Annotated in this window: 49 protein-coding genes (1 of these 49 cut by a window edge); 30 read left to right on the forward strand and 19 right to left on the reverse strand. The window is 63.6% G+C overall.

The window, feature by feature from the left end; all coding sequences use genetic code 11:
- Positions 1-153: 153 nt before the first annotated feature.
- From ACNKU3_RS03140 to ACNKU3_RS03150, 3 genes are all read right to left on the reverse strand, one after another.
- Positions 154-1,620: an aldehyde dehydrogenase family protein gene (locus ACNKU3_RS03140; RefSeq protein ID WP_418257961.1), complete on the reverse strand. Its 1,467-nt coding sequence runs from the start codon at positions 1,618-1,620 to the stop codon at positions 154-156.
- A gap of 88 nt (positions 1,621-1,708) precedes the next feature.
- Positions 1,709-3,358: an FAD-dependent oxidoreductase gene (locus ACNKU3_RS03145; RefSeq protein ID WP_418257962.1), complete on the reverse strand. Its 1,650-nt coding sequence runs from the start codon at positions 3,356-3,358 to the stop codon at positions 1,709-1,711.
- Positions 3,359-3,379: 21 nt separating this feature from the next.
- A complete protein-coding gene (locus tag ACNKU3_RS03150) occupies positions 3,380-4,114 on the reverse strand; it encodes an SDR family oxidoreductase (RefSeq protein WP_418257963.1) in 735 nt (244 codons plus the stop codon).
- A gap of 291 nt (positions 4,115-4,405) precedes the next feature.
- Here ACNKU3_RS03150 and ACNKU3_RS03155 point away from each other — a divergent pair, with 291 nt between their 5' ends.
- The 10 genes from ACNKU3_RS03155 (at position 4,406) to ACNKU3_RS03200 (ending at position 15,405) form a co-directional block, all read left to right on the forward strand.
- Positions 4,406-4,606 carry a ferredoxin gene (locus ACNKU3_RS03155; RefSeq protein WP_418257964.1) on the forward strand — a complete coding sequence of 67 codons (201 nt, stop codon included), beginning with the start codon at positions 4,406-4,408 and terminating at the stop codon, positions 4,604-4,606.
- A 108-nt stretch (positions 4,607-4,714) separates the two neighbouring features.
- Complete coding sequence (locus ACNKU3_RS03160) at positions 4,715-5,527, forward strand: coniferyl-alcohol dehydrogenase (RefSeq protein WP_418257965.1); 813 nt, start codon at positions 4,715-4,717, stop codon at positions 5,525-5,527.
- Positions 5,528-5,624: 97 nt separating this feature from the next.
- The gene (locus ACNKU3_RS03165) at positions 5,625-6,026 is read left to right on the forward strand and encodes a Zn-ribbon domain-containing OB-fold protein (protein WP_418257966.1); all 402 of its coding nucleotides are present in this window, start codon (positions 5,625-5,627) and stop codon (positions 6,024-6,026) included.
- Positions 6,027-6,028: 2 nt separating this feature from the next.
- Positions 6,029-7,189, forward strand: coding sequence for a thiolase family protein (locus ACNKU3_RS03170; protein ID WP_418257967.1), 1,161 nt, complete (start codon positions 6,029-6,031; stop codon positions 7,187-7,189).
- Between the two features lie 4 nt (positions 7,190-7,193).
- Positions 7,194-7,919, forward strand: coding sequence for a DUF2889 domain-containing protein (locus ACNKU3_RS03175; protein WP_418257968.1), 726 nt, complete (start codon positions 7,194-7,196; stop codon positions 7,917-7,919).
- A gap of 79 nt (positions 7,920-7,998) precedes the next feature.
- Positions 7,999-9,321: an amidohydrolase family protein gene (locus ACNKU3_RS03180; protein WP_418257969.1), complete on the forward strand. Its 1,323-nt coding sequence runs from the start codon at positions 7,999-8,001 to the stop codon at positions 9,319-9,321.
- Between the two features lie 368 nt (positions 9,322-9,689).
- Positions 9,690-12,197, forward strand: coding sequence for a TonB-dependent receptor (locus ACNKU3_RS03185; protein WP_418257970.1), 2,508 nt, complete (start codon positions 9,690-9,692; stop codon positions 12,195-12,197).
- Between the two features lie 150 nt (positions 12,198-12,347).
- The gene (locus ACNKU3_RS03190) at positions 12,348-12,782 is read left to right on the forward strand and encodes a MarR family winged helix-turn-helix transcriptional regulator (RefSeq protein WP_418257971.1); all 435 of its coding nucleotides are present in this window, start codon (positions 12,348-12,350) and stop codon (positions 12,780-12,782) included.
- 93 nt (positions 12,783-12,875) lie between these two features.
- Positions 12,876-13,844, forward strand: a complete 969-nt coding sequence (locus ACNKU3_RS03195; protein WP_418257972.1) for an HlyD family secretion protein — start codon at positions 12,876-12,878, stop codon at positions 13,842-13,844.
- Positions 13,819-15,405 carry a DHA2 family efflux MFS transporter permease subunit gene (locus tag ACNKU3_RS03200; RefSeq protein WP_418257973.1) on the forward strand — a complete coding sequence of 529 codons (1,587 nt, stop codon included), beginning with the start codon at positions 13,819-13,821 and terminating at the stop codon, positions 15,403-15,405. Before ACNKU3_RS03195 ends, ACNKU3_RS03200 begins: the two co-directional genes overlap by 26 nt.
- Before the next feature lie 9 nt (positions 15,406-15,414).
- Here ACNKU3_RS03200 and ACNKU3_RS03205 read toward each other — a convergent pair whose 3' ends face one another.
- A complete protein-coding gene (locus ACNKU3_RS03205; RefSeq protein WP_418257974.1) occupies positions 15,415-15,654 on the reverse strand; it encodes a hypothetical protein in 240 nt (79 codons plus the stop codon).
- A gap of 143 nt (positions 15,655-15,797) precedes the next feature.
- Between ACNKU3_RS03205 and ACNKU3_RS03210 the strand changes: the two genes are divergently transcribed.
- The 3 genes from ACNKU3_RS03210 to ACNKU3_RS03220 all read left to right on the forward strand — a co-directional run bounded on the left by ACNKU3_RS03210 (position 15,798) and on the right by ACNKU3_RS03220 (position 19,988).
- Entirely contained in the window at positions 15,798-16,469 is a 672-nt protein-coding gene (locus ACNKU3_RS03210) for a nitroreductase (RefSeq protein ID WP_418257975.1), read from the forward strand.
- 37 nt (positions 16,470-16,506) lie between these two features.
- The gene (locus ACNKU3_RS03215) at positions 16,507-18,639 is read left to right on the forward strand and encodes a molybdopterin-containing oxidoreductase family protein (RefSeq protein ID WP_418257976.1); all 2,133 of its coding nucleotides are present in this window, start codon (positions 16,507-16,509) and stop codon (positions 18,637-18,639) included.
- A gap of 158 nt (positions 18,640-18,797) precedes the next feature.
- Positions 18,798-19,988, forward strand: a complete 1,191-nt coding sequence (locus ACNKU3_RS03220; protein WP_418257977.1) for an FAS1-like dehydratase domain-containing protein — start codon at positions 18,798-18,800, stop codon at positions 19,986-19,988.
- Between the two features lie 632 nt (positions 19,989-20,620).
- Here ACNKU3_RS03220 and ACNKU3_RS03225 read toward each other — a convergent pair.
- The 4 genes from ACNKU3_RS03225 to ACNKU3_RS03240 all read right to left on the reverse strand — a co-directional run bounded on the left by ACNKU3_RS03225 (position 20,621) and on the right by ACNKU3_RS03240 (position 24,648).
- A complete protein-coding gene (locus ACNKU3_RS03225) occupies positions 20,621-21,988 on the reverse strand; it encodes an MFS transporter (protein ID WP_418257978.1) in 1,368 nt (455 codons plus the stop codon).
- A gap of 81 nt (positions 21,989-22,069) precedes the next feature.
- The gene (locus tag ACNKU3_RS03230) at positions 22,070-22,390 is read right to left on the reverse strand and encodes a 2Fe-2S iron-sulfur cluster-binding protein (protein ID WP_418257979.1); all 321 of its coding nucleotides are present in this window, start codon (positions 22,388-22,390) and stop codon (positions 22,070-22,072) included.
- A gap of 29 nt (positions 22,391-22,419) precedes the next feature.
- Positions 22,420-23,646 carry an NAD(P)/FAD-dependent oxidoreductase gene (locus ACNKU3_RS03235; protein ID WP_418257980.1) on the reverse strand — a complete coding sequence of 409 codons (1,227 nt, stop codon included), beginning with the start codon at positions 23,644-23,646 and terminating at the stop codon, positions 22,420-22,422.
- 378 nt (positions 23,647-24,024) lie between these two features.
- Positions 24,025-24,648 (reverse strand): TetR/AcrR family transcriptional regulator, encoded by a 624-nt coding sequence (locus ACNKU3_RS03240; RefSeq protein WP_418257981.1) that lies wholly within the window; start codon positions 24,646-24,648, stop codon positions 24,025-24,027.
- 158 nt (positions 24,649-24,806) lie between these two features.
- On the opposite strand from ACNKU3_RS03240, the gene ACNKU3_RS03245 reads away from it, so the two are divergent.
- Positions 24,807-26,060 (forward strand): acetyl-CoA C-acetyltransferase, encoded by a 1,254-nt coding sequence (locus ACNKU3_RS03245; RefSeq protein WP_418257982.1) that lies wholly within the window; start codon positions 24,807-24,809, stop codon positions 26,058-26,060.
- A gap of 32 nt (positions 26,061-26,092) precedes the next feature.
- A complete protein-coding gene (locus ACNKU3_RS03250) occupies positions 26,093-26,836 on the forward strand; it encodes a 2-oxo acid dehydrogenase subunit E2 (RefSeq protein ID WP_418257983.1) in 744 nt (247 codons plus the stop codon).
- Positions 26,837-27,038: 202 nt separating this feature from the next.
- On the opposite strand, the gene ACNKU3_RS03255 is transcribed toward ACNKU3_RS03250, so the two are convergent.
- From ACNKU3_RS03255 to ACNKU3_RS03265, 3 genes are read right to left on the reverse strand one after another with little or no spacing between them, the layout of a single operon-like run.
- On the reverse strand, positions 27,039-28,538 hold the full coding sequence (locus tag ACNKU3_RS03255; RefSeq protein ID WP_418257984.1) for a class I adenylate-forming enzyme family protein: 1,500 nt from the start codon (positions 28,536-28,538) through the stop codon (positions 27,039-27,041).
- A 9-nt stretch (positions 28,539-28,547) separates the two neighbouring features.
- The gene (locus ACNKU3_RS03260; RefSeq protein WP_418257985.1) at positions 28,548-28,838 is read right to left on the reverse strand and encodes a hypothetical protein; all 291 of its coding nucleotides are present in this window, start codon (positions 28,836-28,838) and stop codon (positions 28,548-28,550) included.
- A gap of 34 nt (positions 28,839-28,872) precedes the next feature.
- Entirely contained in the window at positions 28,873-30,099 is a 1,227-nt protein-coding gene (locus ACNKU3_RS03265; protein ID WP_418257986.1) for a CaiB/BaiF CoA transferase family protein, read from the reverse strand.
- Between the two features lie 144 nt (positions 30,100-30,243).
- Between ACNKU3_RS03265 and ACNKU3_RS03270 the strand changes: the two genes are divergently transcribed.
- The 4 genes from ACNKU3_RS03270 to ACNKU3_RS03285 all read left to right on the forward strand — a co-directional run bounded on the left by ACNKU3_RS03270 (position 30,244) and on the right by ACNKU3_RS03285 (position 35,590).
- A complete protein-coding gene (locus ACNKU3_RS03270; RefSeq protein ID WP_418257987.1) occupies positions 30,244-31,023 on the forward strand; it encodes an SDR family NAD(P)-dependent oxidoreductase in 780 nt (259 codons plus the stop codon).
- A 109-nt stretch (positions 31,024-31,132) separates the two neighbouring features.
- A complete protein-coding gene (locus ACNKU3_RS03275; protein ID WP_418257988.1) occupies positions 31,133-32,284 on the forward strand; it encodes a sulfotransferase family protein in 1,152 nt (383 codons plus the stop codon).
- A 124-nt stretch (positions 32,285-32,408) separates the two neighbouring features.
- Positions 32,409-34,562, forward strand: a complete 2,154-nt coding sequence (locus tag ACNKU3_RS03280) for a molybdopterin-containing oxidoreductase family protein (protein WP_418257989.1) — start codon at positions 32,409-32,411, stop codon at positions 34,560-34,562.
- A 32-nt stretch (positions 34,563-34,594) separates the two neighbouring features.
- Positions 34,595-35,590 (forward strand): aldo/keto reductase, encoded by a 996-nt coding sequence (locus tag ACNKU3_RS03285; RefSeq protein WP_418257990.1) that lies wholly within the window; start codon positions 34,595-34,597, stop codon positions 35,588-35,590.
- Between the two features lie 384 nt (positions 35,591-35,974).
- On the opposite strand, the gene ACNKU3_RS03290 is transcribed toward ACNKU3_RS03285, so the two are convergent.
- Both ACNKU3_RS03290 and ACNKU3_RS03295 read right to left on the reverse strand, forming a co-directional pair.
- A complete protein-coding gene (locus ACNKU3_RS03290; protein ID WP_418257991.1) occupies positions 35,975-37,255 on the reverse strand; it encodes an amidohydrolase family protein in 1,281 nt (426 codons plus the stop codon).
- Positions 37,256-37,706: 451 nt separating this feature from the next.
- The gene (locus ACNKU3_RS03295) at positions 37,707-38,864 is read right to left on the reverse strand and encodes an LLM class flavin-dependent oxidoreductase (protein WP_418257992.1); all 1,158 of its coding nucleotides are present in this window, start codon (positions 38,862-38,864) and stop codon (positions 37,707-37,709) included.
- 168 nt (positions 38,865-39,032) lie between these two features.
- Here ACNKU3_RS03295 and ACNKU3_RS03300 point away from each other — a divergent pair, with 168 nt between their 5' ends.
- Complete coding sequence (locus ACNKU3_RS03300) at positions 39,033-40,094, forward strand: CNNM domain-containing protein (RefSeq protein ID WP_418257993.1); 1,062 nt, start codon at positions 39,033-39,035, stop codon at positions 40,092-40,094.
- Between the two features lie 50 nt (positions 40,095-40,144).
- Here ACNKU3_RS03300 and ACNKU3_RS03305 read toward each other — a convergent pair whose 3' ends face one another.
- Positions 40,145-40,441: a hypothetical protein gene (locus ACNKU3_RS03305; protein WP_418257994.1), complete on the reverse strand. Its 297-nt coding sequence runs from the start codon at positions 40,439-40,441 to the stop codon at positions 40,145-40,147.
- A gap of 113 nt (positions 40,442-40,554) precedes the next feature.
- Between ACNKU3_RS03305 and ACNKU3_RS03310 the strand changes: the two genes are divergently transcribed.
- A complete protein-coding gene (locus ACNKU3_RS03310) occupies positions 40,555-41,466 on the forward strand; it encodes an SDR family NAD(P)-dependent oxidoreductase (protein WP_418257995.1) in 912 nt (303 codons plus the stop codon).
- A gap of 7 nt (positions 41,467-41,473) precedes the next feature.
- Here ACNKU3_RS03310 and ACNKU3_RS03315 read toward each other — a convergent pair whose 3' ends face one another.
- Positions 41,474-42,628 carry an epoxide hydrolase family protein gene (locus ACNKU3_RS03315; protein ID WP_418257996.1) on the reverse strand — a complete coding sequence of 385 codons (1,155 nt, stop codon included), beginning with the start codon at positions 42,626-42,628 and terminating at the stop codon, positions 41,474-41,476.
- Between the two features lie 128 nt (positions 42,629-42,756).
- Positions 42,757-43,947, reverse strand: coding sequence for an alpha/beta hydrolase family protein (locus tag ACNKU3_RS03320; RefSeq protein ID WP_418257997.1), 1,191 nt, complete (start codon positions 43,945-43,947; stop codon positions 42,757-42,759).
- A gap of 94 nt (positions 43,948-44,041) precedes the next feature.
- On the opposite strand from ACNKU3_RS03320, the gene ACNKU3_RS03325 reads away from it, so the two are divergent.
- The 3 genes from ACNKU3_RS03325 to ACNKU3_RS03335 all read left to right on the forward strand — a co-directional run bounded on the left by ACNKU3_RS03325 (position 44,042) and on the right by ACNKU3_RS03335 (position 47,234).
- Complete coding sequence (locus ACNKU3_RS03325; RefSeq protein WP_418257998.1) at positions 44,042-44,845, forward strand: alpha/beta fold hydrolase; 804 nt, start codon at positions 44,042-44,044, stop codon at positions 44,843-44,845.
- Positions 44,846-44,966: 121 nt separating this feature from the next.
- Positions 44,967-46,982 (forward strand): alpha-ketoacid dehydrogenase subunit alpha/beta, encoded by a 2,016-nt coding sequence (locus ACNKU3_RS03330; RefSeq protein ID WP_418257999.1) that lies wholly within the window; start codon positions 44,967-44,969, stop codon positions 46,980-46,982.
- A gap of 21 nt (positions 46,983-47,003) precedes the next feature.
- Positions 47,004-47,234: a biotin/lipoyl-containing protein gene (locus ACNKU3_RS03335; RefSeq protein WP_418258000.1), complete on the forward strand. Its 231-nt coding sequence runs from the start codon at positions 47,004-47,006 to the stop codon at positions 47,232-47,234.
- A 131-nt stretch (positions 47,235-47,365) separates the two neighbouring features.
- On the opposite strand, the gene ACNKU3_RS03340 is transcribed toward ACNKU3_RS03335, so the two are convergent.
- Complete coding sequence (locus ACNKU3_RS03340) at positions 47,366-48,295, reverse strand: AraC family transcriptional regulator N-terminal domain-containing protein (RefSeq protein ID WP_418258001.1); 930 nt, start codon at positions 48,293-48,295, stop codon at positions 47,366-47,368.
- Positions 48,296-48,671: 376 nt separating this feature from the next.
- Between ACNKU3_RS03340 and ACNKU3_RS03345 the strand changes: the two genes are divergently transcribed.
- The 4 genes from ACNKU3_RS03345 to ACNKU3_RS03360 all read left to right on the forward strand — a co-directional run bounded on the left by ACNKU3_RS03345 (position 48,672) and on the right by ACNKU3_RS03360 (position 54,088).
- On the forward strand, positions 48,672-49,070 hold the full coding sequence (locus tag ACNKU3_RS03345; RefSeq protein ID WP_418258002.1) for a cupin domain-containing protein: 399 nt from the start codon (positions 48,672-48,674) through the stop codon (positions 49,068-49,070).
- 72 nt (positions 49,071-49,142) lie between these two features.
- Positions 49,143-50,009, forward strand: a complete 867-nt coding sequence (locus ACNKU3_RS03350; protein ID WP_418258003.1) for an aldo/keto reductase — start codon at positions 49,143-49,145, stop codon at positions 50,007-50,009.
- A gap of 180 nt (positions 50,010-50,189) precedes the next feature.
- On the forward strand, positions 50,190-52,643 hold the full coding sequence (locus tag ACNKU3_RS03355; protein ID WP_418258004.1) for an RCC1 domain-containing protein: 2,454 nt from the start codon (positions 50,190-50,192) through the stop codon (positions 52,641-52,643).
- Between the two features lie 173 nt (positions 52,644-52,816).
- Positions 52,817-54,088, forward strand: a complete 1,272-nt coding sequence (locus ACNKU3_RS03360) for a cytochrome P450 (RefSeq protein ID WP_418258005.1) — start codon at positions 52,817-52,819, stop codon at positions 54,086-54,088.
- 14 nt (positions 54,089-54,102) lie between these two features.
- Here ACNKU3_RS03360 and ACNKU3_RS03365 read toward each other — a convergent pair whose 3' ends face one another.
- The gene (locus ACNKU3_RS03365) at positions 54,103-54,378 is read right to left on the reverse strand and encodes a hypothetical protein (RefSeq protein WP_418258006.1); all 276 of its coding nucleotides are present in this window, start codon (positions 54,376-54,378) and stop codon (positions 54,103-54,105) included.
- 218 nt (positions 54,379-54,596) lie between these two features.
- Between ACNKU3_RS03365 and ACNKU3_RS03370 the strand changes: the two genes are divergently transcribed.
- A complete protein-coding gene (locus ACNKU3_RS03370) occupies positions 54,597-55,517 on the forward strand; it encodes a prenyltransferase (protein ID WP_418258007.1) in 921 nt (306 codons plus the stop codon).
- A 13-nt stretch (positions 55,518-55,530) separates the two neighbouring features.
- On the opposite strand, the gene ACNKU3_RS03375 is transcribed toward ACNKU3_RS03370, so the two are convergent.
- Entirely contained in the window at positions 55,531-56,373 is an 843-nt protein-coding gene (locus ACNKU3_RS03375) for a putative RNA methyltransferase (RefSeq protein ID WP_418258008.1), read from the reverse strand.
- Positions 56,374-56,499: 126 nt separating this feature from the next.
- Here ACNKU3_RS03375 and ACNKU3_RS03380 point away from each other — a divergent pair, with 126 nt between their 5' ends.
- A protein-coding gene (locus ACNKU3_RS03380) for a DUF2058 domain-containing protein (protein ID WP_418258009.1) crosses the window boundary here: on the forward strand, positions 56,500-57,022 show its 5' portion. 26 nt of this gene lie beyond the right edge of the window; only the first 523 of its 549 coding nucleotides appear in the window; the start codon lies at positions 56,500-56,502; its stop codon lies beyond the right edge, outside the window.

The following is a 57,022-nucleotide window of genomic DNA, read 5'->3' on the forward strand; positions in this document are numbered from 1 at the left end:
ACGCCAGGCCGCCCCAGTACAGTGATTCAATCGACCCGGCGCACAAAAAGAAAAACCCGGCGAAAATGCCGGGTTTTTCACTAGATCGGTGGTCAGCAAAAACAGCCCGGCTCACTAGCCAGGCTGTTCAGGTGACGCAGCGCGTGCGGGGTCTTACTGGCCGCCGACTGCGATCACCTTGGTGTCGAGGAAGTCCTCGATGCCTTCGCGGCCCCACTCGCGGCCCATGCCGCTCTGCTTGAAGCCGCCGAAGGGCAGGTCGCCGGTGATGCTCATGCCGCTGTTGACGCTGATCGCGCCAGCGTGGATGCGGCGGGCGATCGCGGTCGCGCGCTCGACACTGCCGTGTACACCGCCGCCCAGGCCGTAGTCCGAGTCGTTGGCGATGCGGATCGCGTCCTCGTCATCCTCGAAGGGGATCACACACAGCACTGGGCCGAAGATCTCTTCGCGGGCGATGCGCATGTCGTTGGTGCAGTCGACGAAGCAGGTCGGTTCAATGAAGAAACCGTTGCCCTTGTCCGGGCGTGACTTGCCGCCGGCAAGCAGGCGCGCGCCTTCCTGCTGGCCCAGTTCGATGTAACCCATGACGCGGTCGTGCTGGCGCTTGGAGATGACCGGGCCCATGACCTGGTCCGGCGCGTCGAAGTCGCCCCACCTTTCAGCGAAGCCCTGGTAGGCCATCTGCAGGGCGCCCACGGCTTCCTCGTAGCGGCTCTTGGGCACCAGCATGCGGGTCGGCATGGCGCAGCCCTGGCCGGCGTGGAATACCGCCATGCCGGTCATGACTTTCATGGCGAAATCGTCGGCGTCGTCGAGGATGATATTCACTGACTTGCCACCCAGTTCCAGGAACAGGCGCTTCAGGGATTCGGCGCCATTTTCCATGATGCGCTTGCCCACGCCGGTGGAACCGGTGAAGGAGATCACGTCGACGCGGTGGTCGCGGGTCAGCATTTCGCCGGCCAGCGCCGGGTCCTGGGCGGTGATCACATTGAGGACGCCCTTGGGCAGGCCGGCCTGGATGCCGAGTTCACCCATGTAGGAGCCCATCAGCGGGGTGTCCGGGGCAGGCTTCAGGATCACGGTGCAGCCGGCAAGCAGCGCGCCGTAGACCTTGCCGATGTTCACGTACAGCGGCACGTTCCAGGGGGTGATGGCGCCGACCACGCCCAGCGGGGTGTGGTAGACGGTGCGCTTGGACTTGCCGCCCATGAATTCGCGGACGCCGCGATCTTCCTGCCACTCGATTTCCTCGAAGCACTTGAGCATGTCTTCACCGCAGGTCAGGGCGTTGTCGACCTGGGCGAAGGCGGCGGCGCCGATGGAGGAACCCGCTTCCAGGCGGGCGATCTGCATCAGGGTGTCGCGATTCTCGCGCAGCAGCTGGGCGAATTTGGTGACCAGCTCGATCCGCTTGGCGTGGTTGGTGGACCAGTCGGTTTCATCGAAAGCCTTGCGCGAGGACGCAATGGCTGCCTCGACGTCGCTGGCGGAACCGTCGGCGGCCTGGCCGACGACTTCACCGGTCCAGGGGCAGATATTGTCGAATTTCTTGTCGCCCTCGGCGGGGCGCATCTCGCCGTCGATGCAGAGCAGGGCATCAGGTAACTGGTTCATGTCGAAAATCTCCTCGGGGTTATAATTCGGCGCGTGGTGCGCGATTGTCTATTACTGGGTATTAAATGTCATGCTTTCTAACAGGATGTTAAGGCGCCGCGGCCAGCGCGTGTTGTGCCGCCACGTAGCCCCAGGTCACTGAGGGGCCGATGCTGGCGCCCGCCCCGGGGGCGTTCTTGCCCATCACCGACGCCGTGGAGGTACCAGTGGCATACAGCCCTTCGATCACCGAGCCGTCCTCCCGCAGGACCCGCGCGTCGCAGTCGGTCAGCATGCCGCCGAAGGTGCTGACGTCGCCGGGGTAGACCTTGATGGCGTAGAAGGGGCCTTGCTCCACGGCGCCGAGCGTAGGTGCCTGCTCGTTGAGCGGATCGCCCAGCCAGCCGTGGTAGACGTGGCTGCCGCGGCCGAAGTCCTCGTCCTTGCCCGCTTTGGCGAAGCCGTTGAAACGGTCGACAGTGGCCGCGAGCGCAGCCGGGTCGAGTTCGCACTGGGCGGCGAGTTCCTCGATGCTGGCGGCGCTTTTCAGGAAACCGGACTCCGTCCATTCCTTCGGTTTCTTGCTGCCCGGCATGCTGCCGGCGAGCATGTAGGTGTCGATAAACTGGCTGTCGAAGACCAGCCAGCTGGGAATCGCCGGGGCGTTTGCCTGGTGGGAGAGGATCGACTTGCCCACTTCCACATAGGACGCGGCTTCGCTCATGTAGCGCTGTGCGTTCTGGTCCACGACGATGGAATGGGGCTTGGCCATGTCGCCGTGGACGATGGCGGGTTTACCGTCGGGCAGGAAGGTCATCGGGTTGCCGATGCGCTGGTCCATCTGCGCCAGTGCGGCGCCGTGCCGTTGGCCCTCGAGCAGCATCTCGCCGGTGTCGCCCGCGGCTGTCAGGGTCCACTCGGCGGAGGTTTCCGGGATGTACTGGTCGCGCAGCTGCTGGTTGCGGGAGAAGCCGCCGGCATTGACCAGGACGCCGAGCGTGGCGCCGATCAGCCAGTCCTTGCCATCCTTGCTGATTTTGACCCCGGTCACCCGGCCGTTTTCCTCGACCAGTTCCTGCACGCCGGCGCCGGTGCGGACATCCACGCCGGCTGCCAGCGCCTTGTGCAGCATCTGTCCCTGCAGTGCCTGTCCGGCGGTGGCCAGGTTCCTGCCGCGCAGGCGGTTGCCGATGGTGCGTCCGAGCACTGTGAACAGCGCCTTCTTGCCCGCCCAGTTGCGTTTCATGTTGGCCAGCTGCATGGCTTCCTCGAGGTAGGCCGCGAGCGGAAGGAAGCCGGGTTGCAGGCGCTCTTTCCATTCGCCCAGCTGGTTGAGGTCAAACAGTTCCGAGACCACGGTCCGCCCGGGTACCGATTCGCCGGGGCCGGGGTAGTAATCGGGCCAGCTCGGCACGCGGCGGAAGCGCAGGCCCTGCGACACCAGGAATTCCAGCATCTCCACGGAGGAATCGACATATTTTACCCTGCGCTCGTGGCTGGTGCCGGGCGTGTCCTCGCCGTCCTCGATCACCGCGTCCATGTACTCGATGGCCTGCGCGCGACTGTCGCTGACGCCGGCCTCGCGCATGTAGCGGTTGTTGGGAATCCACATCACGCCGCCGGACACGGCGGTGGTGCCGCCAACCTTGTCCAGTTTCTCCAGGATAACGACGCTCTTGCCGGCAGCGCGCATGGCCAGCGCCGCACTGAAGGCGCCGCCGCCGCTGCCTACCACTACGAAATCAAATGTTTCATTCATGTTGTTATCGTCCGATCGCGGTTATGCCTTGCGGGCGTGGAGATTGATGGCCGCCGCCTGCAGGTCTGCCGGCAGGTCGAGCAGAGCCCGGAATATATCAGTGACCGACTCGAATGAGGAAATCGGCCGTTCCCCGAGGTTGAGCCCGGCTTTCAGCGCCGCCTGGTGGAAGGCGATGGCGTCATCGCGGTTGACGTTCCACTCCTTGCCTTCCTCGAACATCTGGCCGGCACGCACATTGGTGACACGGATGCCGGAGTCCTCGAGTTCGGCGCGCAGGCTCTCGGAGAAGCGCTCCAGCCCGGCCTTGCTGCTCTGGTACACGGAAAGATGGGGGAAGGGGAGGCCTACCGATTCGCTGGATACATTGATGATCAGGCCGCCGGCGCTCATCAGGGGGATCGCGGAGCGGGCGCAGAGCATGGGGCCGGCGAGGTTGGTGGTAATGGTCCCCAGGATCTGTTCGTCGGTGGCGTTGACGACCTGGAAGGGCTCGAAAATGGCCGCGTTGTTGATCAGGACGTCGATGTGGGCGTGGCGTTCCGCAATCTGTGTGAAGGCCGCGCGCACGGACTCCGGGTTGCCGACGTCGCAGCCGATGCCGCTGGCGCGCTCGCCGATCTCGGCGGCCGCGGCCGCCACCTTGGATGCGGTGCGCCCCAGCAGGACCACGGTCTCTCCCTCGCTGGCGAAGCGCCGCGCCAGTGCCCGGCCCAGACCGACGCCGGCGCCGGTGATTGCGATAATTTTAGACATCTGTTGCTTCTCCTGACTTTTGGTATTCGGGCCGGTTCATTCCTGGCCCGACCGCAAGGCGGGCAGGAAGGTCGATCAGAACCTGGATTTGCGGGTCGTGGCCGTCTTTCCGGATAATTGTTATTAAACACCAGTGCTGTATAATAAAGCACCCTGCAAAGGCTTGGCCAGCGGGTCTGGCAAGTCGCAGCATTGTACCGTTACACAGCGCTCAGTTCCCCTCCTGCGAGAGTTGAGTTTGTAATCGGGCATGGTGTAGTCTGTCGCGCCACCCCTGTGGCGGAGGACGACATGAAACTAAAAATTGACAAGTCATTTTGCGTGGGCAACGCGCGCTGCGCAGCTGTCTCCAGTGAGCTGTTCCCCCTCGACGAAGAAGGCTATATCGCCGTCGAGGAAATCGACGTCCCCGCGGGGATGGAAGAGCTCGCCCGGCGTGGCGCTCGCGCCTGCCCCGAACGAATAATTGAAGTCGCCGATGGCGGCGAGTAAAGCGAGAAACACGGCTACAGTTCGTAATCGCCCCAAAATTCCAGTCGTAGCAGGGTTCACAGCGGAATCCTGCCAATCATAACCCCTAGATCAAAGCAGGAATTGCACATGGATTTTCTCGGATACAAGAACAAGCGCGTCATTGTCAGCGGCTGTTTCTCAGGTATGGGCGAAGCGACAGCCCGCCAGCTGGTTGAACTGGGTGCGGAAGTGCACGGCCTGGACTACAAGGAAACCAGCCTGGAACTGGCCTCGTTCACCCAGGTGGACCTGCGTGACCCGGCGGCGATCGATGCCGCTGTTGCCGGTATCGGCGGCAAGGTAGATGCCCTGTTCAACTGTGCCGGCCTGCCGCAGACCGCGCCTGCGCTGGATGTAATGAAAGTGAACTACGCCGGCACCCGCCGCGTCACCGAACAGGTCATCAAGCTGATGTCCGAGGGCGGTGCGATCGCCAGCATCTCTTCCACTGGCGGTATCGGCTGGAGCCAGCACATGCCCCAGCTGATGGAACTGATCTCCATCGACGACTACGACGCCGCGATCAAGTGGTGTGAAGCGAACCCCGACCATGTCAGGGAAGGCTACGCCTTCTCCAAGGAAGCGATCATCGTCTGGACCATGCTGGTATCCTCGCGCCTGATCAAGCAGGGCATCCGCATCAACTGCACCCTGCCTGCGCCGACCCAGACCCCGATGATGAAGCACTTTGAGGAAGCCACTCCCGCAGCGGTCCTGGAAGCGGCCATGCAGCCGATCAACCGCCGCTCCACCCCGGAAGAGCAGGCCGGTCCGCTGGTACTGCTGAACAGCGACGCTGCCGGTTTCATCAACGGTGTTGCGCTGCCGGTCGATGGCGGCTTCATGGGCGGTATCGCCACCGGCCAGATCGACCTGTCCGCGATGATGGGCGGACGTTAAACATATTTAATGTTCAACGACCCCTGGGGCGGCGAGATCGCCGCCCTTTTCGTATCGGGGGACTGGTAAAGCCCCCCGTCCAATAAGAGGTTACAGCATGGCGTCACGCCCATTACCACGACTGGATAACGACAACCGCGCGTTCTGGACCGGTGGCGCGGAAGGTGAATTGCGCATCAACCAGTGCAGTGACTGCGGTGAGTTTACCCATCCGCCGCGGCCCGTTTGCCGTCACTGCCTTTCGGAAAATGTCGCGCCGCAGGCGGTCGCCGGCACCGGTGTCATCGATACCTACACCATCTGCCACCAGATGTGGCACCCGGCGATGAAGGTACCGCTGGTGATTGCCCGCGTCGCTATCGATGGCGCCCCCGGTGTCTATCTCACGACCAATATCGTGGGCTGTGAAATCGATGAGGTGGAATTCGGCGACCGCGTCAAGGTCACCTTCGAGCAACAGGACGACGTGTTCGTTCCCCTGTTTGAAAAGGCTGGATAATCATGCAGTGTAAAGAAGCCTATATCACCGGCGTCGGCCAGTCCGAAGTCGGCATGAAACTGACCCGCCACCCGCTGCTGCTGACCGTCGATGCGGTCAAGGAAGCACTGGACGAGGCGGGTTTGACGATCGAACAAATCGACGGTGTCTCTACCTACCCGGGCCGCATGGGCGGCTATCTCGGCTTTTCCCCGGTGGGCGCGGATGAACTGGTCGATGCGCTCGGGATCAAGGCCACCTGGTATGCCGGTGGCGGTGAGATCACTTCCCAGCTGGGAGCCGTCGGCGCCGCGGTAAACGCGGTCCGCAGTGGCGAGGCGCGGCATGTCATCTGTTTCCGCACTGTCTACGAAGCCGCCGCGATGGCCCGCCCCGAAGAATTCCCGATGGCCCGCCCCGAACGGGTCGAAAGCTACAGCCAGTGGTTTGCGCCTTTCTACGCGATTTCCGCTGCGACCTGGGTCGCGCAGTACGCAATGCGGCACGTCAAGAAATACGGTCTGACCCGCGAGCAGCTGGCGCAGATCGCGCTGAACGACCGCGCCAATGCCATGCTCAATCCGCGGGCACTGGTTCGCGAGCCGCTGACCATGGACCAGTACATGTCCGCGCGGATGATCTCAGAGCCGCTGTGCCTGTTCGACTGCGACCGCTATACCGATGCGTCCACCGTGCTGATCGTCTCCGCGGGTGACGCGCTGGATGAAGTGAAATGCACCCCGATCCGGGTAGAAGCCGTGGCCGGGTCTGTGGACCGCCACAGCTGGGACCAGGCCGAATGGATGGCCAGCTACGCGACCGGGCGCGACCTCTGGAAGCGCACCGATTACCGGCCCGAGGATGTCGATACCGTACAGTTTTACGACGGTTTCAGTTTCCTGGCGCTGAGCTGGCTGGAAGCCCTCGGCTTCTGCGAGATCGGCGAGGGTGGCAAGTTTATCGAGGGCGGCAAGCGCATTGCCCTGGACGGCGAGTTGCCGATGAATACCTTTGGCGGCCAGATCGGCGCCGGCCGCCTGCACGGCTTCGGCTTCGCCCTCGAATCCGTCGTCCAGTTGCGCGGCAAGGGCGGCGAGCGGCAGATTCCGGGCGACCCGAAAGTCGCTGTCGCCACTTCCGGCGGCGGCCCGCTGGCAACCGCGCTGTTGCTGGTGCGGGACTGACCCCATGACCTCGCAGGCCCTGGACCAGTTGCCCGGTTTCCGGCGCCGCTTCAGGGTCACTCCCGGCGCCGGCAGTATTAGCGCCGAGGTGGAGGATGATTACCACTGTATGGGTGTGGTCCTGCACGTGGTCGACGGCGTTGCCCTGCGGGTGGAGCCGGTGATGCGCAGGGCGCCCTGGAATACCTGTCCGGGTGCGGTGGCGCAGTTGGAAGCCACGTTTACCGGCACTGCCCTCGAGGATTTCCCCGCTGCAGTGGCGGAAAAATCCGCAAATTGCACCCACCTGTTCGATCTCGCACAGATGGCTGCACGTTATGCGGCAGTCGTCGAGCCGGTGATTTTCGATGTGCTGGTGTCGGACCCGGTGGACGGTGTGCGTCACGCCGAGCTGCGCAGGAACGGCAGCCGGGTGACCGGCTGGAGCGAGCGCGACATGTGCATTGTCGCCCCCGACGAGATGGCGGGTATTGCGCTGTTTGCAATGAAGCCCTGGCTGCAGACGCTGGCAGGCGAGGCGCTCGAAGCCGCGAAGATCCTGCGGTGGGCTAATATGATGGCAAACGGCCGCAGCATCCCGCTGGAAGACCAGTCGGATGCCACCCGGATGCCGCCCAACTGCTATACCTTCCAGCCGGACCGGGCAGCCACTGCTCACCGGGTGGGGGAGGTGAAGGATTTCAGCAATGGTACCGAGGTGCCATTAATGGAACATGTAACGAATTTATAAGTCCAATAAACGGTTACATTTTTTAGAGCAACATAGCCTGAGAAAGACAGGCGATCTCTATCGCACTGGAGGAAGTAAAATGCAAAAAGACGATATGGTGATCATCAGCGTAGATGATCACATTTCCGAGCCCCCCGACATGTTCGACAAGCACCTGTCGGGCGAAGACCTCGCCACCGCGCCCAAGTTCGGTACCGATGCCAACGGCAAGAACTACTGGACCTACCAGGGCATGTACATGCCTTCCGTGGGCCTGAACGCGGTTGTCGGCCGTCCGCTGGAAGAGTACGGCATGGAGCCGAATTCCCTGGAGGAGATGCGCAAGGGCGTTTACAACGTGCATGAGCGCATCAACGACATGAACGTCAACGGTGTTGCCGCTTCCCTGAACTTCGGCACCGTGGTCGGGTTCGACGGCGGCCGGTTCCACAGGGCGCCGGACAAGGGCCTGGCCCTGAAGCACCTGCGCGCCTACAACGACTGGCACGTCGACGAGTGGTGTGGCGCCTACCCCGGCCGTTTCATTCCCTGTGGCCTGCTGCCGACCTGGGACATGGACGCCACGGTCGAGGAAATCAAGCGCCTCGCCGCCAAGGGTTGCACCGCGGTGTCCCTGAACGAGAACCCCACCAAGCAGGACCTGCCGAGCATCCACAACGAGTACTGGAACCCCATGTACAAGGCGCTGGCGGAAAACAATATCGTGACCTGCCTGCACATCGGCGCCGGCAACCCGGTTCCCCACGCCTCCATGGAAACCCCGATCGAGGCCTGGATCACCACCATGCCCCTGTCCAGTTCCGTGGGCGCGGCCGACTGGCTGCACCTCAAGGCCCTGTACGAGTACGACATGAAAATCGCCATGTCCGAAGCCAGCATCGGCTGGGTGCCTTACTTCATGGAGCGGGCGGACTTCTCCCACTCCCGCCACAAGTACTGGACCCACAACCACTTCGGCGGCATGCTGCCCAGCGAGCGCTTCAAGAAGCACTTCATGCTGTGCTTCATCGACGACGCCTATGGCCTGCAGAACCTCGACAAGCTCAACGAGGACCTGGTGGCCTACGAGTGCGACTACCCGCACTCCGACACCCTGTGGCCCGACTGCCCCGAACACCTCTGGGAGCAGTGCAAGCACCTGACCGACGAGCAGATCAACAAGATCACCCACATCAACGCTATGAACTGGTTCAGCTTCGATCCCTTCAAGACCCAGAAGAAAGAAGAGTTGACTGTGGGTGCACTGCGTGCCAGGGCCAAGGCTGACGGTGTGGATACCACGCCAACTTCCCTGTCCGGAGAAAAACCGCTGGACGGTGAAGAACGCCGCATCACTTCCGGCGACCTGGCGCGGATGTTCGCGCATCACGCTGAGGAAGGAAAACAAAAAGCCGCGGGCTGATTGTTGACCAGGAAAACCCGGCGAGTTTGACTCGTCGGGTTTTTTTTCTGTTTTATGTACGTATATTTGTAAAAATTACTGACAATATGTTGGTTCATCTATTGACCTTCCACCCCTCGTTTAGGCAGCATGTGCGCGGTTTTATTCGGCCTGTCCGAACCCGGCAACACAGTGATTGCCAGGGACCATCAAACACCCCGTAAGAGGGTGCTCAGCAGTTCAGTAGGAACGACTGGCCGCCCAGGCGCATCGGGCGTCACAGTCAACCGAGTGGTACTCAAATCATCACCACTTTATTCAAGGTCCATGGCTTCCACAGCCAGGGCCTTGTTGTATTCGATTGCCTCGTCAATAAGAGATGTAGAGTTATGACTAAGAATCAAACCGAAACCACCCACATCGCACGATCGTCATCCAATCGCCGTATGCGCGCAGCTATTGCAGCTGTCGTCGCCGCTACCGCGACCCAGGTTCCCCTCGCTTCGGCCCAGCAGTCCGGCTCCTCGGTCGTCTCGCTGGAAGAAGTCGTAGTTACCGCGCGTCGTCGCCAGGAGATTGCCCAGGACATTCCCGTCGCCGTCACCGCGATGAATGAGAACTTCCTGCGCGACCAGAACATAGGCGAACTGCGCGATGTCGGCCTGCACGTTCCGTCCCTGCGCTTCTCCGAAGGCGGTACCGGCGTCAACACTCCGCTGGTTACCCTGCGCGGCCAGCGCCCCTCCACCGCGGGCCTGACCCTGGACGCGGCGGTTCCGCTGTACTTCGCAGAGGTTGTAATGACGCCGACGGAAGGCACTAACCTCGCCATGTACGACCTGTCGAGCGTGCAGGTCCTGAAGGGTCCCCAGGGAACCCTGTTCGGCCGCAACAGCACCGGCGGCGCCATGATTCTTACTCCCCAGGCACCCGGCTACGAGTTCGGCGGCTACGCAGAGGTGAAGGTCGGCAACTACGACCTGCTGCAACTCGAAGGCGCGGTGGACCTGCCGGTCAGCGACACCCTGCAGTTTCGCCTCGCCGGCCGTAAACTGGAGCGCGATGGCTACCAGAGCAATATCGCGGACAACCCCTTCGCCGAAGACGATTACTTCTGGGATGAGGACTCCTACGGCGTGCGTGTCAGCATGGCCTGGCAGCCGACCGACAGCCTGAGCAACAATCTGGTTGTGTCCTACGACGAGAACGACGCCATGGCGCGTGTTCCCACCCCGGCGTTTTTCAACCACTCTGCGGGCCTGGCCGTCATCTACGACCTGATCCACAACCAGAATGGCGAAATTGACGAGGCTTTCGCCGCGCAGGCCGGACGTGACTGGAAGACCCTGGAGGCCGACCTCAATGCTCCCGACCGCGTTGAAAACACGTTCCTGTCGAACATCACTGAACTGGAACTGAACGACAGCGTCACCGTGAAAAACGTTTTCGGTTATCGTGAAGTTGTTACCGAAAACACCACCGACGCCGACGGCACTGCCGTGCCCCTCTTCGGCGGTATTACTTCCACGACTCTGCCGTACACCATCGATCCGATTCTCCGGGACATGGACGCCAAGCAGTACAGCGAAGAACTCCAGCTGCTGGGCGATTCCTTCGGCGGCGACCTGGAGTGGCTGGTCGGCGCCTTCTGGATGAAGATGGAAGGCAACGAGAAATACCCCAACCAGATCGCCGGTGCGAATCCGAACTACACGGGCCCGAACGTGCCTCCGTTGAGTACAATAGCAGCTCAGGGTTACCTGCAGACCTCGCCGTGGGCGGAAGTGGAGAACGAAGCCTGGTCCATATTCGGTGAGGGTACCTACACCTTCAACGCCGAATGGTCGCTGACGGTTGGCGCGCGCTACACCCAGGACGACCGCTCCCTGGTGGCAAAGAACTGGGCGTTCGACACCGATCGCAGCTCGCCGCAGTACGGTACTTTCCACTGCGCAATGCGTGACGACAACAACGTCTACCTGCCGGACGATGCCTGTTTCCGCAAGGAAAACGAGACCTTCGACTCGCCCACCGGCCGCCTGTCCCTGAACTGGACCCCGATGGACGAAATGCTGGTTTACGCCAGCGTCGCCAACGGCTACCGTACCGGTGGTTTCAACGAGCGTGGCACCAACAGCTTCAGCCTGCAGCCCTTCGATGAAGAGACTGTACTGAACTACGAGCTGGGCCTGAAATCCGACTGGATCATCGCCGGTATGCCGGTGCGCGCCAACCTGGCCGCCTACCGCCAGGATTACCAGGACATCCAGAAGACCGTATCCGGTAACAACCCGTCCACCGGCAACTTCGAGACCTACACCATCAACGCCGCAGAAGCGACCATTGATGGCTTTGAAATCGACCTGACCGTTGCCCCCTTCGATGGCCTGACCCTGACCGCCGGCTACTCCTACGTGGACGCGAGCTACGACGACTGGCCCCGCGACGTGCGTTTCCCCAACGGCGAAGTGGTTACTGTCGACTACTCACAGGCTAATTTCACCTACGTTCCGGAAAACACTGCGACAGGTACGATCAGCTACTACCTGCCCGTGGATGCCCAGTACGGTGACATCAGCGTGATGGCCAGCGTGTACTGGCAGGACGAGATGTACACCAACGACGACGGCTGGCTGTGGCCGGATCTCGGCTGGGCCGAAGAAGACCTGGCGGGCGCGCTGGATACCCTGAAGACCGACTCCTACGCGGTATGGAACTTCCGTATCGATTGGCGTTCGATCATGGGCAGCGAACTCGACGCGGCGGCCTTCATCAACAATGCGTTTGACGAAGACTACGTCACCGGTGGCCTGAGCGTACCGGAAGACCTGGGTATCGTGGCCAACACCTACGGCCCGCCGCGCATCTTCGGTGCATCCGTGCGCTACAACTTCTAAATTTGTAGTACTTCGAAATGGCGCCTTCGGGCGCCATTTTTGTTTCCGGGCCCGGCTGTCGCAGCCGGGGCAGGGCGACTGTTACCAGACTGTCACTTGATCGTGAAGACATGCCAGCATAATATAAGCATGCTTAATTAAAGGTGGCTTATGGAAGACAGTATCGGATCAGTGCTGGCGGATGTGTCGCGGCTGATGCGCCGCTCGTTCGACGAACGGGCGCGCAGTATCGGCGTCACCCGCGCCCAGTGGCAGGTGCTGACCATGTTGCGCCGCCATGAGGGTATTCGCCAGGGCGGCCTCGCCGACCTGCTCGACGTCGAGCCGATAACCCTGTGCCGCATGGTCGACCGCCTGCAGGAAGCCGAGCTCGTCGAACGGCGCCGGGATCCCGCCGACCGGCGGATCTGGCGGCTCTATCTCCGGGGCAAGGCCCGCGACCTGCTGGCGGAGCTGCAACCGCTGGCGGACGCCGTAATGGCCGAGATGCTCGAGGGCATCAACCAGAAAGAGCGCAATTCGCTGCGCCTCTCCCTTGAAAAACTGCGCCAGAACCTGTCCCGGCGCACAGTGGAAGAGGCCTGACGCCGATAACCATTTCCCGGGCTCCGGATTGAGAGCCCGCAAAGTAAATCAGGAGTACACCAATTGCCCGGTCCCGTTCGACGAATGCTACTGATGCTGGTTGGCCCGCTGCTGCTCGGGTTGGCGGCGCTGTCCTATTACCTGCTGACAGCGCGCTATGTCAGCACGGAGAACGCCTATATCCACCAGGACAAGATTTCCATCAGTGCGGAGGTGGGGGGCAGGATCGTCGAAGTCGGTGTACGTGAAAACCAGCGCGTACTGGAGGGTGACCTCCTGTTCCGCATCGATCCGGAACCCTATCGCCTGGCGGTCGCCGAAGCGAGGGCGGAACTGGCCGCGGCGCGCGCCAGGGTGGAAGAGCTGCAGACGGTGTACGACACCTCCAGTGTGCAGATCGACAATGCCGAGGAAGACATCGCCTACTACGCGAAGGAGTTCAAGCGCCAGCAGGAGCTGGTCACTACCCGCGTCAGCACCGAGGCTTCCCTGCAGGCCGCGGAGCACGATCTGGCGGAGGCCCGGACCAAGCTGGCCAGCGCCCGGGCCGAGGCAAGCCGTGCACTGGCGGCCCTGTCCACCGGGGGCGAGGAGGGCGGTGGCAACCCCGATGTGCGGGCCGCCGAGGTACGCCTCGCACAGGCAGAACTCAATCTCCGGCGCACCGAAATCCGCGCGCCGGTCAATGGCATTGTCAGCCAGACCGACCGGTTGCAACCCGGGCAGTTGATGGTGCAGAGCCTGCCGGCGGTTACCATCGTGAAAAACGACAGCAGCTGGGTAGAGGCGAATTTCAAGGAAACCGACCTGTCCCGCATGCGGGTGGGTCAGGCGGCGACGGTCAAGGTGGATACCTACCCGGGACTCGAACTCGCTGCGCACGTGGAGAGTATCGGCGCGGGGACGGCGTCCGAGTTCGCCATCATTCCAGCCCAGAACGCCAACGCCAACTGGGTCAAGGTGACCCAGCGGATACCGGTCCGTATCGCCATCGATGACCGGCCGGAACAACAACTGATCGCGGGGCAGTCGGTGCATGTCCGAGTCGATATCGGCGAATAAGCCCGAAACCCACCGCGAGCTTGATCCCGCGGAGGACAGGGCCACACTGGAGACACCCCACCGCGCGCTGCTGATGGTCGCGGTAATGGGCGTGTCGATTATCCAGTTCCTCGATGCGACCATCGCCAATGTCGCGCTGCCACATATGCAGGCCAGCCTCGGCGCCTCCATGGATACGGTCGCCTGGGTGCTGACCAGCTATATCATCGCGACAGTGCTGGTGACACCGGCGGTGGGCTGGGTATCGGACCGGCTCGGTTCGCGCCAGGTATTCCTCTGGGCTGTGGCCGGATTCCTGTTGACATCGATGCTCTGTGGCGCCGCCACCTCGCTGGCCCAGATGGTGTTTTTCCGCACACTGCAGGGTTTTTGCGCCGCGTTTATCGGGCCGATGTCGCAAACCATCATGTACGACATCAATCCACCCAGCAAACAGCCCGCAGCCATTTCAATGTGGGGAATGGTGGTGATGATCGCGCCGATTACCGGCCCCATGCTCGGCGGCCTGATTACCGATACGCTTAACTGGCGCTGGATTTTCTACATCAACCTGCCGCTCGGTATTCCTACCCTGCTTATCCTGGCCTGGCTGTTGCCTTCGCGGCCCCGGGTGATCCGCGGACTCGATCGGCTGGGCTTCCTCGCGCTGGCCACGGCCCTGGTCTGCGTGCAGTTGATGCTCGATCGCGGCCAGAGCAAGGACTGGTTTACTTCCACGGAAATCCTGGTGGAATTGCTGATTGCGGGGGCCGCCTTCTGGGTTTTCTTCGTCCACACCTTCACCACGCGATCACCGCTGTTCTCCGCGGGATTGCTGCGCAACCGCAACTTTCTCGCGGCCTTCATGTTCATGTTCGTGCTTGGAGCGGCGAACATCGCCATCGCCTCGATCCAGCCGATCATGTTCCAGAATGTCTACGGCTACAGTGCCTGGGATACCGGGTTGCTGCTGATGCCGCGCGGAATCGGGGTGATGATCATGATGACCTTTGTCTCGCGGATCATGCACCGGGTCGACATCCGCTACCTCACCTGTGTGGGCCTGCTGATTGCGAGCTACGCGCTGTGGATGATGTCGCAGTGGGCGCTGGACATGGGCCGTGGGCCGATCCTGCTCGCCGGCTTCGTCCAGGGGCTGGGGCTCGGCCTGACCTTTACGCCGATGAACGTGGCGGCGTTTACCACGCTGAAGCCCGAGTACCGGCCGGACGCCGCAAGCCTGCTCAACCTGATGCGCAGTATCGGCGGCAGTTTCGGCATTTCCATCATGGTGACCTACATCTCCCGTACTACCCAGGTCAGCCATGCCGACATGGCCTCGGCGGTCACGTCCTACAATCTGCCCGGTATTGACCCGGCAACCATGGCCCTGCGCTTTGGCGAAATAGGGCCGGCATTCCTGGGATTGTTGAATATGGAGATGAGCCGGCAGGCGCTGATGATCGCCTACCTGGACAATTTCTACGCAATGGCGATGCTGGTATTTGCGGTGGCGCTGAGTGTGCTGTTGTTCAAACCGATCCGGCTGCGCGGAGGCACAGCCGGCGGCCGGGGGCAGTAAGCGGTGGGATCAGCCGAGGGCGTCCGCGTCGGAAACCGTGGGCCGGCTTTCGCGCGTGGCGCGCATCACCTTGTTGGGTTCGCCGTAATCGCTGATCTCGATATAGTCGACATATACCGCCTTGATTTCCGCGGCAAAGGGAAACTCCCCGAGCGAGGGGACGCGGTAGCTCACGGTGTCGCCAACCTTGAAGGTTTCCGGGTCGAAATTGAACGCATAGGGGCAGGAGCCGTCACCCATTCCCATCATGATCTTATACCTCTGTTGTCTGTAGGGCAGGCGGTTGAGTCTAGGGGAAAGCGGGAACAGGCTCAAGTTGGCGATGATTCAGTTTTTCCCCGAAACCGTGCAATTTTTGGCATACAGTAACTTACAGGAACAGAGGACAGTTTATGCAGTCGATGTCGGTCACCCAGGCAGTAACGTCACGCCGTACCGTGCGCGCCTTTCTCGATACCCCGGTACCGCTGGAGGTTATCAGGCGGGTACTGGATACCGCGCGAATGGCGCCATCGGGATGCAATTTCCAGCCCTGGGAGGCCACGGTGCTGACCGGGGGACCCCTCAGTGAATTGCAGGGCCTGATGCGGCAGTCACCCATGCAGGACCCGCCCGAGTACGCGATCCAGCCGCGGGATATCCCGGCGATGTACACCGACCGGTTGGTGCAAATGGGTGCAAAGCAGTACGCGGCGATGGGGGTCGCCCGGGACGACACTGAGGCGCGCCAGGCGAAGATCATGGAAAACGTCGTGTCCTTCGGCGCACCGGTATTGCTGCTCTGCTATTTTCCCCGGGTGATGGGGCCGCCCCAGTGGTCGGATGTGGGCATGTGGCTGCAGACAATCATGCTGCTGTTACGGGAGGCGGGGCTGGACAGTTGCCCGCAGGAATTCCTTTCGATGTACGCGCGGCTGATCAAGGAATTTATCGGCGTCGACGATACAACGCATGTTTTTTTCTGCGGTATGGGCATAGGTTACCGTGATCCGGAAGCCCCGGTGAACAACTTCGAGCGCGGCCGTGTTCCGCTGGATGAACAGGTGCGTTTTGCCGGCTTCTGACCGGCACGCCTGATACTACCCGAGGATTTCCCCAATAATGAGAACAGAAAAATCCTATTGCCGCCTGTGCCTCGGCTTCTGCGGCCTGGATGTCACCATCGACGACGAGGAGCGCGTGGTTGCCGTACGCGGCGACCACGACAACCCGGCGACCCAGGGCTACGCCTGTATCAAGGGCCTGGAGGTAACCTCCGCGCTGTACGGCGAACAGCGCATCATGCGGCCGCTCAAGCGGGTCGGTGACCGCCACGTCGAAATCGGTCTGGAGCAGGCGCTGGATGAAATTGCCCAGCGGATGGGCGCCATCCGCGAGGAGTCCGGGGCCCAGTCGCTGGGTTTTTTCCGCGGCACGGGCACCTTCGGTTCCAACACCGCGATATTCGCCTACCCCGGGCTGGCAGATTCGGTCGGGGGACAGCGCTTCTCCACCATGACCATCGACCAGTCCGCCAAGTGGGTGGCGGCGGACCGCCTGGGGACCTGGGATGCGGGTCGCCATGCCTTCGAAGATTCGGATGTCTGGCTGTTCGCCGGCAGCAACCCGTTGGTGTCGGTGTACAGCTGGCATACGCCGGTACAGAACCCGGCCAAGCGGCTCAAGGAAGCCAGGGCGCGCGGCACAAAGATCATCGTAATTGACCCGCGCGAATGCGAGATGGCGAAATTCGCCGATATCCACCTGCAAATCTATCCCGGCGAGGACGCCGCGGTCGCCGCGGGCCTGTTGCATCTCATCCTGGAAAACCAGTGGCACGATGCACAGTTCTGCCAGCAGCACGTCAGCGGCCTGGAAGCGTTGCGCGCTGCGGTGGCGCCGTTCACGCCACAACTGGTAGCGCGGCGCGCGGGTATCGAGGAGCGGGAACTGCGGGCGGCGGCGCGGCTGTTCGCTGCCGACTCCCGGCGGGGCAGCGTGAATACCGGAACCGGTGTCAACATGGCGGCGTTCCCGAACATTGCCGAACACCTCTACGAGTGCCTCGGCATCGTCTGCGGGCGTTTCAACCGCGAGGGTGACACGCTGCCGAACCCCGGCGTGTTCAACGGCGGCCCACCGCCGCGGGCGCAGGTCACCGGCCCGCTGCGCAATTTCGAGAAACTGCCGCGCTCCCGGGTGCGCGGCGCGGTGCGCCTGATGGGCGAGTCCGCGACGCCGACGCTGGCCGAGGAAATCCTGGTGCCCGGCCCGGGCCAGATCCGCAGCCTGTTTATCTCCGGCGCCAACCCGGTGAGCGCCATGCCCGACACCGATCGGGTTGTCGAGGCGTTCCGCGCGCTGGATCTGCTGGTGGTCGTCGAGCCCTTCCACACCGCCACCACGGCGATGGCGGACTACGTGCTGCCGCCCAAGATCCTGTTCGAACACGCGGATATGACCTTTGGTCTCGAGATGACCAACCTCTCGATTCCCTACGCCCAGTACACGCCGGCTCTGGTGCCGCCGCCGGCGGGGTCGGAGCTCTGCGACGAGGGCTATGTGGCCTGGGCCCTGGCGAAGCGCCTGGGCGTCGCGCTCAACTATATGGGTGTCGATATGGACATGGAGGTCGCGCCGCGCGACGACAATGATTTCCTCGCCATCATTGCCCGCAACAGCGCCATTCCCTTCGACCAGTTGCAGCGCGAAGCGCTGGGCGGGCGTATCTTCGACCTGCCGGCGAAAATCGTTGCCCCGGCGGGTGAGAAAGCGGGGCGCTTCGACGTGATGCCCCAGGACGTGGCGACGGAACTGGCGGCGTTTTTCGCGACGCCGCCGGTGTCGGAACAACTGGTGGAAGGCGCTGAATTCGACCTGCGGCTGATTTCCCGGCGCATTCGCGAAGTGAGCAACACCAGCTGCCGGGATTTCCCCACCGCGCGCAAGCGCTTTCCCTACAACCCCCTGTGCCTGCATCCCGAGGACATTGCCCGGCGTGGACTCAGCGAAGGCGACGAGGTGTCGGTGGTCTCCGACAACGGCCGCATTCCCGCTATCGTCCAGGCTGACAGCACCCTCAAGCCAGGGGTGGCCAGCATGACCCACGGCTTTGGCGCCCTGCCGGGAGAGCCAATGGACTACCGTAATACCGGTGCATCGATCTCCACGCTGATCAGCCTGCAGCGGGACTGTGAGCCGCTGCAGGCGATGCCGCGGATGTCGGGAATTCCGGTGCGCATCGAGGTGGGCTGATAGCGCAGCGGGGCGCTTTCACCGGCTTGACTGCGGTAGCAAGCTGTCTTGTCACTCACTGCATACCGGCGGCTGTCAGGGCGGATAAGTTGCCTCCCTGAAAGGGCGGGAGTATTCTCCGTAGCCTCAAAAAGTAACGATATTCGGGATGATTGCCCATGAGCGAAAATACCGCAGAAAACACCGTACAACTGGATACCAGCGACGTCGACAAGTGGGTCGGCAAGCAGATCATCTTTGCCGAGTTGTGGGACCCCTGTAACGCCACCGACATCCGCCGCTGGGTGCAGGCGATGGACTACCCCAACCCCATTCACTGGGACGAGACCTTCGCCCGTGATTCCCAGTTCGGTGGTATCGTTGCGCCCCAGTCCTTCACCGTGGCGATGGACTACGGCCACGGCTGTCACCCCTCCTGCGTCGGCAAGGTGCCCGGCACCCACCTGATCTTCGCGGGCGAAGAGTGGTGGTTCTACGGTACCCCGGTACGCCCCGGCGACAAACTGACCCAGGAGCGTTACTTCGCCGGCTACAAGGTTTCCGACACCGCCTTTGCCGGCCCCACCATGTTCGCCGACGGCGACACCATCCACCGCAACCAGCACGGTGCGCTGGTCGCCAAGGAGCGCGCCACTTCCATTCGCTACCTGGTCGAAGAGGCCAACAAGCGCGGCGTCTACGGCAAGGAAAAGCGCGCGCCCAAGGAGTGGACCGACGAAGAGCTGGAGGAAGTGTACAAGCTGCGCCACGAGTGGATTCTCTCCAACCGCGAAGGCGTGTCGCCGCGCTTCTCCGAGGTCAAGGTGGGCGACAAGCTGCCGCGCCGCGTGGTCGGCCCGCACTCGGTGATCAGCTTCGCCAACGAGTGCCGCGCCCACCGCCAGAACATCTGGGGTACCTGGCGCTGGAATGTGCCGGAAGGCGCTGTGGACCCGGCCAAGGAAGACGCCGGCTTCGGCGCCGACATGAGCTACGACCACGAAGCCCGCAAGATCGACCCGCGCAAGGGCGACGGCCTCTACCACGGCCCGTCTTCCGGCCACATCAACAAGCGCAAGGCGGAGAAAATCGGCATGGGCGGCGCCTATGGCTACGGCGCCTCCATGAACACCTGGCACCTCGATACGATCGCCTACTGGGCGGGTCACGAGGGCTATATCTGGCACTCCAAGACGCAGTTCCGCAGCCCGGCTTTCGAGGGCGACGTGACCTACATCGACGCGGAGATTGTCGACAAGCAGGAAACCTCTGCTTTCGGCATGCCGGTGGTCAAGATCGAACTGCGCATGACCACGCAGAACGGCGACACCATCCTCAAGGGCACCGCGGAAGTTTCCCTGCCTCTTTGATCTTCTCTCCGGAGCGCTGGTGATTCACTTCGCCAGCGCTTATTTCTCCGAATTTTTTTGAAATCCTTGCCCTGAGTCAGGGTGATTTTTCATTGTCTTGTCAGCCTCAGATTGGCTTCGTGGCTTCGTGGCTTCGTGGCTTCGTGGCTTCGTGGCTTCGTGGCTTCGTGGCTTCGTGGCTTCGTGGCTTCGTTGCGTTGGGACTTCGCATTTCGGTGCGCGGAGCTGTTCATCCCTCAACGGGAACGCCAAAAAGCGCACATCCATGTGCAGGCTCGGCCTCGGACATCCATGTCCTCGGACGCCCCGTTGAGGGATGAACAGCTCCACGCCCCTGACTCCGAGTGGAATTCCATTGCAAAGTGTTCGTTCGCGTCTATTGCGAGGTAGGTGGCTGCCGCTTGTAATACACGATTTTCGTAGTCGGGGACAAAAGAGGTTCGGATTGGCACTGGGTGGGGGTGGGCGCAAGAACATGCGGTCCGAAAACGTCTGAGGCCATGGATGGCCGAAGTCGAGCCTGCACATGGATGTGCGCTTTTTGGCGGTTTTCGGACCGCATGTTCTTGCGACCGCACCGGACGTAACCACCAGGCTTTACCCGCCGACGTACAGGCCATGCTCGTGAACTCTCAGGTACTCGCAGCTTCCCGCATGTGCTTGCACCCAAGTCCCAGCAACACAGCACTGATCGGACACAGCACAGCCGTTACCACTGCCATTCCCTGGCCGATATTCGGCGGACCCAGCAACAGGTGGTCGGACACAAAGGCGATCAGCAGAGGGCCGCCTCCCAGTCCGATAAGGCCCGCCGTGGCCGCGAAGAAGGCGATTCCCGCCCCGCGCAGTTCGCCGGGCGTGACGAGGTTCAGGGACGCCGTGTAGACCGCCGGCAGGGGGGCCAGCAGGACCAGGTAGATGGCCAGGGCGACGAAGAACAGGGTCGGGTTGCCGGTGAGCATGGCCACGACGCCCACCGGCGCGCCGATCAGCAGGCAGATGGCGTACCAGCGCAACTGTCCGTCGCGGTAGCCGCGGCGGTACATGGCGTCGACACAGGTACCGCAGATCAGCTTGCCGACGATGCCGGCGATAACCAGCGTGGTGCCGAGGGAGAAGCCGATGGTGGTGGCGTTCCAGCCGAAGGTGCGGGCCATGTGGGCCGGGTACCAGGCGCCGCAGCCGCCGATGACGGCGGAGGCGAACATGAAGCCGGTGTAGTGGAGGGCAAAGAAGCGCGGCTGGGAGCGGATGAAGGTCCACAGGGTCCGGTAGGAGCCCAGCAGGCCCTGCAACAGCGGCGGCCGGGCGGCGCTCTCGACGGTTTTCTGGCGCCTCCGGCGGACCGGCTCCGGCAGGGTGAAGATCAGCAGCGAGAGCAGGGCGCCGGGCAGGCCGACGATGAAGAACACGGCCTGCCAGGAGCGGATTTCGCCGACCAGCGGCAGCACCAGGCTGGCGGACTTGGACACCATGTCGACGATGATGCCGCCGAACAGGTAGGCGGTGCCGGAACCGATGGTGGCGCCGATGGAATAGACCGCCATGGCGGTGGTCAGGCGCTCCGGCGGGAACAGGTCGGTGAGCATGGAGGTGGCGCTGGGGTTGAGGCCGGCCTCGCCGGCGCCCACACCGACGCGTGCCAGCAGCAGTTGCAGGAAGTTCTGGGCCATACCACAGGCGGCGGTGGCGATGGACCAGGCGGAGACGCTGATGAAGATCACCCAGCGGCGGCTGAAACGGTCGGCGAGGGCGCCGGCCAGCAGGCCGAACAGGGCATAGGTGATGGCAAAGGCGAAGCCGTGGAGCAGGCCAAACTGCACATCGCTGATGCCCATGTCACGCTTGATCGGGTCTACCAGCAGCGAAATGATGAAGCGGTCGAGAATGGACAGCCAGTAGAGGAACGCGAGAACCAGTGTCGCGTACCAGCCTACCGCGGGCGCGGGGTAGGGCTGCAGGGCAGTGGGCTTGTCCACCGCTGCGGAAAACTCCGGCATTGGAACGCCTTTATTGTTTGTAGTTGGCGGGCGATAAAAAACAAAAAGCGGGCCGGTGGCCCGCTTGCAACACAGGGTTGGTCAGATCTGGCTTTCGGGCAGGTGGACTACCAGGCCGTCCAGGTCGTCTTCGACCGTAATCTGGCAGCTCAGGCGGCTGGTGGGTTTGACTTCCATGACGAAGTCCAGCATCTGCTCCTCGACATCGTCGGGCTTGCCGGTTTTCTCTACCCAGGCGTCGTCGACGTAGCAGTGGCAGGTGGCGCAGCTGCAGGCGCCGCCGCAATCGGCAAGGATGCCGGGCACGCCGTTGTCCATGGCAGCCTGCATCACGCTGGTGCCCGCGCTGACGTGAACCTCGTGTTCTTCGCCGGTATGGGTAATAAATTTAACTAGGGGCATGGGTTTTATGACCTCTTTACTGTCCTGGTTTAACTGAATGCCTGTTGGATATCGATGGACTCATCCGCCAGCTTGTCCGGGTCTGCGACCTGGCCATTGCTGAGTGCGCGCCGGGTCATCATGAATTCCTTGGGCCGGTTGATGGCGTCGACGGCGAGCAGTTTGTCGCCCTCGAAGTAGAATGCCGCGAAACTGCGTCCGGTCTCCGTGGAGCCGCGCAGGACTACCCGGTCGAAGCCCTGGGAGAGTCCGGCGATTTGCAGTTTCAGGTCGTACTGGTCAGACCAGAACCACGGCAGGGCGTTGTAGGCCTCGAGCTTGCCGCACAGGGTGTTGGCTGCGGTCTTGGCCTGGTCGGTGGCGTTCTGCACTGACTCCAGGCGCAGGCGGCGCTGGTAGATCGGGTTGTAATGGTTGGTGCAGTCGCCGGCGGCGACGATGTCCGGGTCGGAGGTGCGGGCGAACTCGTCGACCACGATGCCATTGTCGATCTCGAGTCCGGCAGCTTCGGCCAGTTCGGTGGCGGGCATGACGCCCACGCCGATGATGACCACGTCCGCGGGAATGCGGGTGCCGTCGGCCAGTTTGACCGCTTCGACATCCTTGTTGCCTTCGATGGCTTCCACCGCGGCGTCGGTGATGATGTTCACGCCTTCCTCACCATGCACGCGGCTGTAGAACGCGGAAATTTCCGGTGCGGTCACCCGGGCCAGAACCCGCGGCATGGCTTCGAGTACGGTGACTTCCATGCCCATCTTGCGCATGGACGCGGCGGTTTCCAGGCCGATGTAGCCGCCGCCGATGATGACCGCGGATTTGCCCTTGCCGACGTAGCAGCGAATGTCGTCGACGTCGCGCAGGTCGCGCAGGTAGCAGACGCCGCCGAGACCATGCCCGGGCAGGGATTCGAGTTTGCGGACATGCGCTCCGGTGACCAGCGCCAGCTTGGTGTAGGCGATGGTTGCGCCGTCGTGCAAGGTGATGGTCTTGTTGGCGCGGTCGATGTCGGTGACACGGGTGCCGAGTACCAGGTCGATGCCGGATTTCTCGTAGAAGGCGGCGGGGCGGATCAGCAGTTCGTCGCTGTGCTTGTCGCCATTCAGGTAGCCCTTGGACAGCGGGGGGCGGTGATAGGGCGGGATGGCTTCGTCGCCCACGATGGAAATCTTGCCTTCCCAGCCGGCCTGGCGGAGGCTGGTAGCCAGTTGTGCCCCTGCGTGGCTGGCGCCAATGACGATGGCATGTTCGGTGCTCATGTACATTCCTCTAGCTTGTATTTTCCCACGCTTGGCTGGCGAGGGCCCGCAGCTCCCGAATCTTGCGATTCTCCCCGGGGACTGGCGAGGTAACTGGCACTTCCAGCGCCCTTGCTGAAAGCATCTGTATGACGGCCGGCTCGGGTGGTTCTGACTGTCGCTGGCGCGCTTGCAGCGGCGGTGGGGTCAGGGTCTACGTGTCGCCGGAATCATCCGTCCCTCGCCCGGCTGTATACCTGTATCGAGAGTTGGTTTCAGGGCTGGGAACGATACCGAATACCCGGTTTGAATGCAATTTACAAACTGGTAATAAGCGTAGGGTTTTTCCCTCCGGGTCAATAGCTTTTTCATACCGGAAACGGCGGTAACCAGGGGGTGTCAGGGGAGCTTGCCGCCTTTTACCGCCTCCAGCAGGTTGCCGATCATCCAGCCGATCAACTGGCTGGCGCGCTCCGGGGGAAGCTGCCAGTCCGCGACCAGGCGTTCGTAGTAGGGCGGGTTCCAGAACAGGTCGAGCATGGCCGCGACTTCGGTCTGTTGTTGCTCGTTGGTGCCCTTCAGCGAGCGAGCCACCGATTCCCGCAAAGCCAGGCGGCGCTCCTCGTCGATGGTGGCGAAGGTAGGGTCCTTTTCGCTCTCGACGCGGGTGGCAAAGGCGGAGAGGAAGCGGAACATGTGCTCCGTGGTGCTGGCGAAGTCCTCCATCCGCAGGGTGCTGAGATCGATGCCGGAGTCCGCCACCAGGCGCTGCATGACCGAGTCACGCAGGTTCCTTTCGGTGGTGAAATGGCGGTAAACCGTGCGCTCGCTGACCCCCGCCGAATCACTGACCGCGCTGGCGGTGAGGTTGGTCCAGTCCCAGGTGGTAAAACTCTGTACCAGCTTGACCCCGGCGTCGATGATTTTTTCGCGGGTGTCGGCGCTCTGCTGTTGGCGCAGTGGGCTGTTGTAGCGGCGCTTGCGCGGTGCCGGCGCCTTGTCGATGGATGTTGTTGCGGTCATGTGCCCGTTTATAATCCTTGCAATCGTTAAATCATAGCAGAAGCTGGCTGCGGTGGGCAGGCGCCGCCCGCAGCGTTGAACCACTATGGCAAGCTGTGTATAGTCTCGGCACGCTGCCACGGCCCCGTGCCGCGACCATAATCTACGAGGAGAAAGCCATGTCAGAAGCGCTGATTATCGATGCGGTGCGTACCCCGCGCGCGATTGGGAAACCCGGAAAAGGCGCTTACTCAGGACTTCACCCGCATCACCTCGCCGGCACCGTGATGGCCGCACTGCGCGATCGCAATAGCCTCGATACGGCGCAGGTAGACGACATCATCTGGGGCACCAGCGCGCAGAAGAGCAAACAGGGCGGTGACATGGGCCGCATGGCTGCGCTGGCCGCCGGCTTCGACGTGCGCGCCAGCGGCGTCACCCTCGACCGTTTCTGCGGCAGCGGCCTGACCGCGGTCAGCCTGGCGGCCGGCCAGTTGCGCGCGGGCTTTGAAGACCTGCTGATCGCCGGCGGCACCGAGATGATGTCCCTGATCACCGAGTCCGGCGCGGCGGAAATGAAAGCCGGCCTGCCCATGCTGGGCATGAGCATCGGCAACCCCAGGCTGCAGGCACTGCACCCGCAATCGCACCAGGGCCTGTGCGCCGACGCCATCGCTTCCCTCGAAGGCATCTCCCGCGAGGATCTCGACGCCTTTTCCCTGGAGAGCCAGCGCCGGGCCGCTGTCGCCATTGCCGAAGGCCGTTTCGACCGCTCGCTGGTGCCGGTGCTGGACGACGAGGGCAATGTGATCCTCGACAAGGAACAGTTCCCCCGCCCGCAGACCACCGCGGAAGACCTCGCGGCCCTGGAACCGAGCTTCACCAAGATCGCCGATTTTCCGGCGCCGGGCGGTGAACTCACGTTCCGCCAGCTGATCAACCTGCGCTACCCCGGTCTCGATATCAAGAATGTGCACCACGCCGGCAGTTCCTCCGGCGTGGTCGACGGTGCCGCGGCGCTGTTGCTGGCCAACCCCGAGTACGCCAAAGCCCACGGCCTGAAGCCGCGGGCGCGGGTGGTTGCCGCCACCAACCTCGGCGACGATCCGACCCTGATGCTGAATGCGCCGGTACCTTCCGTGCGCAAACTGCTCGCGCGCACCGGCCTGACCATCGACGACATCGACCTGATCGAAGTCAACGAGGCCTTCGCCGTGGTGGTCGAGAAATTCATCCGTGACCTCGGCGTGGACCGCGAAAAAATCAACGTCAACGGCGGCGCGATCGCCCTCGGCCACCCGATCGGCGCGACCGGCGCGGTCCTCATCGGCACCGTGCTCGACGAACTCGAGCGGCGCGACCTGCAGCGCGGCCTCGTCACCATGTGCGCCGCCGGCGGCATGGCCCCCGCGATCCTCATCGAACGCGTCTGAACCGAAGTACAGTAATTCCAGGAGATAACGGAATGAGCGACAAGGCACCACCCATGCTTCCCTGGCCGGAAGATGATTTCAGCGCTTACGGGCCGGTAGAGGAGCAGGCGCTCGGCAAGATCCAGCAGTACGTGGGCCGGGTGATGCACCGCAACTGGAGCCTGATCCCCCACGTCACCCACAACGACGAGGTGGACATCACCGACTTCGAGTTGCGCCGCAAGGCATGGAACGCCGAAAACCCGGAACAGAAACGCACCCTGCTGCCCGCGCTGATGAAAGCCAGTGTCGACCTGCTGAAACAGTTTCCGCAGTTTAACTGTTCGTTCAGCGCCGACGGCACCAAACTGTACCAGAAGCAGTACTACCACATCGGTTTCGCCGTGGACATTCCCGGCGGCCTGCTGGTGCCGGTGGTGCGCGACTGCGACAGCAAGTCCATGGACGATATCACCGCGGACATCGTCAGCCTGTCCGAGAAGGCCCGCGGCAAGGGCCTGGCCATGCAGGAGATGTCCGGCGGCTGTTTCACCCTGTCCTCCCTGGGCCACATCGGCGGTACTTCTTTCTCGCCGATCATCAACGCCCCGGAAGTGGCCATCCTCGGCATCACCCGCACCCAGCAGCGCTACCTGCCCGACGCCGACGGCAACCCCGTCCTGCGGCAGATGCTGCCCCTGTCCCTGAGCTACGACCACCGCGTGATCAACGGCGCGGATGCGGCGCGTTTCCTCAAGGCGCTGGGCGAGTGGCTGGCGGAGTTCCAGTTCAGCTAATACCCAGCCTGTTTCGGCGGCGGGGCTCTCGGTACGGTGCTCCGCTCGCCGAGCGCGAGACGGCACCTGCGGTACGAGATTTAACCTGAGTTACTACGATTCCCAGGCGCTATGCCCGGATGAGTCCGTTGTAACGCTCAGGGGAAAGGGGGGGATGGCGAATTACCTGCGGCACAAACGCGCCGCAGGTGGGAGAGAAGAATCAGTCTTCCTGGAACAACAGGCGCACCTGGCGGCGCAGCAGCTTGCCCATCTCGTTGTAGGGCAGTTCGTCGACCACGAGGATGCGCTCCGGCACGCGGGAGGAGCGCAGCCGGTCCTTGACCAGGGTGCACAGTTCCTCGTCGCTGGGACGCTCGCAGCCCGGGCGGATGACCACGGCCACGCCCACGGCTTCGCCCCACTCGGTGGAGGGGATGCCGACGGCCACGGATTCCGCGATCGCGGGGTGGGTGTCCAGCACGTCCTCGATTTCACCGGGGGAGATGTTCTCGCCGCCGCGCACGATGACGTCGTCGGCGCGACCGGCCAGGAACAGGTAGCCTTCCGAGTCCAGCCAGCCGGCGTCGCGGGTCGGGAACCAGCCGTCGGCGTCGAGGGCGGAGCGCTCGCGGTATTCGCCGGAGACCTGCTCGCCGCGCACGTAGATCTCGCCGCGCTCACCGGCGGGAAGGACCTTGCCGTCCTCGTCGCGGATCTCCAGCTCGACAGTGGGCAGCGGGCGGCCGACCGAGGCGATGCGGGCGCGCACTTCCGGTTCGTCGGAGAAGAAGGCCACGCGGTGGTCGTCCGGGCCGAGCAGGGCGATGGTGGAGCTGGTCTCGGTGAGGCCGTAGGCGTTGGTGAAGTCGGTGACCGGGAACAGTTCCAGTGCCTTGAGGATCAGCTCCGGGGGCATGCGGCCGCCGCCGTAGGCGATGGCGCGCAGTCCGGACAGCTTTTCCGCTTTCTCTTCGTCCAGGCACTCGATGATGCGCGACAGCATGGTCGGCACCACAAAAGCGTTGGTGACTTTCTCTTCCGCCGCCAGGCGCACCCACTCTTCCGGCTCGAAGGCCGGGAGCATCACGATGCGACGCATGGCGTAGATGGAACTCATCAGCGCGGAGATGCCGGCGATGTGGTAGGGCGGTACGCAGACCAGTTGGGCATCGTCCGGGTCGGCGGACATGAAGTCCACGGTGCCGAGGATGTAGCCGAGCAGGTTGGAGTGACGCAGCAGGGCGGCCTTCGGCGCGGCGGTGGTGCCGCTGGTGAAAATCTGTGCGGCGATACCCTCGCCTTCGCGCTCTTCGCCGGAGGCGGTGGCTGCAGCCTGTTCCGCCGCGGCGATAAAACCATCGCGCGAGAGGAAGGTGTGGCCGGCGTCGCCGTTCAGGCGCTCGGCCCGGCCGGTGTCGCCGATCACCAGTGCGGGTGCGACCCGCCCCAGCAGGGCGCCGAGGTCCTCATCCGCCAGACGGTAGTTCAGGGGGACGTAGGGCACGCCCGCCAGAGCGGCGCCAAACAGTGCGATGGGTGCCGCCGCGCTGCTTTCGTCCAGCAGGGCCACATGGCTGCAGCCCGCGCTGGTAATGATTTCCGCAGCGCCTTTTGCGGCAGCGGCCAGTTCACCGTAGGACCAGCGCCGCCCGTCGCAGACAAGGCCGATCCGTTCAGGATCGGCTTCGGCCGCCATCTGTAAGAGAAGGAAAATGTTCATCGCGGTCTATCAGTCGGAAGAGGGCAGGGATTTGGCTTCTTTGGTGGTCAGGGCGACGCCGCTGAGGGACAGGGAGCCCTTGCCCGCCTTGACGCAGAGCAGTTCCACAGTGCCCGCTTCATCCACGTAGCGCTTGCCCATCTGGGTGCCCTCGGCGAAGTCCGGGTTCAGTTCACCGGCGTCCGCGGGCTTTTCGTCGACCATCGGCGCGCCGCCGCATTCGAGGACACCTTCGGATCCGCGAATGACCATCACTTCGGTGTCGCAGACGGCGCTTTTCAGTTTGCTTCCTGGTTTCATAGTTCTCTCGTTACAGCTTGCTTGATTGACAGGGTCAGGCGATGGCGCCTTTAGCCTTGAGTTCTTCGATCTTGTCCCACTCCATGCCCATTTCCATCAGCACGATTTCGGTGTGCTCGGAGGCTTCCGGGGCGCGGGTGGTCTTGACCGGCTCGTGGTTGAATTGTACCGGGCCGCGGACCAGTTTGATGGGGTCGCCGCCATCGGCCGCTTCCACTTCGAACACCAGGTCGTTGGCCAGGGCCTGCTCGTCCTGGGCGATCTGCGCGAGGCTGAGTACCGGGGTCCACTGGCCGCTGTAGGTCTTCAGGTGTTCGCGCCAGTAGTCGAAGGGCTTCTTGGCGAATTCCTCGACAATGATATCGCTGGCGGGCTCCCAGTTCTTCATCAGGGCCTCGACGGTGGAGAAGCGCTCGTCCTCGGCCAGTTCCGGCCGGCCGATGTGCTCGAAGAAGCTGCGGATGTGCGGCCCGGGGGTCAGGGTGCACATGTTGATGGTCTCGCCATCGGAGGTGGTGAAGTTACCCATGAAAGGGTTGCCGGGGTTGCCGCCGGAGCGGGGCATGCTGACGCCCGGGAATTCGGTGCCGTCGAGGGCCATGTCGATGGAGGTGCCCGCCGCCCAGCAGGCGGTGCTGAGCAGGGAGACGTCCAGTTCCAGGCCTTCGCCGGTGCGCTCGCGGTGGAACAGGGCGGCGGAGATGCCGCCGGCGATGAACATGGCGCCGATGGAGTCGCCGAAAGCCGGAATGCCCTGGCTGATGGGGCCGCTGAGTTCTTTCGGGGTGAAGGCCTTGGCGATGCCGCTGCGGTTCCAGAAGGCCGTGCCGTCAAAGCCGCCGAAATCCCGTTCCGGGCCCTTGTCGCCAAAGGCGCTGCCGCGGGCGTAGATGATGTTGGGGTTGATCGCACGGATATGTTCGTAATCGAACTTCATGCGCTGGCGCTGGTTGGGGAGGTAGTTGGTCAGGAATACGTCCGCGGTCTTGGCCAGTTCGTAGATCACTTCCATGCCTTCGGGCTTGGAGATGTCGACCCCGACACTGCGCTTGCCGCGGTTGGGGTGCTCGACGAAGGGGCTGCGCTTGGGATTGACATCGGCCCCGGCCATGCGCACGAAACCGCGCTGGGTGTCGCCGCGCACGGGGTGTTCGATCTTGATGACGTCCGCACCCCAGTCGGCGAGGATGGCCCCGGCCGCAGGAACATAGGTAAATTGAGCGACTTCGAGGACTTTCACGCCCTTCATGACCTGCGCCATTACTGCACCTCCACGTTAATTATGCGCGGTGAATTATACAGATCACCGAGTTTTTGCATAGTTCTGTTCCCTGCGGTATAACATTGCGCCCTCACAGGGGCAACTTTGTCCGGCCCCACCTGTTGTTCCCGGGAGATAACCAGTATGAAGATTGATTCCTCACTGTCGGCGGTAGTCACCGGCGGTGCCTCCGGCCTTGGTTTTGCCACTGTGCAAGCGCTGCGTGCAGCGGGCGTCAAGGTCGCCATTTTTGACCTGAACCCGGAGACCGGTGAGCAGGCGGCCGCCGAGACCGGGTCGATCTTCTGCCAGACCGACGTGCTGTCCGACGACAGCGTCGACGCCGCCTTCGCCAAGGCGCGCGCGGCCAATGGCCAGGAGCGCATCCTGGTCTGCTGTGCCGGCGGCGGCAACGCGATCCCCACTGCCCGCCGCGACAAGGAAACCGGCGAGATCCGGATTTTCCCCTCGGACCAGTTCGAGTGGGTGCTCAAGCTTAACACTGTCGGCACCTTCCGCTGCATCACCCGCGCTGCGGCGGGTATGATGACCCTGGAACCCGTCGACGGCGAGCGCGGCGTGTGCATCAATACCGCCTCCGCCGCGGCCACCGAGGGCCAGATGGGCCAGGCGGCGTACTCCGCGGCCAAGGCGGCGATCGTCGGCATGACCCTGACCATCGCCCGCGACCTCTCCCGCGAGGGTATCCGGGTGAATACCATCCAGCCGGGTATCTTCCATACCCCGGCCATGGCCCGGGCGACCCCGCAGATGCTCGAGGCGCTGGGCGGTATGGTGCCTTTCCCGAAGCGCCTGGGCAACGCGGACGAGTACGCCAGCATGGCGCTGGAGATGGTGCGCAACGGCTACATCAACGGGGAGACCGTGCGCCTCGACGGCGCGATCCGCATGCAGCCCCGCTGATTCTGGCTCTCTGCCGACGGGGTGGCCGGAATTCGACACCCCGCGGCATTGTCAGTCCCCCCTCTGTCCGGCACAGTCATCACCCTTGAACAAGCACCGAGGTGATGCAATGGCCCACAAACTCGTAGCCGAAGAACTGATAGCCCGGGCCCGCGCCGCGACCGGCCTGGAAAATTTCGACAGCGACAGCTTTCGCGAAGGTCTGGATGTCTATCTCGACGACGCCAACCTGATCCCGCCGGACGGCTTCCAGGTCGAGCGTTTCGCCGGCAGTATCGTGCAGGCCCTGGCCACCCGCCTCAAGGTCACCGACTACCTCGCCAAACGCCCCGAACTGTTACAGCGCCCGGTCGAGAAGCCGGTATTCGTGTTCGGCATCCCCCGTACCGGCACCACCCTGCTCAGCAACCTGCTGGCCGCCGACCCGGCGCGCCGCTCGCCGCTGACCTGGGAAATCGACGATCCCGTGCCGCCGCCCACCAGCGCGACCCTGTACAGCGATCCGCGGGCGCTCGGCCGGCTGGAGGCGGAGCGCAAGATGCTGGAGGCGAACCCGGAGATGGGCAAGTACTACCGCGGCTCGGCGATCTACCCCAACGAGTGCATGTTCTTCGTCATGCACGACTTCAAGGCGCTGATCTGGGAATCCCGCGGCAAGCTGCCGAACTACCGCGACTGGCTGTTCAACGAGGCCGACATGACCTCGACCTACGAGTACCACAAGCGCTACCTGCAGTTGCTGCAGGCGGATGCGCCCGGTAACTGGAACCTGAAAATGCCTTCCCACGCCCTGTGGCTGGATACCCTGCTGAAGGTGTACCCGGACGCGCGGCTGGTCTGGACCCACCGCGATCCGCTGACCGCGGTAGGCTCCTTCTGCAGCATCATCTCCCTCGGCCACCGCGGCTTCAACCGCGATGTCGACCTCGAGTACATCGGCCAGGACTGCCTGTGGCAGGCGCAGCAGCACTGCGACCGGATTCTCGACGCGCGGGAAACCCTCGGCGAGCGGATTGTCGACGTGCATTACGCCCAGCTTACCGACGAGCCCATCGCCACCATGCGCCAGCTCTACGCGGCCCTCGGCGACGAGTTTACTGCGGAGGCCGAGGCCGGCATGCAGTCCTGGCTGGACGACAACCCCCCGGCCAAGTTCGGCGAGCACGAGTACAAGCTGGGCCAGTTCGGCCTCAGCCCGGACACCGTGCGGCCGCATTTCGAACGCTACCTCAGCACTTACGATATCGCCATGGAAGGCTGAGATTCCTGCCTGCAGCGACAGGCAAGAAGCAGTTCATGGAGCCCCGCGGCAGGCCGGCGTATACTGGCCCGACAGCTCACCGCGCCCGTCCGGGCGCGCATTCCAATAACACGGGCCGACTGCCATGCCGCAAACCGCCAAGACCTTCTGCCGCAATTGCGGCGCACTGTGTGCCCTCGAGGTCACCGTCGACGACAACCGGATTACCGCGGTATCCGCGGACGCCTCCATTTCACCCTACGGCGGCTACATGTGCCCCAAGGGCCTGGCCAGCATCGACTTTCACAACGGTGCCGAGGAGCGCCTGCTGCACAGCCTGAAACGCGACGCCGAAGGTAACTTCGTGCAGGTCGGCGCCGCACAGGCCCTGGACGAGATCGCGGCGCAGCTGGCGCAACTGCTGCGTGAGCACGGGCCGCGGTCGATCGCGGTCTACCACGGTACCGGTGCCTACCGCAGTGTGCTCGGCGGCCTGCTGGAGCGCGCCTTCATGGCGGCCATCGACAGCCCCAACTTTTTCTCCACCATGACCATCGACCAGTCCGCCAAGTGGGTGACCATGGGGCGCATGGGCATCATGGCCAGTGGCAAGCCCAGCTACCGCGACTGCGACCTGGGCGTGATCGTCGGCAACAACCCGGTAGTCAGCCACCAGACCTATCCCTTTGCGCCGGGCGAGAGCGGCGCACCGGGCAAGTCCTTCGCCGCCGCCCGCGCCCGCGGGGCGAAGCTCATCGTGATCGACCCGCGGCGTACCGAGACCGCGCGCTTCGCCGACCTGTTCATCCAGCCGAAACCCGGCCAGGACGCGGTGCTGTTCGCCGCGATCGCCCATATCCTGCTGCGCGACGGCACCTTCAACCGCGACTTCTGTGAACGCTTTGCCGCACAGCTCGATGCCTTGCGCCGGGCGGTGGAACCCTTCACGCCGGCACTTGCGGCGCAGCGTGCGGATGTCCCGGTGGAACAGATCGAACAGGCGGCCCAGTGGATCGGCGCCGCGAAGCGGCCCTTTGTCGGCAGCGGCAGCGGCCCGTCCATGTCGCTGCACTCCAACCTGAACGACCACATGATCGAGGTGGTGAACGCGCTGGTCGGCGGCTACAAGCGCGCCGGGGAGCGCCTGCACAACCCCGGCACCCTCAACCCGAAACCCTGCGTGGAGATGGCGGTCGCGCCGACCCGCAGCTGGGAAAGCGGGGTGAAATGCGTCAGCGCCGATATCGGGCGGATCTTTGGCGAGTTTCCCTCGGCACTGTTACCGGATGAAATCCAGCATACCGGTCCCGATCGCATCCGTGCGCTGATTTCCTTCGGCGGCAACCCGGTGATGGGCCTCGGCGATCCGGCGCGCGCGGTGCCGGCCTTCGAGGACCTGGAACTGCTGGTCTCCCTCGACGCGCGGATGAATGAGACCTGCGAACTGTCGGATTATGTCATCGCCACCTCCCAGCCCTACGAGCGCCACGACCTGAGTATTCCCGGCGAGGCCCTGTACCCGGAGGCCTTCGCGCAGTACGCCGCCCCGGTGGTTGAAAAGCCGGGCGAGGTGATCGACGACTGGGCCTTTTTCTGGGGCGTGGCGGCGCGCATGGGCATCCCGCTCACCCTGAAATACTGGAACTACGGACTCGATTACGCGGCGATTCCGGAGGGGCTGGAACTCGGCACCAGCGAAACGCCGGACCCCGAAGCCATGGTCCGCTACCTGTGCCGCCACAGCCGGGTCAGCTTCGAGGCGCTGCGCGACAACCCCGGCGGGGTCCGCCCCGAGGTCGAGCCGCAGTTCGTGCAGGCCGCCCCCGACGACAACGGCGCCCGCCTCGAACTGTGTCCGCCCGATATCGCCGCAGCGCTCGCAGCGGTACTCGCCGAAACGCCGGACGCAGGCTTCCGCTACCAGCTCACCTGCCGGCGGTTGCTGGAAACCATGAACAGCGCCTACCGCGAGGCAGCGCGCACCCGCGAGAATTACCCGGTAAACTGGGCTTATATGAATCCGGAGGATATGGCGGCAGAGGAACTCAGTGACGGCGACCGGGTCGCCATCCGTTCCGAGTTCGGCGAGATCATCGGCGTCGCCCGGGCGGAAGAGCGCCTGCGTCGCGGGGTGGTCTCCATGACGCACATGTTCGGTGGACTGGCGCCGTCCCGCGATCCGGAAACACAGAAGGGCAGCTATACCGGGCAGCTGACCTCCCTGCAGCGCTACCTCGAACCGATCAATTTCATGCCGCGATTCTCGGGTATTCCGGTCAACGTGGCGCGATCGCGGTAAACCCCTCCCGCAACGGCAAAGGAGTAAAGGCCATGACAGTATCCAGGCGCAGCATCGGCAAGCGTGAGGTCAATCCCATCGGCTTCGGCTGCATGTCCCTGTCCTGGGCCTATGGCCGCAAGCCCACGGACGAGGAGGGCGCCGCCATCCTGCACCGGGCGCTGGATCTCGGCTACGATCACCTCGATACCGCGCGCCTCTACGGCATGGGCCACAACGAGGAACTGCTGGGCAAGAGCCTCAAGGGCCTGCGCGAGCGCTTCTACCTCGCGTCGAAGACCGGCATTTTTGTCGAGGGCGACAAACGCTGGGTGGACTGCCGCCCCCAGACCCTGCGCACGGCCCTGGAAGCCTCGCTGAAGACCCTGCAGACGGATTATATCGACCTGTACTACCTGCACCGCCACGACTACGACACGCCCGTGGAGGAGTCCGTGGGGGCGCTGGGCGACCTCATCAGGGAGGGAAAAATCGGCGGAATCGGCCTCTCGGAAGTCTCCGCCGCGACCCTGCGGCGGGCGGCGAAGGAACACCACATCACCGCCGTGCAGAATGAGTATTCCCTGTGGACCCGCAACCCGGAACTCGGCGTACTCGAGGCCTGCCGTGAACTGGGTACCACCTTTGTCGCCTTCTCGCCCCTCGGGCGCGGCGTGCTCACCGGCACGATCCAGGATACCGCCGAGTTCGCGGAGAACGACTTCCGCGCTTCGATGCCGCGATTTTCCGATGAAAACTGGCCGCACAATCGCGAGCTGGTGCACGTGTTCGCGAAGATGGCGGAAGCGGAAGGGGTGACACCGGCGCAACTGGCGCTGGCCTGGGTGCTCTCCCGCGGCGAGCACGTGGTGGCGATTCCCGGTACCGGGCGCATGCAGCACCTCGAGGAAAACATCGCCCGCTGGGATTACCAGCCGTCACCGGTGGAACTGCAGCGGCTTGACGCCTTGATCAACCAGTCGACGGTGCGCGGGCACCGCTACAGCCATGCCTTGCGGGCGAATATCGATACCGAGGAGTTTGCCTGATTTCCGGTTCCGTGGCGGGGGCGGCCTGACGGCCGCTGCGTGGCCTGCGGGCGGGAAGGCTCTTTTACTCCATTGCGGGCGCTTGCGGCGCGTTGGCCTGATGGTACCCGGAATTGCCGCGGGGCTGCCGGGTGTTGAATTCGCTTGGAGGTTACATGCTACCTGGCTGCACGGTAGCGGGTGGGGTGGGCTGGCGCATCGCGGTGGTGAGGCGGTTCCGCATGGTGATCGAGCCCGCACCGACGCCCTCCAGGTCCGTAAAAGAGCCTTCCCACCCACTGGCAACGCGGGAATAAGAACCAGATACCGCCCGGCGTCTATGCAGCGGCCGCAAGGCCGCCACAAAGCCCGGAAAAATGACCGGTCAAAAAAGCTTGAGGGGAATCAGCCCTTGGATACCAGGCTGTCACTCATCCGCTGCACTGCGCCGTCCTTCATCACCATTACGATCTTGTCGATATCGGTGAGGACGGAAAGGTCCGACAGCGGGTTGCCGTCCACCAGCACCATGTCCGCCAGCTTGCCGGCTTCGATGGTGCCGAGGTCGCCCTGTGCACGCATGGCGAGGCCGCCATTGCGGGTGGCGCAGATCAGCGCTTCGGCGGGGGTATAGCCGTAGTAGTCGACGAAGTACTGCAGGTCCCGGGCCTGGGTGCCCTGCATGTTCCAGGTGAAACCGTAGTCTCCGCCGATCAGGTGGCGGATGCCGCGCTTGCGCAGGGCCGTGTGGGTCGCCACCGAGGCCTCGATCAGGGCAGGGATGCCCATCATCTCGGCAACCGCTCGGGGCATGCCGTGGGCTTCGCCCTCGTGCAGCATGGTGTGGAACAGACCCATGGTCGGGGCGACGAACACCCGGTCCTTCGCCGCTTCCAGCAGGTCCAGGGTTTCCTCGTCGGTGTATTCGGCGTGGTAGATCATGTCGACGCCGGCGACGGCGCAGCGGCGCACGGACTCGATGGAGCGGGCGTGGGCGTTGACCATCTTGCCGAAACTGTGGGCGGTGTCCACCGCCATCTGCACCTCGTCCAGCGCCATCGGCGTGGAGTGGGCGGGGATGCCGGGGTAGAAGGGGTCGCCGGAGACGTCCAGCTTGATGTTGTCGCAGCCCTCACGGCAGGAAATGCGTACCGCCTTGCGCATTTCCTCGACACCGTCGATGACGATGGAGGGGGAGGTGCCGTTGCTGAGGTTGTGGCAGTTGCGCGGGTTGTGCAGGCGGCTCTCGTCGCCGAGGGCGCCAGAGACAGTGATTTCCAGGGAGCCGGCGCGGATACGCGGGCCGGGCAGGCGGCCGGCATCAACTTCGTTACGCACTGCCACAGCCAGCCGCAGCTTGGCCTCGGAGGCGCTGTAGGCGCTGGTAAAGCCCATGTCCAGCAGTTTCTTTGCCACCCGCGCGGTGAGGAAGGCGTGTTCTTCCGGCGGCGGCGAAATCAGGTCTTCGGTGCAGGTGAAGGCGTCGAAGGACAGGTGCGCGTGACCCTCGGTCATGCCGGGCATCAGGAACTTGCCGCTGCCGTCGATGGTGACGTCGGCGCTGGCACCGGAGCTGCCGTTGGTGACGGATTTGATGGTGTTGCCTTCGACCAGGACGTCGCCGGTAAAGGTGTCGCTGCCGGTGGCGTCAAAGATGGTGGCGTTGGTGATCAGGGTCGTGGTCACGGGGGGCTCCTCGGTTGTTATCCGCCTAGTCTGGCACTGGGCTTTGGTGGGGTCAAAAGGATAGTGGCTTGTGTCGGCCTGCCAAATGACTGCGATGGCAGTGGCGCTTGTCTGGAGGTGCTGGCGCGTGTTTGGCTTTGTGGTTTGAGTGTTCGTGCCGAGCGCGATCCAGGCCTTGCCTGCTGGAACACGCCAAAAAGCGCACGTCCGTGTGCAGGCTCGGGTGGCGACGTCCTGTCGCCACACGGTTCCAGCAGGCAAGGCCTGGTTCACACTCTACCTGTAGCGCGAAAATCCGGCGAAGCTGGTCTCGATAGGGGGGAAGGGTTTTGACCACCTGCAGAAGTCAGCCGGTACAGCCAAAGGCCCCCTGCGGTGAGTCAAAACGCCTTCGAGCCGCAGGGGGCCTTTGGCTGTACCGGCGGATTCACTGCCGCGTAACTACAAGAACCTATTTCTTGTCTTTTGCCTGCTCCGCAGCGTGCTTGTCGATCGCCCGCTGCGCGCCTTCCATCATGCGCCCGAAAAACGGCTCGCGGTTCTGGTGCTGCCAGTCGAAGGACTGGTAGCGGCTGGCGTTGTCGCCGTTAATTTCCGGCAGGACGTAGCGCATCATCATTTCCAGCGAGCGCTGCTTGTCTGCGGTGCCGGCCCAGTTCTTGTCGAACAGCAATAGGCAGCCGAAGCCGGGGACCTTTTCCTCCAGCCGGCGGATCTGGGCAATGGCGTCCTCTGGAGTGCCGATGACCGCCTCGCCGCGCTCGATCAGGTGTTCGAGGGTGTAGTGGGCCGGGGAATCGGGCAGGTGGCCGGACTGGTTGAGGAAGTACTGCTGGTTGGTGGCGAAGCCCTTGCGCACCTGGTCCATGGCCGCATCGCGGGTCTCGGCGATGTGGATGTCGGTGGCGCAGCGGATGACGCCCGGGTCCATGCTGCGGCCGAGCTTCGCCGCGGCGTCACAGGCGACCTGCCAGTTGGCGGAGAGGGTATCGAAGCCGTCGGGGGAGGTCGCGGCGAGGCAGAGCATGCCGCCGTTGTATTTCGCCGCGAGGGTACCGCCGTTGGGAGAGAACAGGCTGGCCACGCAGACTTCCAGGTCGCGCTGGGCGGGCAGCAGGTGGCAGTGGGCATCCTGCAGGTCGTACCAGCTGGATTTCTCGGTGACCCATTCGCCGCGCAGCAGGCGGGTGATGACGTCGAGGCCCTGGCCGAGTTTGTCGCGCGCCTCGCGGGCGTCCTGGCCGCGCATGTGGGCGTCGGCGGTCAGCAGGCCCGGTCCCGCGCCGAACATCAGGCGGCCGCGGGTCAGGTGATCGAGCTGGGCGATGCGCTGGGCGGTGTTGAAAGGGTTGTGGTAGGGCAGGGAGATAACCCCGGAGCCCAGCCGGATGCGCGAGGTGCGCTGGGCCGCCGCGGCGATCATCAGTTCCGGCGAGGCGGAAATCTCGATGCCGCCGGAGTGGTGTTCACCAAACCAGTACTCCTCCAGCCCGATGGATTCGGCGAATTCTGCGAGCTGCAGGTCGCGTTCCATGCACAGGGTGGGGTTGTCATTCAATGGGTGGAAAGGGGCTACAAAGAGACCGAGACGCAGCTTGTTGGCTCGCATGGGACGTACCTCCTGGATCCGCAGTGCGGGAAATAGAAAACAGCGTTTATTATTCGGCAAATGCTAGCAGAGCCCGCTGGCAATTACCCGTGTGGAATCGACTGTGGACGCAGGTACACTAGCACGGCACTGCGATTTTCCAACTTCCGACATAACATGGTTTCCGATATGTGGCTGCTGGTATTTTACGTGTTACTTGCGCTGGGCGTTTCCTTCCTGTGTTCGATCATGGAGGCGGTGCTGTTGCGCACGTCGACCTCCTATATTGCGCGGGCCAAACAGGCGGGCAAACGCTATGGCGCACTGTGGGAGTCGCTGCGCTCGGATATCGACCGGCCGCTGGCGGCGATCCTCAGCCTCAACACCATCGCCCACACCGTGGGCGCCGCGGGCGCGGGGGCCCAGGCCACGTCGATTTTCGGCGAAGCCTATTTCGGGGTGATTTCCGCGATCCTGACGCTGTTGATCCTGGTGCTTTCGGAGATTGTGCCGAAGACGCTCGGCGCGCTGTACTGGCGGCAGCTGGCGCCGGCCAGTGCAGAAATGATCAACGCCACGGTCTGGCTGATGTATCCACTGGTGGTTACCGGGCAGGCGATAACCCGCCTGATTTCCCACGGGGCACCGGCCCATTCGATCAGCCGCGAGGAGTTTGTCGCGCTGGCCGAAGCGGGGGTCAGCGAGGGGACCTTCCACCCGGAGGAGTCCGCCACGGTAAACAGTGTGCTGCGCTTCCGGGCGCTGGCGGCGGAAGACATCATGACGCCGCGGCAGGTCTTTTTCTCCCTGCCGGAGACAGCCACCGTCGGGGAAGTCCTGCACCGGCACCACAATATGCCCTTTACCCGGATTCCCTTGTTTGCCGGTTCGCCGGACAACATCACCGGCTTTATTCGCAAGGATGACCTGCTCCTCGCCGCGGTGAAACAGCCCCCGGAAACCCTCCTTTCCAGCATGCGGCGGGAGTTGCACACGGTGCCCGACCGGCTGCCGCTGGGCGCCCTGATGCAACACATGACCCAGGCGCAGATCCAGATTGTCCTGCTCGTCGATGAGTACGGCGACATCCGGGGACTGGTGACGATGGAGGACCTGGTGGAAACCATGCTCGGGATCGAAATTGTCGACGAGACCGACACCTCGGTGGACATGCAGAAGCTGGCGCGGGAACTGTGGCGCAAGCGTGCACAGCAGATGGGCCTGGTCGACGACGGGGCCGGAACAGACTGAACAGGGGGGGGCTGCGGAGCGGTAGGGCCGGATGGCGTCGCGCCTCCGCTTCAGACGGGGGGCTGCTGCCCTGCCTGCTGGCGGGCGTTTTCCACGGCCCGGGTGGTTATCTGGTCGATCATCTCTATCGCCTGCGCCAGCAGGTGCTTGTGCTCCGGGAACTGGTAGGCCACCGAATACCACTCCTGCAGTTCGCCCAGGCGCACGCCGAGCATTTCGATCTCGCCGGGACTGAGCACCTGGCCCGCCTCGACCTCCCTGTGCGTGCGCTCCAGGAGGGGCAGTTCGTGCTCGACGAATTCGGTGAGAATGGCCTGGCTGACGCCCGCGTGATCCTTGCCGTTCATAGTTACCTCTGTACTCGCGGGAGAGGACAATTTGCCCTGACAGGTGATTCTGGTTTAATACGCCGCCAGTAGCAATATTCCACCAGAAACAAACCTATCAGGGCGGGGACAGCGTGTCAGAAGTAAAGATTGCGGTAGTAACGGGGGCAAACGCGGGGCTTGGGTACCATACGACGCTGAAGCTGGCGCGCAAGGGTTACACGGTGGTCATGGGTTGCCGCAGCCTGGAGCGGGCGGAAGCGGCGCGCGAACAACTGTTGGCGGAGGTGCCCGGTGCGGTCCTCGACATTATTCCCCTGGACCTCTCCGATCCCGCCAGCATAACGGCGTTTGTCGAGACCTTCGGCCAGCGCTATACGCACCTGGACCTGCTGGTGAATAACGCCGGCATCGTAGGCGTTCCGCTGACCTTCAACAGCGCGGACCACGAACTGCATTTCGCCACCAATTACCTCGGGCCTTTCGCCCTGACCGGACTGCTGCTGCCGTTTTTCGATGCCGCCAAGCCGGGCAGGATCGTCAATGTCGGCAGCCTCGCCCATCGCCTGGGTAAACTGCCGCTGGACGACCTCAACTGGAAGGGTGAGAAGCCCGAGTACGACCCGATGAAGGCCTACGCCCGCAGTAAAATCGCCACCCAGAGCTTCAACCAGGAGCTGGCGCGGCGCCTGGCGGCCAGCGGCAGCAAGGTGATTTCCGTGGGCGCGCACCCCGGCTTCGCGGCCACCGAGATCACCCGTAAAACCGGCTACGGCACGCCGACCAGCGGCTTCAAGAAATGGTTCCAGGGCAAGATGGAGCGCCTGGTGCCGACCCCCGACCAGGCCTCCGAGCCGACCATGCTCGCCGCCTGCGGTGACGCCGTCGCCAACGGCGATTACTACGGTCCCGGCGGCTTCCTGGAAATCGGCGGCAAGCCGGCCCCGGCAAAGGTCAACAAGCTGGCGAAGGACCTGGAGACCGGCAAGCGCCTCTGGGCGCTCACCGAGGACATGACCGGCGTGCGCTTCCTGTCCGACCTGTAGCGGTGCGCTAGCGCAAACTCCGGAAAAACGCCCGGAGGTCTTCCACCAGCAACCCGGGCACTTCCATCGCGGCGAAGTGTCCACCTTCCGCGAATTCCGTCCAGCGCTGCAGGTTGTAGTAGCGCTCGGCGAACTTGCGCGGGGGGTAGGTGATCTCGCCTGGTAATATCGCCAGCGCCGTGGGAGCGGCTACACAGGGCATGTTCTCGTGCTCCGGCTGCCACTGGTGGTGGGCGCCCTCGTAGTAATAGCGTGCCGCACTGGCGAAACTCCCGGTGATCCAGTAGAGCATGGCGGTATCGATCAGTTCGTCGCGGCTGAAGCGGCGCTCCACCGCGCCCCCGCAGTCGCTCCAGCGCCGGCGTTTCTCCACGATCCAGGCCAGCAGGCCCGCGGGCGAGTCGTTCATGCCGATGGCCGGGGTCTGCGGCTTGGTGGTCTGCAGCGCCATGTAGCCGGTTTCCTCGGCGCCGAAGGCGCGCATTTTCAGCATCTGCGGTTTTTCGTCCTCGCTGAAATCCTCCTTCGGGTAACCGCGCCCGCTCATGAAATGCAGCGGCGCCGGCGTGTGCAGGTGCACGCCGATAAGCCGGTCCGGGAACTTGTGGCCCAGTTGCGCGGAGATAAACGAACCCCAGTCGCCGCCCTGGCTGGCGAAGCGGGGGTATCCCAGGCGCTCCATCAGCTGCACCCAGAGGTCCGCGGTCTTCCAGAAATTCATCCCGGTTTTGCGCAGCGGGGTGGAGAAGGTGTAGCCGGGAAGGGAGGGCACCACCACGTCAAAGGCATCCTCCGGATCGCCGCCGTGGGCCGCGGGGTCGGTCAGCGGGCCGATAATCTTGTGGAAATCCCAGAAGCTCCAGGGCCAGCCGTGGTTCAGCAACAGCGGCATGGGCCTGGGCCCCCTGCCCCTGGCGTGGATGAAATGAATCGGGAAACCGTCGATATCGGTGCGGAAATGGGCAAAGGCATTGATCAGCTTCTCCCGCGCGCGCCAGTCGTAGTCGTTCAGCCAGTACTCGGCCAGTGAGCGGATGTAACCGGCGTCGGCGCCGTAGCGCCAGTCCTCGTTGGCGAAATCGTCGGTCCAGCGGGTGTTCCGCAGGCGGTAGTGCAGGTCTTCGAGTTCCGCGTCCGGAACGTGAACGGTAAAGTTTTCCATGCAGTCGGTGCTTCTCTTATTGGTTGTTGGTGTTACTTGGTGATTCCCCCCCCGGAGTGCCACAGGCTGGCGCATCTGGTCCGGGTGCGAACCTGTATCGCTGGCGAGCGCTCAGGGTATGGTACAGCTCACCGCCCGGAGAGCGCTGCCGCCATCCCCTGCGTCGCGGCCGGTGCCGCCACTGTCACCTCCCCGGTGTTTTCCCCGGCCAGGGTCTGCACCAGGTAGTCGCGGGCGCTCCTGCGGCTCTCGCCACTGGTGTCAAACACGCTTTCCAGGAAACTGTAGGCCGCGAGGATGGTGAACATGTGCTGTCGCGCCGAGGCCATGGTGACCGGTGGCGGCGGAGTGCTGCAGATGTCGACCTCGGCGCCGTCGTCGATGCCCTCGCTGGCATTGCCGAGGATGCCGACGAACTGCTGGTCCTCCGCCGCCTCGCCGTTCTCCAGGCCGGCGAGCACGAAATGGCAGCCCAGGGTGTCGGGGTTGCCCATAAAGCGCATCATGGTCGCGCCGAGCTGGAGAAAACCCGCGTGCGACCCGCCGAGCAGGGTGACCAGTACAGTGTCGGGATTTTTCTCCGGCAGGGGCGCGCCGTTGGCAGGGTAGGGCACTACCACGTCGTGGTCGCCGTAGATCGCCAGGTAGGGCGTATCCTCCCCGGCGAAAAAACCCGGCAGCAGCATGCTGCTTGGTCCGGCGATGGAAATCGCCGCACGGATGCGCGGGTCCCGCATGCGGGGGTGGAAGGTGGCCAGCGTCGTGGTCAGACCGCCCAGGGAAATACCGGACAGCGCGATACGCCGGGGATCGATACTGGCAAACAGTGTGTCGCCTTCGCTGGCACTGCGCTGCAGCAGGGTGTCGATGAGGAAGCTGACGTCCCCGGGCTGGTTGACGACGTCGGTTACCAGTGGCTCGCCGGGTGTCCCGTAACTGGTCAGGGGATAGTCTACCGCCGCTACGGTGTAGCCGTGGCTGGCGAGGAACCTGGCGAGGTAGAGCGCCTCGATATGGGTGGAGGTGAAGCCGTGGCTGTGAACCACCAGGGGCCCCGCCTGCTGCAGGCCGTCGGGGCGCCACAGGGTGCCCTTGAGTTCGCGTCCCGGGTGCCCGGGAAGGTCGCGGTTGCGCGGCGTATCGCGCGCCGTGTCCAGCAGGTCGAGTGTCTCGGTGATCACCGCGTAGGGTCCGGGCTGGAAACGCGCCTGGCTCTGGGCGCCCGCCGGGTGCACCGTCGCCGGGATCATACAGAACCAGTAAATACCGGCGGCGGCGATGAACAGCACAGCGATCGGGAGCCAGTAGCGGGTTTTCATGGAGTCACCTCGGCAAAGAAAAACAGCATAATCGCCCCGCGCCCGGAAGGCCAACCACTATAATGGGGGCCTGTTCGCGGGGGGATTGAAGAGCATGCATACAGAGCAGTTTTCCGTGGTGGTGGACGGAATCACCCTGTGGGGTGAAACCCGGGGCGACCGGCCGGATGCGGTTTTCCTGCACGGCATGGGCGGCGACCGCCACAGCTGGGACCGGCTCTGGGAGGAACTCGCCGATATCCCGGCGGTGCGCTACGACCTGCGCGGCTTCGGTCGCTCCGGCTGGGACCCGGAGCAGCCCTACGACCACGCGCGCGACCTGCTCGCGGTGTTGGACAGTCGCGGCATCGACGCCGCTGACCTGGTCGGCGTTTCCCTGGGCGGGGCGGTGGCGCTGAACTTTGCCCTTGCCCATCCCCAGCGGGTGCGCAGCCTGGTACTGGTGAGTCCAGGCATAGTTGCCTGGGAATGGAGCGGGGAGTGGCGCGAGCGCTGGCGCGCGGTGGCCGATGCGATGCGCGGGGGCCGGCTCGACGAGGCCCGGGAGCGCTGGTGGCAACACCCCCTGTTCGAGCCGGCGCGGCACAGTGCCGCGGCGGACGAGCTGCGGCAATCCATCCTCGCCTACAGCGGCGTGCACTGGCAGTCCGACCCCCATGTGCGCGCCCTGCCGGACATGGAGCGCCTGCACCAGTTGCAGGCGCCCACGCTGCTGCTCACCGGGCTGCGCGACCTGCCCGACTTCCGGCTGATCGGCGATGTCATCGAGGCGAGCGTACCGCGCCTGCGCCGGGTCGATTTTGCCGACCACGGGCACCTGCTGCAGATCGAGGCGCCGCGGGCCTGTGCCCGCGAGATTCGCGAGTTCTGGAAAATGGCCCCCGATTATTGGGTTTGAGCCGGTGATAAGGTAAAGTACCCGGCGCTATCGCAAGACTATCAGGGCAACGAAGCCAAGCTTTCCCACGTTTGTCACCACGCCCGAATCCACACAAGACCAATTATTGGAGGCAGTCCTTATGTCAAATGACCTTGGTATCGAACACGGCACGTTGCGCGAGATCTATCGCCAGATGTCGCGCATCCACGAGGTAGACAAGGGTATCCAGGCGGGGCTCTCAAGCGGCAAGTTCATGTTCACCTATTGGCCGATGACCGGCCAGGAAGGCATTCCCGCATCCATCGCGCCGCTGATCACCAGTGAAGACCACATGGTTACCATCTACCGCGGCATCCACGACCAGGTTGCCAAGGGCGTGCCCCTGAAGGGCCTGTTCGCCGAAGCCCTGGGCCGCATCGACGGCGTCAACAAGGGCAAGGGCGGTTCGCCGCACATCTCCGACCCGTCCTCCGGTTCCATGCTGACCACCGCGATCGTCGGCGCCGGCGCGCCGATCGCCAACGGCCTGGCCCTGGCGGAGAAAATGCGCGGCACCGACAAGGTCACCATCGTCAACTTCGGTGACGGCGCTACCAGCATCGGCGCGGTGCACGAAGCCATGAACCTGGCCGGCGTGTGGAAACTGCCGGTGATCTTCATGTGCCAGAACAACCTGATCGGCGAGTACACCCCGATTCCCGATTACACCGCCAGCGAGAACTTCACCGCCCGCGCCGAGGCCCTGGGCTTCCGCGGCGTGCGCCTGAACGGCAACGACCCGATCGCCTTCTACAACGGCATGAAGGAGATCATCGACAGCGTGCGCGCCGGCAACGGCCCGGTCTTCGTCGAGGCCATGACCCTGCGCCTCGGGCCCCACGCCGGTGTCGGCTGGAGCCACCTGCTGGACAAGGAAGAGTTGGCTGTCGCCAAGGAAAAATGGCCGGTGCCCGCCACCCGCAAGCTGCTGCTGGAACACGGTATCTGCAGCGAGGAAGAACTGGCGGAAATCGACGCCGCTGCCAAGGCGGAAGTCGCCGAGGCGATCGCCTTTGGCCTCGAGAGCGAGGTCTCCGGCGAAGACGAGATGCTGCTGGACGTCTACGGCGACCCGGACGTGGTGCCGCAGCGCGGCCAGCGCGTGAAGCGCGCAGCCGAGCCCGAGTTCACCGGTGAAACCAAGACCATGGCCATGTTCGAGGCGGTACAGGACGCCCTCGACCTGTCCATGCAGATCGACGAGAACGTCTACTGCCTCGGCGAGGACATCGGCGATGACCCCGGCGGCGTGTTCAAGTGCTTCAAGGGCATGCAGAGCAAATGGGGCGAGCGGATCCGCCCGACCCCGATCGCCGAGCAGGCCATCATCGGCTGCGCCACCGGCTCCGCGCTGGTGGGCATGCGCCCGGTGGCGGAAATCATGTTCGCCGACTTCGTGGGCGTGTGCATGGACCAGATCACCAACCACGCCGCCAAGCAGCGCTACATGTCCGGCGCCACCACCAATGTGCCGATGACCGTGCGCATGATCGCCGGCGGCGGTATCGGCGGCTTCGGCGCCCAGCACTCCCAGTCCACCGAGGCTACCCTGCTGCACCAGCCGGGCCTGAAGGTGGTCTACCCCAGCACCCCGACGGAAGCCAAGGGTTTGCTGATGAGCTGTATCTTCGACGAGGATCCCTGTATCCAGATCGAGTCCATGATGCTGACTTACGCGCTCAAGGAAGAAGTGCCGGTGGGCGACTACCGCATCCCCCTGGGCGTGGCCAAGGTCAAGCGCGAGGGTACCGACGTCACCCTGATCACCTACGGCTGGCAGGTCATGCAGTGCATGATGGCCGCCGAGGAACTGGCGAAAGAGGGCATCAGTGCCGAGGTGATCGACCTGCGCACCCTGCTGCCACTGGACTACGACCGCATCCTCTCTTCTGTGGAGAAGACCGGCCGCGCGCTGGTGGTACACGCCGCGGTGGAATTCTGCGGCCTCGGCTCGGAAATCGCCGCGACCATCAACGAGGAGCTGTTCGGCAAGCTCAAGGCCCCGGCCTCGCGCTTCGGTGCGGCCTACGCCCCGATCGCCTACTCCAAGATCATCGAAACCGCGCAGGTGCCGAACGTCGGCTCCATCGCCGCGCGCGTTCGCGAATTGTTTTAATAGCACTCAAGGAAAACGACAATGGCAACAACATTGACCATCCCCAAGCTGCAGATGTCTACCACTGAAGGCACGCTCACCGAGTGGCTGGTGGAAGACGGCGCCCAGGTGGAAGAAGGCCAGGCCATCTACACCCTGGAAACCGACAAGTCTGTGCAGGAAATCGAAGCCCCGGCTTCCGGTACCCTGACCCAGAAAGTCGCTGCAGGCGAGACCTACGACGTGGGCACCGAGATCGGCGAAATCAGCTGATAACGGTCCCTGGAAAAGCCCGGCCGGAGCGATCCCGCCGGGCTTTTTTGTGCCCGCGGGAAATGGGCTGTTCGCAAGGGGCAGTTGCGCCGAAACCGCGGCTATTCCCCGTCCGCCATCCGCTGGCGGACTTATGCCCGGCTGGTGGCCATCTGGCGCAATTGCTCGACATCCCGCTTTGGCGGATTGCCAAACAGGCGGCTGTACTCCCGGTTGAACTGTGACGGACTTTCATAGCCCACCCGGAAAGCCGCGCTGGACGCGTCGAGGTGTTCGTTCAGCATCAGCCGTTTCGCTTCACTCAGGCGCAGCCATTTCTGGTACTGCAGCGGACTCTTGGTGGTCAACTGGCGAAAGTGCAGGTGGAAGGTGGGCGCGCTCATCTGTACCCGGGCGGCGAGATCGTCGACACGCAGGGGCTGCGCGTAGTTGAGTTTCAACCAGTCCACGGCTTTGGCAATGCGGTAGCTGTGGCTGTCCACGGACGCGATCTGCCGCAGCAGGTCTGCCCGGTCGCTGAGCAGCAGGCGGTAGTGAATCTCCCTCTGGATCAACGGCGCCAGCACTGCGATGGCCGCGGGTTCATCCAGCAGGTCCACCAGCCGCCTGAAGGGCTCAAGTATGTCGGGCGTCATGGTGCCCAGGCCGACGCTCAGCCGGCCGGAGCGCTCCCGGGCATGGGGCAGGATGCCCTGGGCGATCAACTCAGACAGCACCCGGATATCGAGCTTCAATACCAGGCCAAGACACGGTTCCCCGGCACTGGCCTCGAGCACCTGGGAACTGGCCGGCAGGTCCAGCGAGGTGATCAGGAAGTTCGAGGTGTTGTAGGGGAATGCCTCCGCGCCAACCAGCATCTGCTTGGTGCCATGCACCACCAGCACCACGCTGGGCTCGATCAGGCAGAAATCGGGCTCGGTGGGCGCATCGCGGCGAAATAACAGCAGGTTCTGCACCGGGGTCTCCCAGTCGGCAGTGCCGGGTACGTGCCTGGCGATGACCCCGGCCATTGCCTGCTGGTGTGGGTGCAACTGCGCAGTGTAGTTCTGCATGGTAGCCATATGACTCGCATTTTCCTTGCCGGCAACTTTATAGGGGATGTCGGGAGAATTCCAATAAAACTCAGGATGCCGATAGGATTGGGCAATAATTCAAGCGAATTGCTCTATCGGTCGCTTGCCCTGGGGGTCGAGAATACTCTCATCGATCGAGAAATATCGGCTTATTAGAAGAGCAGTCAGTGTGATTGGAGATCAACTCGGTATCGCGGTGACAGTGGCGTTGCAGTCATCGATAGGATCGGACAATTTCGACAGAAGCAGGCAGGCAGCCTGGTATGAGCAGGTTAGAGATGTCCTGCGCAGGCAGGCCAGGATTGAACCATACCTGTGACGTATATGTCGCAGTGATACCCGGAACAGCATAGAGGAGCAAACCATGATTCTTACACGCAACGGATCACAGGCTTCGATCAAGGGTCCCGCAGACTGGTTTATCGGCGACGTACGCATCGATCCCATCCATATGCAGGCCCAGGAACCTTCGCGCATCACCTCCGCACTGGTGGCCTTCGAGCCGGGCGCACGCACCAACTGGCATACCCATCCCCTCGGCCAGTCGCTGATCGTTACCGCCGGGAAAGGCCGGACACAGTGTGAGGGCGAGGTCCGGGTGGAAGTGAACGCGGGCGACACGATCTGGTGCCCGCCGGGGCACAAGCACTGGCACGGCGCCACCTCCACCACCGGCATGAGTCATATCGCGGTGCAGGAAATGCTGGATGGAAAAAACGTCAACTGGCTGGAACCGGTCACTGACGCACAGTACGCCGGATAACCTTGACGCGAAGCAGAACAAAACGCGAAACAGAACCAACCGCGAAAGAAACGTGGAACAGGAGATTATGTGATGATACTGGAAGAAAGGTTTACCCTCGCCAACGGTGTAGAAATTCCCAAACTCGGATTGGGTACCTGGTTTATCGCCGACGACAGCGCCTCCCGTGCTGTCCAGGATGCGGTCGGGCTGGGCTACCGCCACATCGATACCGCACAGGCCTATGGCAATGAAGCGGGGGTGGGAGAGGGGGTCCGCACATGCGGCGTAAAGCGCGAGGATATTTTCGTCACCACCAAACTGGCGGCGGAGGTCAAATCCTACGCGGAAGCCGTGGCGTCCATCGACGGTTCCCTGCAGACACTGGGTCTGGATTACGCCGACCTGATGATCATCCACAGCCCGCAACCCTGGGTCGAGTTTGCCGGCGAAGACCGTCACTTTGACGGCAACCGGGAAGCCTGGCGGGCGCTTGAGGACGCCTGCAAGGCGGGTAAGCTCCGCGCTATCGGACTGTCCAATTTTGAACAGCAGGACGTCGAGAATATCCTGCAGTCCTGTTCCGTGAAGCCGATGGTGAACCAGATCCTGGCCCATATCAGCAACATGCCTCTCGACCTGATCGAATACAACCAGGCCAACGGACTGCTGGTGGAAGCCTATTCGCCGGTGGGGCATGGCGAACTCTTGAAAAACCCGACGATCGTGCAGATGGCACAGAGGTATGGAGTTTCCGTGCCGCAACTGTGTATTCGCTACGTCCTGCAGTTCGGCCTGCTGGCACTGCCCAAGACCGCGAACCCGGCCCATATGCAGAACAACACCGAGGTGAATTTTGCGATCTCGGATGAGGACATGCACTTTCTCGACACCATGCAGCGCATCGAGGACTACGGGGACGCCAGTGTGTTTCCTGTTTACGGCGGCAACCTGGACTGAGGGTAGTGCGGCGCGATTGTCGATAGAATTTACTCGCCTGGACGTTGGCAGCGTCCCTATAATCCCGCTACAGGTGAGGGGGGGGATCAAGCCAGGGATTGGCTGGTCCGCCACTCTCCGGGACATAATAAACAACATGGAAGAGGTCGTATGCACGCAACAGGGAACGTTGTCCGGTCATTGGTCTATCTGCTCTTGCTGGCTGCCGGCCTGGGCGGCTGCTCTTCCGGCAGCAGTAACGGTACCGGCGGGGAGCCGTCGCCAGGCGATGGCACGGGGGAAACTCCGGCGGTCAGCGCTATTTCTCCTGCTGTTTTCGCTCCCGGTTCCCTCGTGTTTGTGTCCGGTAGCAGTCTTGATGGCACCACTCTCGCCGTGAACGGCGAGGGGGTGGAACTACTCTCGCAATCCGCTCACGTACTTGAATTCATTGCCCCGGAACTGCCGCCTGGCGAGTACCAGTTCGAGTTGCGCAGTGCTGAAGCTGACTTCAGTACCCAGGTGCGCTACCTCGAAGCCCTGCGTGTCGACAGTGTCAGCCTCGGAACCGATCACGCCTGTGCCGTGACCCGTGAAGGCAGCGCGGTGTGCTGGGGCGACGCGCGCTACGGCAAGCTGGGCAATGGCGCACGCAGTGGCCAGTTTCCGCCGGTGGCGGTAGCGGGACTGCGGAATGTCGTGGCTGTGAGCAGCGCGGGCCAGCACAGCTGCGCCCTGGATGGCGAAGGCACAATCCACTGCTGGGGCCTCAACCGCCACGGCCAGCTCGGCTCCGGTCCGGGCTTTCCACCCGCAGCACCGGTTGCCGTGGATGGCCTCCCCGAAGCGCGCTCGATCAGCGCCGGCGGCAACCATACCTGCGCGACCTTCACCGACGGTAGGGCGCGTTGCTGGGGCAGTAACGGCAACGGCCAGTTGGGCGATGGCGGCAGCGCTGGTTCCGCCATACCCGTTGTCGTCCAGGGGCTTGCCGATGTGGCCGGAATCAGCGCCGGGTACCTGCATTCCTGTGCCGTCACCGGGGCCGGTGAGGCCTTCTGCTGGGGAGCGAACCAGAGCGGGCAACTGGGCAATGGCACGCTGGAACCGGCACTGACGCCGGTGGCGGTGCAGGGCTTGCCGGGCCGGGTGCTGGCCATCGGGGTGGGGGAGCAGTGGAGTTGCGCGCTCACCGACAGCGACCAGGTCTGGTGCTGGGGCGACGATGTGCTGACCGGCGCTGTGGGGGAGAGCTTCGCCAGCTCGACGCTGCCGGTGCAGGTCGCCCAGTTCGGGAATGTTCACCAGCTCAGCGTCGGCAACCGGCACGCCTGTGTCCTCTCGGGCGAGGGGCTGGTCGATTGCTGGGGTGCGAATTTTCACGGAACCCTGGGGCGCACCTACGACAGGACGCCGTATTCCCTGGCGCCGCTGCGGGTTGAGCGCTTGACGGCGGCAGGCGCCATCAATGCCGGCGACCTCGCGACCTGTGCCGTGGGGGAATCGAAGGAGTTGCGCTGCTGGGGATCGGATATCGATGGCCTGCTGGGCACCGGGCCGGCTGCTGGTCGTGTAGGGCCGTTCATCGTAGGGGGAATCGAGGGCGCTACCGGTATCGAATCGGGCGAGGGCTATCGCTGCGCGCTGGTCGATGGTAGCGACACCCTGTGCTGGGGCGATAACGGCTACGGCCAGCTGGGCAACGGCAGCCGCACGGCGACTGGTGTGCCGACTCCGGTCAGCGGCCTGGCCGATGTCGCTGCGCTCAGCCTGGGCGGCGGCCAGAGCTGCGCGCTGCTGGGCGATGCGAGCGTGTCCTGCTGGGGGCTTGCCAATCTTTCCGCCAACCTCCTGCCCGCCTGGGAGAGCGGTGTGGACGAGAATGACTATATCCTGGTGCCGCGGGCGGTGCCGGGCCTCGATGGTACCGCTGCCCTGAGTATCGGTTCCTACTCGCTGTATGCCATTGGCGATGCCGGCGAAGTGCTGGTGCAGGGCGTACGCGAGGCCTATGCAGACGGCAGTATCGACTATACGGCGACACCAGCGGCCTTTCCTGCGCTGTCAGGTGTAGAGTCCATCAGCAGCGGCGGAATCTATTCCAGCGCCTTCCAGTCCTGCGCCCTCCTGAGCGATGGCAGCGTACAGTGCTGGTCCATCTTCGATGGCGCTTCCGGATCCGGGGCAAATGCGCCGGTAACGATAGCTGGCCTCAGTAATATCGATGCCATCGACACCAGCAGCACCCATGCCTGCGCCCTGGGTGAGGGGCGCCTGCAGTGCTGGGGCGATAACACTGCCGGCCAGTTGGGGGACGGTAGCCTGAATGCCTCGGAACAGCCGGTGGCGGTGAAGGGCCTCGACGATGTCATCGGTGTGGTGACGGGCAGCGCATTCACCTGTGCGCTGGTCGAACGCGGATCGGTGTATTGCTGGGGCAGCGCCTATGGCCCGCTACTGGAGGGTGAGAGCAGCGATGCGACCGAGCCGGTTGCAATGCCCGGCCTGGTGGATGTCGTGCAGATCAGTGGATCTTCCGGGGAGGTCTGTGCCCGCTATGCCGATGGCGTTATCACCTGCTGGGGCGATCCGGGCAGTATCGGCCCGGGTTATTTCCCGGCGGGAGAGCAGCGCGAGGTGGTCAGCCTGCCCTGACGTTCGGGTTCATGAAATTTTGTTAATTCCCGTGAGGCCGCCCGAGGCCGCGCGCCGTTGTTTTACACGGTTTTTTGCCTGCGATGACAATTTCAGCGCAACCCGGGGCGCTGGATTTGCCCGGTTCGACAGTCTACCCTTGCAGCGATAACACATAAAAAAGGCTGGGAATCATGCCGCACCCGCGCACCCTCGACGCCATCCGCGCCGACTTCGACGCTCCGCCCCACGTCCCCCGGGACCGTATCGTCGATATCAACTGGGCCATGGGCTCGGTGCCCAACGATCTCGTCGATCCCTACGAGCCCTGCGGTTGGCTCGCCGGAGACGATATCCCGCGGATTCTCTACAACGTGCCTGTCAGCAGCGGCCTCGGCGCAGTCGCCGGGATGGGCAACGGCACCTGGGTGGTGACCCATTACGACGATATCAACCGCGTCTACACGGATAATGAGTATTTTTCCAACAAGGGTACGGCGGAATTCCAGGCGCTGATCGGCGAGACTTTCCGCTCCATTCCCCTGGCCATCGATCCGCCGGAGCACGGCAAGTACCGCCGCTACCTGATGCCGCACTTCACGCCGAAACGACTCAGCCTGATGCAGGACGACATGCGCGCGCTGGCAGTGCAAATGATCGACGAGTTTGCGCAGCGGGGCGAGGTCGATGTCGCCTGGGATTTCGGCCGGGTCTACCCGGTGCGGATTTTCATGGGACTGATGGGCTTTCCCGCGCCGATGTTCGAGCAGTTCCTGGACTGGGAGTGGAACATCCTGCACTCCGGCGACCTCGGCAAGATGCAGGCGGCGCTGCGCGCCGTGCTCGAGTTCCTGCGCGGCTTTATCGCCGAGAAAGAGCGCGAACCCGATGACTGCCTGGTATCGAAAATCGTCCACGGCAAGATCGAGGGCAAGGCGCTGAGCGACGACGAGAAAATCGGCATGGTCTGGTTTCTCTGGCTGGGCGGCCTCGATACGGTTGCCGCGACCATCAGCCAGATGTTCCGGCGCATGGCGCTGCAACCGGAGATCCAGCGGCAGATCCGCGAGCACCCGGAAATCATCGATACCGCGGTGGAGGAATTCCTGCGCACCCAGCCCATCCTCAGTTCCTCGCGCAAGGCGACGCGGGATTTCGACTGGCATGGTGTTACCATCAAGGCCGGGGAGACCGTGCAGTGCGTCAACCCGGCGGGTAATTTCGATCCCCGCCGCTTCGCCGATCCGCGCACTTTCAACCCGCAACGCGAATCGAACCGTCACGCGACCTTCGTCCTCGGTGTGCACCGGTGTCTGGGCGCACCCCTGGCGCGCTCCGAATTGCGCATCCTGCTCGACGAGTGGTTCAGGCGCATTCCCGAATTCCGCATCAAGCCCGGCACGGACTCCACGGTCTACCCGGGACTGCTGTCGATCCGCAACCTGACGCTGGCCTGGGAGGCCTGATCAGGTAACCCGCTTCAGTCGACGCTGGCAATCGCCTCGCGGGAAAGCGCCCGGGACTCTATGGCAAAGTCCATCTGCGCGTCCAGCCTGGATTGCAGGCTCGGCCGGAGGTCGCGCTCCAGTGACTTGATCTGGCTGTCGGTCGCGGCGGGCGCTGCGGGAGTAGTGATTTGACTGCCCGCAACGACTGCGCTCTCGCCAGCCTGGGTGGTGGTTTCGGCTGGCGTATCCGCCAGGGCCAGTTGACTTGTCAGTGTCAGTACCGCTAAGACAGATGCACTGGATTTCATAGTTTTCCCTGCCTTCCCGTATTCCGTTATTGATTATTGTCCGGCGCATTTGCCTGCGCCTGATGATCACTATTGACTGGATTTTTGCCCTTCACAAATGCAATGTTAAATTTTGATAACTGCCTCACAGTGGACCTGGTTCACAGTTTTATTGGCAATCAGTGCTCTGCCGGGCTTAACTGCCAGGCTTTTCCGGACGGATTTTTCACGAGGTAACGATGACTGCGGCAACCCGCCAGTTGTGGATACAGCTGCTGCTGTACCCGGGACATACCCTGCCAACCGCACTTGCACCGGTACTGGTCGGCGTCGGGCTCGCGCTGCACCACGGCGTGTTTGCGCCGCTGCCGGCACTGCTGGGGTTTCTGGCGAGCTGGTTTATCCACCTCGGTGGCGTGTTCATGGACAACCACGAACTGCTGCGGCGTCACCCCGCTATCCGCGAGCATCCCGAGCTCAACGCGGCGGTGGAATCGGGGGCACTGCCCCTCAAACGCCTTTATGCCGCGACGCTGCTCTGCTTCTTCCTGGCGATCCTGCCCGGGCCCTATCTGCTTGCCATCGGGGGACTGCCGGTCCTGCTGCTCGGGCTCATCGGTTGCGCCGCGAGTTTTGCCTACGCCGGAGGACCCGCCTATGTGCGGGTGGGCCTGGTCGAGCCGGTGTTCTTCGCGATGTTCGGCATTGTCGCCGTGGCGGGAATCTACTACATCCAGGCCGCCGCCCACGGACAGGGCGCAACGCTGCCCTGGGCGGTATGGCTGGTCGGCTGGCCGGTGGGCGCGCTGGTCACCGGGGTCTCGGTGATCGACGACCTGCGCGATCGCGACTGGGATGCGCAAAAAGGCTGGCGCACGATCGCGGTACGCGCGGGTCCCCGCACCAGCGTGCGGGTATTGTGGGGGCTGCTGGCCTGCGCCTATCTGGCGATACCGCTGTTCGTCCTGGTCGGGCTCTGTAGCCCCTGGGGCCTGGCGGCCTGGCTGACGCTGCCCTGGGCTGTCGGCGTGGCGCGTACCGCGGCGGGGGGCGACCCGGTTGCCCTGCGCCCGCTGACGGCAAGGCTCGCGCTTACCGCAATGGTGTTCGGGGCAATACTGGGCGCGGGTATCGCGCTGGGCTCAGTTGGGGGAGGGTAAAACCCTTGCCGGCTCAGCCGCTCCGGCTGTAGCTCGCCACCTGCACGTCCACCGTGACCCGGATGCTGTCGAGTTCCGACAGCGCGGCGCGCCCCTCGGCGCTGGCGCGGAAGAAGTGCGGGGTCATCTCCAGCAGGTCGCTGATGATATCGGCGCCGTACAGGTTGGCCGGGTAGGTGACTCGTTCTACCGCAGCCAGGCTGAACCCTTCCGGCGGGGCGTTGTGCGGTTGCCGCGCCGGCTTGGCCCGGGGATAGATGATCTGGCGTACCTCCTGCAGGTGCTCGCTCCCGGCATCCACCTGCACGATCAGTCCGCCGGGTTTCAGCACCCGGGCAAACTCGGGGTAGACGGGGAAGCCGAACAGGCAGAGCAGGCGATCGATGCTGGCGGACTGCACCGGCAGGTGGGCGTTGCTGCCAACCACCCAGTTGGGGCGCGCATCGCGCTTTGCCGCCGACTGCACGGCCCACTTGGAAATATCCACGCCGAGCAGGGCGAAGGCCTGCTGGGGGTAGGCGGCAACCAGTTCGCGCAGGTAGTAGCCTTCGCCACAGCCCGCATCCAGGCAGCTGAGCTGTTCCGCAACGGGGCCGTCGGGGAGCAGCGCGCGGTTCACCGCATCGGCAATACGCTGGTAAAAGCCGGCAGCCAGGAAGCGCTGCCGCGCGGCCACCATGGCCTTGCTGTCGCCGGGGTCGCGGGTGCGTTTGTGCTGGACCGGCAGGAGATGGGTATATCCCCTGGCCGCGATATCGAAATTGTGGCCGCTGGCGCAGACCCAGGCGCTGCCGGTACAGGTGAGGGGAGAATCGTCCAGCGGACAGGCAAGGTGCAGGAAGGGCTGAACGTTCAATCGGGTGGTTACCTGTGCCGCGGAGGTGTAGGGGAAGCGCTGCCCAGCCGGGCAGGCGTTGGGCCGGCGCTTCAAGTCCGGCTACAATAGCATGGAGTCACAGTCAGCACAGAGAGCCCTGGAACCATGTCATCGCTGCAGGAACAATTGTTGAAGTCCGGCCTCGCGGACGCCAGGAAGGCGAAGCAGATCAACAAGGAAAAACGCAAGGAGGCCCGGCAAGCGCCGAAGGGCGAGCGACAGGTCAGCGAGGCGGCGCTGGCCGCGCAGCAGGCGCTGGCCGAGAAGGCGGAAAAGGATCGCGAACTCAACCGGCAAAAAGAGGCCCAGGCGGAACGGCGGGCTATCGACGCCCAGATCGCACAACTGATCACCATGAACCGGGTCGCCCGCCCCGGCGCGTCAGGTGGCCGTGACGAAGTGGCCTACCAGTTCAGCCACGGCAAAAAAATCAAGAAAATCTATGTCACCGCCAAGCAACAGGACCAGCTGGTGCGGGGCCTGCTGGCCATCGTCGTGCTCAACGGCAGCTATGAACTGGTGCCGGCCCCGGTGGCGGAAAAAATCAGCCAGCGCGACGCCGCCCGCGTGCTGGTCAGGAACGAGGCAGTCGAGGCCGTCGATGAGGACGACCCCTACGCCGACTACC

Source organism: Haliea sp. E17 (genome assembly GCF_048323675.1).
Lineage (GTDB): Bacteria > Pseudomonadota > Gammaproteobacteria > Pseudomonadales > Halieaceae > Mangrovimicrobium.

Bases quoted from the DNA above. Each gene is read 5' to 3' on its own strand.
- ACNKU3_RS03140 (WP_418257961.1), bottom strand. From the start codon at position 1,620: ATGAACCAGTTACCTGATGCCCTGCTCTGCATCGACGGCGAGATGCGC.
- ACNKU3_RS03145 (WP_418257962.1), bottom strand. From the start codon at position 3,358: ATGAATGAAACATTTGATTTCGTAGTGGTAGGCAGCGGCGGCGGCGCC.
- ACNKU3_RS03150 (WP_418257963.1), bottom strand. From the start codon at position 4,114: ATGTCTAAAATTATCGCAATCACCGGCGCCGGCGTCGGTCTGGGCCGG.
- ACNKU3_RS03155 (WP_418257964.1), top strand. From the start codon at position 4,406: ATGAAACTAAAAATTGACAAGTCATTTTGCGTGGGCAACGCGCGCTGC.
- ACNKU3_RS03160 (WP_418257965.1), top strand. From the start codon at position 4,715: ATGGATTTTCTCGGATACAAGAACAAGCGCGTCATTGTCAGCGGCTGT.
- ACNKU3_RS03165 (WP_418257966.1), top strand. From the start codon at position 5,625: ATGGCGTCACGCCCATTACCACGACTGGATAACGACAACCGCGCGTTC.
- ACNKU3_RS03170 (WP_418257967.1), top strand. From the start codon at position 6,029: ATGCAGTGTAAAGAAGCCTATATCACCGGCGTCGGCCAGTCCGAAGTC.
- ACNKU3_RS03175 (WP_418257968.1), top strand. From the start codon at position 7,194: ATGACCTCGCAGGCCCTGGACCAGTTGCCCGGTTTCCGGCGCCGCTTC.
- ACNKU3_RS03180 (WP_418257969.1), top strand. From the start codon at position 7,999: ATGCAAAAAGACGATATGGTGATCATCAGCGTAGATGATCACATTTCC.
- ACNKU3_RS03185 (WP_418257970.1), top strand. From the start codon at position 9,690: ATGACTAAGAATCAAACCGAAACCACCCACATCGCACGATCGTCATCC.
- ACNKU3_RS03190 (WP_418257971.1), top strand. From the start codon at position 12,348: ATGGAAGACAGTATCGGATCAGTGCTGGCGGATGTGTCGCGGCTGATG.
- ACNKU3_RS03195 (WP_418257972.1), top strand. From the start codon at position 12,876: ATGCTGGTTGGCCCGCTGCTGCTCGGGTTGGCGGCGCTGTCCTATTAC.
- ACNKU3_RS03200 (WP_418257973.1), top strand. From the start codon at position 13,819: ATGTCCGAGTCGATATCGGCGAATAAGCCCGAAACCCACCGCGAGCTT.
- ACNKU3_RS03205 (WP_418257974.1), bottom strand. From the start codon at position 15,654: ATGATGGGAATGGGTGACGGCTCCTGCCCCTATGCGTTCAATTTCGAC.
- ACNKU3_RS03210 (WP_418257975.1), top strand. From the start codon at position 15,798: ATGCAGTCGATGTCGGTCACCCAGGCAGTAACGTCACGCCGTACCGTG.
- ACNKU3_RS03215 (WP_418257976.1), top strand. From the start codon at position 16,507: ATGAGAACAGAAAAATCCTATTGCCGCCTGTGCCTCGGCTTCTGCGGC.
- ACNKU3_RS03220 (WP_418257977.1), top strand. From the start codon at position 18,798: ATGAGCGAAAATACCGCAGAAAACACCGTACAACTGGATACCAGCGAC.
- ACNKU3_RS03225 (WP_418257978.1), bottom strand. From the start codon at position 21,988: ATGCCGGAGTTTTCCGCAGCGGTGGACAAGCCCACTGCCCTGCAGCCC.
- ACNKU3_RS03230 (WP_418257979.1), bottom strand. From the start codon at position 22,390: ATGCCCCTAGTTAAATTTATTACCCATACCGGCGAAGAACACGAGGTT.
- ACNKU3_RS03235 (WP_418257980.1), bottom strand. From the start codon at position 23,646: ATGAGCACCGAACATGCCATCGTCATTGGCGCCAGCCACGCAGGGGCA.
- ACNKU3_RS03240 (WP_418257981.1), bottom strand. From the start codon at position 24,648: ATGACCGCAACAACATCCATCGACAAGGCGCCGGCACCGCGCAAGCGC.
- ACNKU3_RS03245 (WP_418257982.1), top strand. From the start codon at position 24,807: ATGTCAGAAGCGCTGATTATCGATGCGGTGCGTACCCCGCGCGCGATT.
- ACNKU3_RS03250 (WP_418257983.1), top strand. From the start codon at position 26,093: ATGAGCGACAAGGCACCACCCATGCTTCCCTGGCCGGAAGATGATTTC.
- ACNKU3_RS03255 (WP_418257984.1), bottom strand. From the start codon at position 28,538: ATGAACATTTTCCTTCTCTTACAGATGGCGGCCGAAGCCGATCCTGAA.
- ACNKU3_RS03260 (WP_418257985.1), bottom strand. From the start codon at position 28,838: ATGAAACCAGGAAGCAAACTGAAAAGCGCCGTCTGCGACACCGAAGTG.
- ACNKU3_RS03265 (WP_418257986.1), bottom strand. From the start codon at position 30,099: ATGGCGCAGGTCATGAAGGGCGTGAAAGTCCTCGAAGTCGCTCAATTT.
- ACNKU3_RS03270 (WP_418257987.1), top strand. From the start codon at position 30,244: ATGAAGATTGATTCCTCACTGTCGGCGGTAGTCACCGGCGGTGCCTCC.
- ACNKU3_RS03275 (WP_418257988.1), top strand. From the start codon at position 31,133: ATGGCCCACAAACTCGTAGCCGAAGAACTGATAGCCCGGGCCCGCGCC.
- ACNKU3_RS03280 (WP_418257989.1), top strand. From the start codon at position 32,409: ATGCCGCAAACCGCCAAGACCTTCTGCCGCAATTGCGGCGCACTGTGT.
- ACNKU3_RS03285 (WP_418257990.1), top strand. From the start codon at position 34,595: ATGACAGTATCCAGGCGCAGCATCGGCAAGCGTGAGGTCAATCCCATC.
- ACNKU3_RS03295 (WP_418257992.1), bottom strand. From the start codon at position 38,864: ATGCGAGCCAACAAGCTGCGTCTCGGTCTCTTTGTAGCCCCTTTCCAC.
- ACNKU3_RS03300 (WP_418257993.1), top strand. From the start codon at position 39,033: ATGTGGCTGCTGGTATTTTACGTGTTACTTGCGCTGGGCGTTTCCTTC.
- ACNKU3_RS03305 (WP_418257994.1), bottom strand. From the start codon at position 40,441: ATGAACGGCAAGGATCACGCGGGCGTCAGCCAGGCCATTCTCACCGAA.
- ACNKU3_RS03315 (WP_418257996.1), bottom strand. From the start codon at position 42,628: ATGGAAAACTTTACCGTTCACGTTCCGGACGCGGAACTCGAAGACCTG.
- ACNKU3_RS03320 (WP_418257997.1), bottom strand. From the start codon at position 43,947: ATGAAAACCCGCTACTGGCTCCCGATCGCTGTGCTGTTCATCGCCGCC.
- ACNKU3_RS03325 (WP_418257998.1), top strand. From the start codon at position 44,042: ATGCATACAGAGCAGTTTTCCGTGGTGGTGGACGGAATCACCCTGTGG.
- ACNKU3_RS03330 (WP_418257999.1), top strand. From the start codon at position 44,967: ATGTCAAATGACCTTGGTATCGAACACGGCACGTTGCGCGAGATCTAT.
- ACNKU3_RS03335 (WP_418258000.1), top strand. From the start codon at position 47,004: ATGGCAACAACATTGACCATCCCCAAGCTGCAGATGTCTACCACTGAA.
- ACNKU3_RS03340 (WP_418258001.1), bottom strand. From the start codon at position 48,295: ATGGCTACCATGCAGAACTACACTGCGCAGTTGCACCCACACCAGCAG.
- ACNKU3_RS03345 (WP_418258002.1), top strand. From the start codon at position 48,672: ATGATTCTTACACGCAACGGATCACAGGCTTCGATCAAGGGTCCCGCA.
- ACNKU3_RS03350 (WP_418258003.1), top strand. From the start codon at position 49,143: ATGATACTGGAAGAAAGGTTTACCCTCGCCAACGGTGTAGAAATTCCC.
- ACNKU3_RS03360 (WP_418258005.1), top strand. From the start codon at position 52,817: ATGCCGCACCCGCGCACCCTCGACGCCATCCGCGCCGACTTCGACGCT.
- ACNKU3_RS03365 (WP_418258006.1), bottom strand. From the start codon at position 54,378: ATGAAATCCAGTGCATCTGTCTTAGCGGTACTGACACTGACAAGTCAA.
- ACNKU3_RS03370 (WP_418258007.1), top strand. From the start codon at position 54,597: ATGACTGCGGCAACCCGCCAGTTGTGGATACAGCTGCTGCTGTACCCG.